Source organism: Streptomyces sp. NPDC044106 (assembly GCF_056433985.1).
The window spans coordinates 57672-113642 of the sequence record NZ_JBWKFZ010000015.1 but is presented as its reverse complement, the minus strand read 5'-3'; the positions used below and the strand labels follow the sequence as shown (position 1 = coordinate 113642).

Sequence of the window (55971 nt, the reverse complement as noted above, 5' to 3'; positions counted from 1 at the left end):
CGTGACCTCGCACAACGTACGGTGCGGATTCCTGCCCGCTCCCCGGGGCGTACGGGCCTTCCTGGCCGACTTCACCTGGGTGCTTCCCGCGCTGCACATGGGCGTCATCGGCATGCTCGTCCTCACCCGGTGGTGGGATTTCTGGACGAGCTGAACCGGGTGGACCCGGCCCCGGACCGGATGACCCGTCGCCATCTCATCGCCGCCGCCGCCACGGCCCTCCTCGCCGCCGCGGGCATCATCGAGGCGGTGCCTGACGAGCCCGTGCGGGAACCACTGCCGCCGGGGCCGCTCACACCGAACCTGGCCGCCCCGGGTCTCGCCGGTCCTTACCCGGACGGAGCGGACTCCTCGGCCACGTCCGAAGGCCCGCCGTTCGACGAGGTGTACCGGGGCCGGCGCATCCGGGGCGAGCCGGTCGCCCACCGGGGCGGGGCCGCGCACCCGGGCCTGCGGGTCACCGTCGACGGGAGGCGGCTTGGGCTCATGCGCCGTGCGGACGGCGGCTACCTCAGCATGGTGGACCACTACCAGTCGTACGCGACGCCGCTGGCCGCCGCCCGCGCGGCCGTCGACGAGCTCGGCCCCGGACAGGCCCTGACCGGAGCGACCGAGCCGACCGGACCGACCGGGCCGGCCGGCCACGGTCACTGAACCGGCCGCGTACCCCTGGCCGCAGAAGGGACGGGCATGGCCCACACGCGCAGGAACCAGAGCCGTCTCAGCCGCGCGGAGCGTCGGCGCTTCGTCGACGCGCTCCTGAAGCTCAAACGGCGCGGCGAGTACGACGAGTTCGTCCGTATGCACATCGACTTCTACGTGTCGGACGGGGACGAGCGGCTGCGGGTCGCCCACATGGCGCCCTCGTTCTTCCCCTGGCACCGCCGCTTCCTGCTCGAATTCGAGCGGGCACTGCAGCGCGTCGACTCCGGCGTCACCGTCCCCTACTGGGACTGGACGAAGGACCGTACGCCCGCCGCGTCACTGTGGGGCGCGGACCTGATGGGCGGCAACGGCCGGCGCTCCGACCACCAGGTCATGACCGGCCCCTTCGCCCACAGGAACGGGCACTGGGTCATCAAGGAGGCCGTCACCGACGGGGAGTTCCTGATGCGGGACCTCGGGCGCCCCCACGACCCCGTCGCCCTGCCGACCGCCAGGGACGTGCGCCGGGCCATGGCCGACGCCCGGTACGACGTGGCGCCGTGGGACTCCACGTCGCCCGGCGGGTTCCGCAACAAGCTGGAGGGCTGGACGTCGGCGAAGGGCAAGGAGCGCTGGCGCAACCACAACCGTGTGCACCGCTGGGTCGGCGGGCACATGCTGGGCGGCGCCTCGGTGAACGACCCGGTCTTCTGGCTCAACCACGCCTTCGTGGACCTGCTGTGGGACCGGTGGCAGCGCCGCCACCCGCGCTCGGCCCCCTACCTGCCGGCCCGGCCGCCGGGCCCCGGCTCCGCCCAGCACGAGCGCATCGTCGCCCGCCACGAGCCGATGCCCCCGTGGGACGTCAAGCCGGACGAGCTCCTCTCCCACAAGGGGCAGTACACCTACGGAAGGTAGGAGCCGTCGGCGCAGGACGTGCGGCGGGACGGGACATGGCGAGGCCCCCGGCGGAACGCACACCGGGGGCCGGGCCGAGGCCGGTCAGCCGCCGTAGCCCGGACCGCCGTGGTGCCCGTGGTGCCCGTGGTGCCCGTGGTGGCCGTGGTGGTTCTGCTTGTCGCCACCGGGGTTGGCGCACTTGTTGCCGAACGTGGGGTTCAGCAGGCCGATGACGTCAACGGTGTTGCCGCAGAGGTTCACCGGAATGTTGACCGGGACCTGGAGCAGGTTGCCCGAGAGCACACCGGGGGAGTTGGCGGCTCCGCCCTGCGCACCGGCGTCCGCCATGGCCATACCGGCGCCACCGAGGATGACGGCACCGGTCCCGAGGGTGGCGACGGCTGCCTTCGCGATGCGAGACATCACGTTCTCCTTTGACTTTGGATTAAGCGGCTGCCTACACACAGTCGCGTCATTGCTAACGTCGGCCGTCAAGGCGAGGTCACGGCAGATGAGGGTTCGAATGCCGCCGGGGAGTTTCGATTTCACGGGAATCCGAACGGGCCGTCCGCGGGTCCATTGTGCAATTCGGAGAAGCGCCCGGGCCGAGCGACGCGCACCGGGAGCGATATGTGGGACAAGTTGGTCCGTGCGGGTGGCACGTGCCGCAGTGCTGGCGTGTCCCGCGTCCACGGCACGGCGAATGAGCTTCCCGAGTGAGGGCGCCGCGAAAACCGTGTCCTTCCCGGCTTTCAGCCGTTTCTGAGGACATGACATCAGCACGACGACTCATCGCCGCCGTCTCGCTGGCCGCGGGAGCAGCGGCCCTCGCCACGCCGTCAGCCCAGGCGGCGGCGCCGCCCAGCCCGGACGCGGGCAAGATCTCGCCGGTCGCCGTCCTCGACGACGTCACCAAGATCGGCATTCCCGAGGAGCGGCGCGCCGAGCTGCCGACCCTCGCGAGCCAGCTCAGCGGCCTCAACCAGCTCAAGAAGCTCGAGCAGCTGAACGAGCTGCACCAGATCACGGACCTGGTGGCGCCCGTCACGGGCCTGGTGCCCGGCATTCAATAGCCCGCGACAGCGGTCCGGCAGCAGGTCGGAGGAGATCCAGTCAGAGGAGATCCACTCCACGGCCGGCCAGATAACGCACCGGATCGATGTCGGATCCGTAGCCGCGACGGGCCCGTACCTCCAGGTGGAGGTGCGGGCCCGTCGCGCGTCCTGTCGCCCCGCTCCTGCCGAGCAGGGCCCCGGCGCGGACCCGCCGTCCCACGCGTACCGAGACCCGCGAGAGGTGGGCCACCAACGCGTAGTGGCCGTCGGGCATCCGCACCGTCACGGCGTTGCCGTACGCGCCCGACCACCCCGCGACGAGCACGGTGCCGCCGCCGACGGCGTAGACCGGCGTGCCCTGCGGGACGCCCAGGTCGATGCCGGTGTGATGCCCGGCGAGCCAGTCCCCGCGCACTCCGTAGCGCGCGGTGACCCTGAAGTCGCGCCGGAGGGGCAGTGCGTACTTCCGCGCCGGCTCTTCCTGCGGTGCGCGCAGCTCGTCCGGGGCGAACCGCTCGTCCGCCTCGGCCAGGGCGTCCTCGAACTCCGCGTCGTAGCCGCCGGTGCAGACGTCGTCGTCCTCGTGGGCGGCCGCGACGCGCGGGACGGCCAGCGACACCGCACCGCCGGCCAGCAACGCGGCGGCCGCACCCAGAGCGCGGCGCCGGGTGGGGGCCGCTTCCGTCACGCTCGCTATGTCGTGTTCCATGTCCGCCAGCACACTGGTGCCTGGCCCGCCGCGCATCTCGGGTTGAGCCGCCCGGGGTACGCCGCGCTACGCGGGCGGTGACACGCCCTCGTCCGTACTGCGCCCGGCGGGCGGCGGCCAGTGCGGACGGGCGGGCTCCGGCAGCGCGCGCAGGGCCTGCCCGACCGAGGTGTACGACGAGAACAGGGCCGTGCTCCCGCTGTGTTCGAGGAGCGTGGCCACCCGGCGGCCCACCCCCGCGAGCATCAGGTCGCCGGTCCTGCGGCGCAGGAGCCAGTGCAGGGCGAGCAGGCAGTTGAGGCCGCGCGAGTCGCAGAACGTCAGCGCGGTCACGTCGAGGATGATGTGCCGGTTGCCCGCGTCGACCACTCCGGCCACCGTGTCCATGAAGTACTTCTCGGAGGCCTGGTCGAGTTCGCCGCTGACCCTGAGCACGGCGCAGACGTCGGAGTGCGCGAGGGCCGCGATGGACAATCGGTGGGGCGGCGTGCCCATCGCACCTCCAGGGGCCGACATCGTTTGCCGTTCGACATCATGTCCGATCCGGCTCGGGTGATCTGCTCTTTGCGGGTATACAGGATCGGCGGGAGTACGTCAGCCACTGGGGGCAAGTCCCAGCTGACGCGCGGACGGCGACGAAGGACGTCCTACGACGACACCGTGTCCGCTTTCGGTCGTTACGCTCCCTATGCGCATACCTTGGTCATCCGTGTTGCCCCTCCTCCCGGCCTACATGATGCAGGAGCGTGCGTGAAGATCGATTGCGTCGGCGGCGGGCCTGCCTCCCTGTACCTCGCCATCCTCGCCAGACTGCGGGACCCGGACCACGAGGTCACCGTCCACGAGCGGCACGCCGCAGGCACCAGCTACGGCTGGGGCGTGACCTACTGGCCCGACCTCCTCACCGACCTGTACGCCCACGACCCCGTCTCCGCACGGCTCATCGAGGAGAACTCCGTCTGCTGGCGGGGCGGATTCGCCTACGTCGGCGACCGGACCACCGCGCACGACGGGGACCCCGGGCACGCCATCGGCCGCCACCGGCTGCGCACCATCCTCGCGGGACGGGCCCGCGATCTTGGCGTACGGCTGAAGTTCGGCAAGGAGATCGGCAGCCTCGCCGAGCTGTCCGGCGCGGACCTCGTCGTCGCCGGGGACGGCGCGCACAGCGGGCTGCGCACCGCGTACGCCGAGGAGTTCGGCACCCGGATCACCACAGGTGCCAACCGGTTCATCTGGCTCGGCACGACCCGGGTGTTCACCGCGTTCACCTTCGCCTTCGTCGAGACCGACCACGGCTGGATCTGGTGCTACGCCTACGGGTTCAGCGGCGAGCACAGCACCTGCGTCGTGGAGTGCTCCGAGGCGACCTGGACGGCGCTCGGCTTCGGCCGGACCGGGAACGACGACACCCTGCGGCTCCTGGAGAAGCTCTTCGCGGAGCTGCTCGACGGCCACGCGCTGCTCGGCCGCAAGGACATCGAGAGCCACGCCCAGTGGCAGGCCTTCCCGACGGTCACCAACACGTCCTGGTCGCACGGCAACCTCGCGCTGATCGGCGACGCCGCGCACACCACGCACTACTCCATCGGGGCCGGCACCACGCTCGCGCTGCGCGACGCGATGGGTCTGGCCCGCGCCCTGGGCTCCGCCGCCGGGCCACCGGACCTCCCCGCCGCCCTCACCGCGTACGAACGGGAGCGCAAGCAGGCGCTGCTCTCGGTGCAGAGCGCCGCCCGGCACAGCGCCCAGTGGTACGAGAACCTGCCCCGCTACATGGGCCTGGCACCGCACCAGATGTTCGCCCTGCTGGGCCAGCGCCACTCGCCGCTGCTGCCGTACGTGCCGCCACAGCTCTACTTCCACCTGGACCGGGCGGTCGGCAGACTCCAGACCCTGCGCAGGATCAAGCAGCACCTGGGCCCACGAGTCGCCCGCACGCTGCAGAGCCGCCGGGCAGGCGCTTAGAGCCTGTGTCATATCCCCGGCCGGGTGGTCGCCGCCTGGCACGCACGCTCGCCGCGTTGCCGAAAAGCCCTAGTAGCTCCGCTACGAGGACTTCCCGGCGCCTTGCGATCGCACGCACCAGACGACGCCCACTGATCCGACCGGGGATATGACACAGGCTCTTAGGCCGTCGACCGCCTCCCCCGGCGGGGTCGGTGCCGCCGGGGGAGGCGTGACCTGACGGGACTGGCCCTAGCGCGGGCTGAAGCTCTGCGAGCTGGTCTTCACGGACTTCAGGCCCATCTCGGCCACGGTCAGGCCGGTCTTGCCCGCGTCCATGATCTGCTTGCCCGTCCCGGTCGGGTCCGCGAGGGCCTTGCCGACGGTGTGGCCCACGTTGCGGTGGCCCTCCTCGGAGGGGGCGGCGTGGGCGGGGGCGGCCGCGGCGACGGCGGCGGCGGCCAGGGAGAGCGACAGGGCGGAGAGCATGCGCTTCGAGTTGTTCATGATCTCTCAAACGGCACAGCGAGCCGGAGGGTGCGCCACCGCCGACAGGAACCCGGGCAATTCCACCGTCCGAGCGACGTGTGCGACCCGAGCGGCGTGCGGCGCCTCGTCAGAAGTGCATCATCGCCATCAGCTCCGGGCTGCGCAGACCGGCGGGAACCTCCGGGAGACGCTGGCCCGGACGCATCCAGCCCGCGCGTTCGGCGGCGGCGACGGCGTCCGCCTCGGCCTCGTCGGCCGCGGCGTTCAGCGACTCGTCCCTGCCGAGCGCGTCCCGGCCCGCGGCGGCCGACGCGGCCTGCGACGCCTTGAGGGCGGACCGGCAGGCGGCGTCGGCGGTTCCGCTCCCGCCGTCGTGCACCCGGCCCACCTGGGCGGCCTGCGCGGCGGCGGCCGCGGCGTTGCGGGCACAGCGGGCGTCGGCCGCCGGGTCGGGGGCGCTCTCCGCGAGCACTGCGAGGGCCTGGACGGACACGCGGGCGGCGTGTGCGGCCTTCCAGGTGCTGTCCTGCTCCGCCGTACCGTGCCGCTCGATGTGCTGGAGGACGGCGGCGGCGCGGGAGGCGGCGCTCCGGGCGCGTGCGGCGTGCAGGGTCCGGAGCGTTGGGGTGGGGGAGGCGGGGGAGTGGGGTGAATCGGATGCTACGGGCGTTACGGGGGCTGGGGACGCTTCGGGTGCTTCGGGTGCTTCGGGTGCCTCGCTCATGGCCGTCTCCTCGTCTGCCGGGCGCGGGGTCTCGGGGGCCGGGCCTCGGATGCCGGGTGGCGGGCAGGGTGGCATGTCCGGGCGCAACAGGCCATACGTACGCCGGGCTTCGCTCCGGAGGCGGAGGCGGAGGCGAAGGCGGCGGAGGGAGGGAGGTGGCGAGGGGTGGTGCGGTCCTCACTCCCCGGTGGCGGGGTGCTGCTCGCGGGGCGGGAGCAGCAGGTCCCGCTGGGGGTGCTTCTCGCCCATGACGCTTCCCTGGATGCCGAGGTCCCGCCGCGCCGCCTCGTGGAAGTCGTTGATCGCCCGGAACGCGGCGCGGTTGCGCTCCCGCCACTCGGCCAGGCTCCCGCCGATCCGGCCGGTGGCCTGCCAGTCGATCTCGGAGAGCAGGGCGTTGAGGTCGTGCCCCGCCTCGATGGCGTCGTCGCCCCCGAGCAGCATCACCCGTTCGAAGGCACTGCCCCAGACCCGGCCGGCCTCCGAGAGGTCCTCGCGGAGTTCCTGTTCCGTCCGCTCGCTCGCGCGCAGGTTCTCGCGGAACTCGTAGAGCCGTACGGAGAGGGCGATCCTGGCCTTCGCGGCGTCGACGTAGTTCCCGTAGGCGTCGACCTTTTTGTCGTCCCAGCGGGTCGACAGCAGGTGCCGGTTCCGGCTGCGCTCCATCAGGTAGTTGGTCGCGTGGGTGGTCAGCGCGCCGAGCAACACGGCGCCGACGGTGACGAGTTGCTCCCCGGTGCCCAACACGAACCGCCCCCAGCCATGGCTCCCCAAGATGACCGGACGATCCTACGAGCCGGCGCCGCACGGGAAACCCCGGCCCGCCTCTGGACGAAGAGCCCCGTCTCTATACGAAGAGCCCCAGCGCGTCGTCCACCGACCACGTCTGCCAGCTCATGGCGAAGAGGCCGACCGCCGAGGCCAGGGCCATCGTGAAGTTCTGCCCCTGCTCGGCCCAGTCGTGGATCATCAGCACGAGGTAGATGAGGTTGAGGACGAGGCCGCCGACGAGGGCGACCGGTGTGAGGAACCCGGCGACGAGGCCGAGCCCGATGGCGAGTTCGGCGTACGCGACGACGTACGCCATCAGTCGCGGCCTGGGCCTCACCACCGTGTCGAACCCCGCCCGCACGACGGGCCATCGGTGCTTCTCGGCGATGCCCGCCGCCCAGCCGATCCCGCCGCCCTTGAACCAGTCCTTCTTGTCCTTGTGGCGCCAGCTCTCCAACCACCACAGGCCGAGCCCGATCCGGAGAACGGCCAGCCACTCGGCTCCGCTGAGCCAGATCGTCTGCATCGAGCGCCCTCCCGGTGAGCGAAGCTGACGGGTCGTCAGTTCAGCGGATGGCGGCCGAACGCGCAAGAGGAAGCGGGGGCGTTCTCGTCGCGGGCGTCCGCTTGCCGTCACCCCGGCGAGGCCATAACCTCAATCTGATGGTGCGTCAGATTTGGGTCGAGGAAACCGGCAGGCAGTAGCAGGCAGTAGGGGGCACAGCAGTGGTCACAGCGGCGGACAGCAGCGAGGTCGGCACCAAGGAACTCCCCCGGGTCATCAGCGTGGACGACCACGTGATCGAGCCCGCGCACCTCTTCGAGACGTGGCTCCCGGCCAAGTACCGCGACCGGGGACCGAAGCCCTTCACCGCGGGCATCGGCGATCTGGAGTACATCGGCGGCAAGTACAGGTTCACGACGGACCCGGCCGGTCAGATCACCGACTGGTGGGAGTACGAGGGCAACATCTTCCCGTACAAACGCATCATCGCCGCCGTCGGCTTCTCGCGCGACGAGATGACGCTGGACGGCATCACCCGCGAGCAGATGCGGCGCGGCTGCTGGGACCCCAAGGCCCGTATCGCGGACATGGAGATGAACCACGTCGAGGCCTCGCTCTGCTTCCCGACCTTCCCCCGCTTCTGCGGGCAGACCTTCTCCGAGGCCAAGGACAAGGAGGTCGGCCTCGCCTGCGTCCGGGCGTACAACGACTGGATGGTCGAGGAGTGGTGCGGCGACAGCGGCGGACGCCTCATCCCGCTCTGCCTGATCCCCCTCTGGGACGTGGACCTCGCCGTCGCCGAGATCAGGCGGAACGCCGCCCGTGGGGTGCGCGCCGTCACCTTCAGCGAGATCCCCACCTATCTGGGCCTGCCGTCGATCCACTGCGGGTACTGGGACCCGTTCTTCGCGGCCTGCGAGGAGACCGGGACCGTCGTGAACATGCACATCGGCTCGTCGTCCCAGATGCCGGCCGCGTCCCCGGACGCGCCGCCCGCGGTGCAGGCGTCGCTCTCCTTCAACAACGCGATGGCCTCGATGATGGACTTCCTCTTCAGCGGGGTCCTGGTCAAGTTCCCGCGGCTGAAGCTCGCGTACAGCGAGGGGCAGATGGGCTGGATCCCGTACGCCCTGGAGCGCGCCGACGACGTCTGGGAGGAGCACCGGGCCTGGGGCGGCGTGAAGGACCTCATCCCGGAGCCGCCGTCGACGTACTACTACCGGCAGATCTTCTGCTGCTTCTTCCGCGACAAGCACGGCATCGAGGCGATCGAGACGGTGGGCGTCGACAACGCCACGTTCGAGACGGACTACCCGCACGTCGACTCGACCTGGCCGCACACCAAGGAGGTCGCGGCCGAGCACGTCGGCCATCTCCCCGCGGAGGTGGCGTACAAGCTGCTGCGCGGGAACGCGATCCGCATGCTGGACCTGCCGTTCGACCGGGCCTGAGAGCCTGTCTCTGAGACCGGCCTGCCTGAGGGCGGGCCTGAGACCGGGCCTGAGGGCGAGCGGCCGGGGGCGGGCGGATACGGTTTCGTCCGACCCCGACGAAAGAGGCGACCGGATGAGCACCCCCCTCTCGGAGACGTTGGTCACGCTCGGCCGCAGGTACGTGCGTGACGCGCCAGGCACCTTCGGCAAGGCCGCGCTGGCCGCCCGCTTCCTGAACCCCCGGCTCCGGGAGAACCCGCGCCGGCGGGTCGTCGCCGACCGGCACGGCCTCCGGTTCGCCGTCGACACCCAGGACCTCATCCAGCGCTACGTGTACTTGTTCGGCGCCTGGGAACCCCACATGACGCGCTGGCTGCGGGGGCGCCTCGGCGCCGGGGACGTCTTCATCGACGTCGGCTCGAACGTGGGCTACTTCGCGGTCCTCGGGTCCCGGCTCGTCGGCGCTGAAGGGCGGGTCGTGGCGATCGAGGCCGCGCCCGCGTTCCACCGGAGGGTCCTCCAGCACGCGGAACTGAACGGCTGCGCCAACATCCGTGCCGTCAACGCCGCCGTGTCGGACGAGCGCAAGCCGCTCACGTTCATCCTCGCCAGCTCGCGCAACATGGGCGCGAACAGCATCGTTCCGTACGACGGCCCCGCGGAGTCGACCTTCGAGACGGAGGCCCGCGTACTGCCGGAACTCCTCGAACCCGACGAGCTCACCCGCGCGCGGGTGATCAAGATCGACGTGGAGGGGGCCGAGGGCGGCGTCATCAGGGGCCTCGCCCCCGCCCTCGACCGCCTCCGCCCCGACGTGGAGATCGCCGTCGAGGTGACCCCCGACCGGATGGAGCAACTCGGGGACTCGGCGGAGGAGTTGCTGAAGACCATGCGCGAGGCCGGGTTCCACGCCTACCGGCTGGTCAACGAGTACGCCGCCGACAGCTACCCGGAAGCGGTCCGGCGGCCCGTACCGCCGGTGCGGTGGCGGGAACCGCTGACCGGCGAGACCGAGCTGGTCTTCTCCCGGGTGGACGCGGAGACGCTGGACTGAGCCGGGGCGGGCGACTGGCCGGGCGCCGAGCCGGGCGCGTACCGGGGGCGCGTCGGCCGCCCTCAGCTCCCGTGCCCCGCCCTCAGCTCCCCTCCGCCGGAAAGCGCCACCCGAACCCGGCGAGCGCCCTCGCCCGCGCCTCCACCACCGCCATGCGCGCGTTCCGCTCGCCCGTGTCGACGTGCGCGCTCTGGCCGGTCGCCTGGCCCTCCCACTTGCGGTAGAGCAGGCCCACCTCGGAGGAGAACCAGCCCCGGGCAACGGAGTTGAGGGCCAGCAGGAGCCCCGTGTCCTCGGAGGCCGGCAGCGCCATCCAGCCGCCCAGCGCGACGAGCAGATCGCGGCGGACGAAGAGCGTCGCCGGGTGGACCGGCGCCCGGTAGTCGTGCGCCGCCCAGTAGTCGAGCACCGCCCCGCGCTCGACGGGCCCGTGCTCGGGGTCGCCGGGGAAGCCCGCCGTGGAGCCGTCGGGGAGCAGGTCGAGCACCCGCGAGGTGGCCCAGCCGATGTCCGGGTTCCCTTCGAGCGCCGCGAGGTCGCGGGTGAGCGCCCCGGGAGCGAGCTGGTCATCGGCGTCCAGGATCTTCACGTACGCGCCGTCGGCGTGCGCGAGGGCCATGGTGCGGGCGACACCGGGGCCGCCCGGCCGCCCCTGCCGGAACGACACCCGCGCGTCGTCCGGCACATGGGGCGCGACCTGGTCGGTCCTGCCGTCCTCCTGGATGAGCCAGTGCCACTCCCACCCTTCGGGGAGTTCCTGCTCGCAGAGGGATTTGTAGGCGTCCGCGAGGAACGGCGCCGAGGGCGCGTGGACGGCGGTGACGATGATGACGCGCCGGCGCACGGCACTCACCACCTTTCCAGTGGAGTGGTGAAGACCGCTTCCGTGCGGTCGCCGGGCAGCGTGACGTCGGAGACCTCGACGACGCGGTTGTCGGTGTCGTACGACGTCTTGCGGAGCAGCAGGACGGACGTCCCCGCCGGAAGCTCCAGTTCCGCGGCCTCTTCCGGGGTCGGCGGGCGGGCGGTGAGGCGTTCCTCGACACGGTCGAGCTCGATGCCGACGGTGCTGAGCTGGTTCTGCGTGCCGCCGGGCCACGGCTCCCGGGTCTCGTCGAGGAGGGCGGGGTTTCCCGCCACCATGGCGCGGACCAGGTAGGAGGTGGCCAGGTTGAAGGGGGCGCTCTCGGCCGCGTAACGCGTCCGGTAGGTGCGCGCGACCAGCGGCGTGCCCCGGGGGACACCGAAGGCCGCGGCGAGGCTGTCGTCCGCGGGAACCTCGCGGTACGCGGCGTGGAAGACGAGGTCACGCAGTTCGAGCCCGGTGTCGCGCTCCGTGGCCCCGGTGCGGGCCCTGCGCTGTTCCGGCTGGTGCACGCGGTTCTTCTCCCACTGGTGGCGGGAGTTGTCGCGGAGCACCTTGGTCCGGACGCGGCGGACGAAGTTGCCGCGGCCGTGCTCCTTCTCGATCAGCCCTTCATCGCGCAGGAGCCGGAGCGCGTCGCGGAGCGTCGGCACGCTGCGCCGGTAGTGCTCGGCGAGCTTCGTCTCGGCGGGCAGCCGCTCGCCGGGCCGCAGCAGACCGGTGCGGATGGCCCCGCGGAGGTCGTCCGCGATCTGCTCGTAGGCCTTCGGTGTGGCGCTCACCCTCCGTACCCTACGACTCCTCAAGAGGAGTTGACGAGCGCGCCGGACGACGGGCCGCACTCCGGGCCGTCCCGGGCCCTGTCCCATTCTTGGCGGGTAAGCAATGGCCGAAAGTTTCCATACGAATCGATCTCGAATCGGCCTCAAGCCGATCTTGAGTCGCTCTCAAGCCGATGCTGCGCCGATCTCGCGTCCTAAAGCCGGTGAGGGGTGCGCGCCGCGGAAAGTGCCGGGCAAGTGCAGGGCAATAGCGGGCCCGGACATGGAAGGGCCCGATCGCTGGCGACGGGGGATGCACCAGCGATCGGGCTCTGTATGTAACAGTAACAAAGGTGCCGCAATGTGGGGAGTCAACTCGGCGACGAAAGTACGGAGTTGTGATCGGGATCACGTCGGGAGATCCGCGGCGGATCGGCGGAAGATCCGCACGTGATCGGCGCGAGAACCGCATGTGATCAGTGCCGGAACCGCCCGCGGAGAAGGCCGGACAAGCGGAAGACAAGCGGAAGACGAGCGGAAGACGAGCGGAAACAGCCGCCGTCCAGGCCCTTCTTACCCGTCACACGGCGGCTCGTACGAGAGGCGCGAAAGATACTCATCCCATTTATCCCGCGTCAGAACACCCCGTGTGGTCGAGCAAATGCGGTTAACGGCCGCGTCGGTGTCCAAGTTCCACAGCCGGACCGTATCGGTGCCGCTCGACACCCCGAGCATGTGGCTTTGCGGGTTGAACGCCAGGAAACTGCCCGTCTTGGCGTTCGGACTCATCGACTGGCCGATGGCGGAGGCGTCGGAAGGATCGGCGACGTCCCAGAGCCGGACCGTGTTGTCGTTTCCACCGGTCGCCAGGGTGCGGCCGTCCTTGCTGTAGGTCAGCGACACGACCGCGTCGGTGTGGCCCGTCAGGAGGGCGGCCCGCCGCGGCGCCTCGCGCGGGTCGGAGAGGTCCCAGACGCGGACCGTGCCGTCGTCGCTCGCGCTCGCGATGGAGCGGCTGTCCGGGCTGAAGGCGACCCGGTTGACCGGACCCCGGTGCCCGGTGAGGGGCGCGCCGCGCCGGGTCGCGCGGGCCGGGTCGGTCACGTTCCACAGCCGGACGGTGCCGTCCGCGCTGCCGCTCGCGAGCGTCCGGCCGCCCTTGTCGAAGGCGAGGGAGTTGACGTACCCCTGATGGCCGGTGAGCGGACGGCCGAGCCTGCGCAGGTGCGCCGGCGATGTGACGTCCCACAGCTGGATGGTGCGGTCGGTGTCGGCGGAGGCGAGGACCCGCCCGTCCGGGCTGAAGGCGAGGGCCGCCGCGAACCGGGTCCGCAGCGCGACGGGCGGCCCGTACGGGACGGCGTGCCGGGGGTCGGAGACGTTCCACAGCTGCACGGCGCGGTTGCCCGTGAGCACGGCGAGCGTACGGCCGTCGGGGGAGAAGACCGGCGCGCGCAGGTTCCCGCCACGGGGCTCGAACGGTTTGCCCAGCGCCACCGGCCGGTCGGGGCGCGCCACGTCCCACAGCCGGATCTTCTCGTCGCTCGCGGCCGTGGCGAGCATCTTCCCGTCGGGTCGGAACGCCCCGACGCGGCCGAGCATGTCCGACGGCGGGATCGACCAGAGGCGGACCTTGTTGTCGCCGCTCCCGGTGGCGAGCGTGAGCCCGTCGGGGCTGAAGCCGAGGGAGTACATTTCCCCGCTGGTGCCCGCGAGCGGCTCGCCGACCTGCGAGGGGTGCGCCGGGTCGCGGACGTTCCACAGGCTGGCGGTGCTGTCCGCGCTGGCGGCCGCGAGCATGCTGCCCGCCTTGTTGAAGGCCACCGACCACAGGGGGCCGGTGTGGCCGGTGAGCGGGGTGCCGAGTGACTTCGCCCGGCGGGGGTCGGTGACGTTCCAGAGTCTGATCGTGCTGTCCGAACCGCCGCTGGCGAGCGTGGTCCCGTCAGGGCTGAACGCCACGGAGTGCACCGTGCTCGTGTGCCCGCGCAGCACGTTCTTGATCGGTTTCACCCGGCGTGGATCGGCCGTGTTCCACAGTCTGATCGTGCCGTTGTCCCCACCGGCCGCGAGCGTCCGCCCGTCGGGGCTGAACGCCACGGAGCGTACGGCGGCCGTATGACCGGTCAGCGTGCCGATCGCCTTGGTGTGCGAGGGGCGGGTCACGTCCCAGAGCCGCACGGCGCTGTCCTCGTTTGCGGAGGCCAGCGTGCGCCCGTCCGGGCTGAAGGCGAGCAGGTAGATCGTGCCGCCGTGCCCGGGCACGGGCGCGCCGATGGGACGCGGGTGGCGGGGGTCCCGCACGTCCCACAGCCGCATCGTGCCGTCGTCCGAGGCACTGGCGAGGGTGTTGCCGTCCGGGCTGAAGACCGCGGTGCTCACCCAGCTCTTGTGGCCGGTCAGCGGCTTGCCCAGCGGTTTGGGGTGCTTCAGGTCGGACACGTCCCACAGCCGGACGGTCCGGTCGTAGCTGGCGGTGGCCAGGACCTTCCCGTTCTTGCTGAACGACGTGAGGTACACCGCGCCCTTGTGGCCGAGGAGCGGGGTGGCCAGCGGCGCGTTCACGATCGAGATCAGCCGGTTCCGGGTGGCCTCGTCGTCGGGCCGCAACCGGTGCGCCACCAGGTCGAGCTGGGCGGAGAGCGAGGGATCGGTGTGCTGGGCACGGTCGGCCTCCGCGACGACCTGCTGGAACACCGCGTCGTCGCGCTGCTGGCGGGCGACCACCGCCGAGACGACGGCCACCACCGCGAGGACGACCAGAGTGGCCACCGCGCCGCGGGCGATCCAGACCGTACGCCGGCGCAGCCTGGCCGAAGCGGCGAGGAACTCCACCGCGCCCCGGGTCAGGAACGTGTCCCCGGCGGTCCTCGCCCAGGCGCGGGCCTGCTCCAGACGCGAGCCCCGGTAGAGCAGCGCCGAATCGCGTTCGGAGTCCTCCCAGGCCTTGCCGTCCTCCTCCAGGCGCTGGCGCAGCAGGTTGTCGTTCCTGTCCTCGTCGATCCAGTCGCGCAGCCGGGGCCAGGCGTGCAGCAGCGCCTCGTGCGTGATCTCCACGGTCTCCGCGTCGAGGGTCACCAGCCGGGCGCGGACCAGCGCCTCCAGGGACTCCTCGGTCTTGTGCGGGTCCGTCGCCTCCTCCGCCAGCTGGCGGCGCGTCCCCCGGCGCCGGGTGTCCTGGGTGTCCTCGCCGAGCCGGACGAGGCGGAGCAGGAGCAGCCGCGCGGCCGTGCGGGCCGCAGGGTCGAGACCGGACCAGGCGCGCTCGGCGGTCGCCGCGACGGCCCCCTGGATCCCGCCCGCCGCACGGTACCCGGCAAGCGTCAGCCGTCCCGTCTTCCGCCGCTGCCAGGTGGCGAGCAGGGCGTGCGAGAGGAGCGGCAGCACGCCCGCGTCGTGCGCGCCGCGCGGCCCGTCCGTACTCACCTCCCGGACGATCAGCTCGGCAAGACCGGGTTCGAGCTCAAGTCCCACGGCCTTGGCGGGCCCGGCCACCGCCTTGCGCAGCTCCGTGGTGGTCAGCGGGCCGAGCACCATGTGCCGGTGCTGCAACGCGTCGGCGAGCTCGGGGTAGGCGAGGCACTCCTCGTAGAAGTCGGCGCGTATCCCGAGGACGACGAGAGCGGCGGCGCACGGCCGCTGCTCACCCGCCGCGTCGCTCTCCTCGCCGGACGGGTGGACGCCGGACGGGTGGACGCCGGACGGGTGGACGCGGGGCTGCCGGTCACCGGGTTGGCAGACGGCGTGCAGCAACCGGACGAAGACGCGCCTGTCCGACTCGTCCGGACAGAGGGTGAAGGTCTCCTCGAACTGGTCGATGATGAGGACGGGCCGGGTACGCGCGGCACCCGAGCGGCGCTCCGCCCAGGCGGCGACGCCCTCCCGCACCGCCCGCACGAACTGCTCCGAGCCGGACCCGACGTCGTCCTTCGCCGCTTCGGCCCTGGCCGCCGCGACGGCGGGAGCGAGTTCGGGAATGTGGCGGACCAGCGCGGCGACGGGATCGCTCCCGGGCACGAGCTGAAGCACGGGCCCGGTGGCCGCCCCCTCCTCCCCACCCAGCGTGCCGTTTTCGAGAGTGGGTACGAGACCGGCGTTGAGGAGGGAGGACTTTCCGGCCCCGGAGGCGCCCACGAGCATGACGAGGCCGCCCGTTTCCTCGGCCGCGCGGAGCTGGGCCACGAGGGCCTCCGTGCTCCGTTCCCGGCCGAAGAACCACTGGGCGTCCTGCTGGCGGTACGAGGCGAGGCCCCGGTACGGGCACACGCCGGGGGCGGCCGCGGCCTCGGCCGCGACACCGCCCTCGTCCTCCTCACCACCGGAGGCGCGCTCGCCGACCGGGTCGGCCACGGCGCGCTCCCAGAGCCGGTGCCACTGGGCCATGTCGTACAGGCCCGCGGAGACCGGAGCGGGCCGCTCGCGCCGCGCCTCGGGGATCAGGACGTGCAGCACCGCGGCGAGGGCGGCGAACTGGGCAGGCACGTTCTTGGCCCGCCGCCAGTCGCTGATCCGCTGGGCGGACACGCGTACGGGACGCCCGCGCTCGTCGACCCGCTGCAGCCGCACGACCGCTTCGGCGACGCGTTTGAGGGGCGGGTTGCCGGCCTCCTTGTACAGGAGCGCGAGACGTTCCGCGAAGCTTGTGCGTGCCCCTGAGTCGGAACTCAAGGCCTCCACCCCTTACTTCCGCCGCACCTGGACATCCGGACCGGAAAACTCACTTTATACGGCTGACCTGCGGAGAAGGCGTCCGGACAGGACGCGAACCTCCTCCGGAAGGGCTGCAACTGGCAGGATCTCGTCGCAGTAGCGAACCAACCACGCAGCGTCCGGGCAGGTCACCGGCTCAGGGCCCACAGAGGCGGCACAAGCCACCGATCGTTCTGAGCCCGCCTTGCGTCGGAGACACGACGGACGCGTCGCGTGGGCTCGAAGGAACAGCGCAGTCGGCCATACCGGGACCGCTTTCACATTCGAACGCGAATCCTGACTTTCCCCGATCCGCGCCGATACGCAGTTGCACGGCGTTCGGCGCTGTACGCGTCGATCGGTGCCGGTCCCCACGAGGGGAGGGACCGGCACCGATACGACGCGTTCTGTCGTTGGGGGGCTGCATGTCGGACGACTCTCCGCACCCGGCGCGTACTCCGGCCGACTCCGCCCTGCGTCAAGGGCCCGGCAAGCGATGAGGCCCTGCCCGGTGCGCTGGTGGTTCGAAGGGGAGCACCGCGTGTCGCGGCCGGGAGGAGTACGCCGATCAGCGGGCCTGGCTCCGGCGGAAGGCGGTGCCCGGACCACCGTCCGGTGTGGCGGTTGGGGACCGCTGTGAGGCCTGGTGCAAGGGCGTACCGATGCCGGGGGTGCGGAGCACGGGGGTGCAACTGCCACGGGCTTCGGCTGTGTCCCTCCAGGCAAGAGCGCCACCGGGGGAGCCGTCGGCAGGACGTGACGGGTTTCAGGCGGCGCGTCGGGCGACGGTTTCGAGGAGGGCACGTGGAACACCGGGGATACATCCGGATGGCGGGGGCTGCCGTGGCACTGGCGGCCGGTGGCGTCATGGTCACGGCCACCGGGGCGGCAGCCGCCCCCGTGGGCGGGTCGGCAGCCGCCTCGCCCACGGCCGTGGCCGCGTACAACAAGGCGTGCGGCACCGGCTACAAGGTCGTGAACCAGATCAACATAGGGACGGCGGGGACGTCCTACCTGACCTACAACTCCGCGACGGGAAAGAACTGTGCCGTGACCATTCGCCGCACAGCGGGTCCTGCCGTCCACATGTACGTCTGGGTCCAGCGGGACGACACCAGGGACTACGCCGACGACGACGGCTACTACCGGTCGTACGCGGGACCGGTCTACCTCAGCGCCAGAGGCCACTGCGTTTCCTGGGGCGGCGTGATCGCCGACGAGTCAGCAGGCAGGAACGGCACCAACTGCGGCCGGATCGCCCGGTGACCACGCTCCCCTGCCGGCTGGTGGCTCTCGCCGGCAGGGGAGGGGGCGCCGGATGTCGTAGCGGCGTACCGCCTCGATCCACCGCGTCTCCCCTTCCTGATCCCGCTCGGGCGACTCCCTGCCTTCCGTCCTGTTCGTCGTCCGGCCTGTTCCGCGCCTTGTGCGCCTTGTGCGTCTTGAGCTGATCACTCGGGCCGCTGGGTGCGGGCGCCGTACGCGGGGAGAGCCCGCAAGCCGCCTGCGTACAGCGGGGCTTCAGGTGCGGCGAGCGGCGATGCGGTCAGGAGTGGGCCAGCGGACGTCCCGTACCCACCCGAACAGTTCGAGGAGACGGATGACGGCGGCGGAGGGGTCGAGCTGGCCGCGCTCGATGCCGTGGGAGGGCGCACAGGCCCGGGAAGGCCTGGGAGACGGCGCGGATGTCGCGGTCGGCCAGCAGATCGGGGGCGTATCGCTCGGCGGGGGTGGGGTCGTTGCGGAACAACCAGCCGACGTGGGCGTGGGCCAGGCCGCGCAGTTGGCCGCGCAGGTGCGTGCCGTAGCGGTAGGGGGAGTGCGGATCGCCGGGGCGGTCGGTGAAGGCGTGATGGCGGCGGTGTGTGGCGACCCAGCCGATGACGTCACCCTGGAAGCTGATCGACCCGGCCACCGCGAGGGCGATCCGCACAGGCCGGGCGGCCCGGTATCCGCCATGGGTGAGGCCGCGGTGGAAGCCGACCGTGATCCCGAGCCCCGTGATCACGTACAGGGCGAGGGCAAGCACCACGTCAGCGGGGTGGATGAGGCGCCCCACAGCAGCCGGACGGCCAGGCCGAGCGCGAGGAACGGCAGGACGACGATCACTGCTGTCACCGCCACGTACAGGCGCGGTGCTTGTCCGAGTAGTCCGCCCGCCCGTCACCGACGCGGTCGCACTCGGCGAAAGTGCCGTCCAGCAGGACGAAGTCCGGGTCGGCTTCACGCAGTGTCCTGAGCAGGCCCGGTGCGTGCCCGGCGAGCAGGTCGATGACCGCGGTGGTGTAGGCGTGGGCGGTGGACTCGCTGATCCCGAAACCTGCGGCGATCTGCGCCAGCGTGATGTGCTCACGTAAGTACACGAGCGCCACCATCGCGCGTTGAGACGGGCGTAGCTTGCAGCGCCGGTCCCCCTCGCGGGTGACGATGAGCATGGTGACCCACTCCACGAGCGCATGCGGCACGTCGAGTGCGGCAGGATGGATGACCAACGAGGCCCCCAGGGCTGCTTGGTTGAGACGTCAGACATCTCCATCAACAATCCGGGGCCTCGCCTGTTACGCGCCCTCAGCCGCCACCCGATCGGTGCCCAGACTGAAGAAGCGCAGTGACGAGGACGAGGAACGGATTGCCGTCATCCATCGGTCAGCCGCTGGATGGCCTTGAGCGCCTGACCCGCTCCGTCCTCGGTCACCAGGTGTTGCGCCGCTTCTGCGGCGGCTCGACTGTGTGCCTGCTGCTTCACTACTTGGTCGAGTGAGTCGGCGAGCCGTTCGGCGGTGAGGGACCGGAAGGGGATTGGGTCGGTGGCGGCGCCGAGGGCGGCAAGTCGCTCCGCCCAGAACGGCTGGTCCGCGGTCACCGGTACGGTGACCGCGGGCACTCCAGCGCGCAACGCGGCGGCCGCGGTGCCGGCCCCGCCATGGTGGACCACCGCAGCCAGCCGTGGAAACAGCAGGGCGTGCGGTACGTCCCCGATGGTGAGCACGTCGTCCCCGGCGGCGGCGAGCCCGGCACTGCCGGCTTGGAGGATGCCGCGCAGCCCGGCGCGGCGCAAGGATCGCACAGCGATCTCGCTCAGCCGTTCCCCGTCGCCGGACGCCATGCTCCCGAAGCCGATGAGGACGGGCCGGGGTCCGGCACGCAGGAAGTCCTCCAGGTCAGTAGGCAGCCGTTCGGTCGCATCGTGATGGGGCCACCAGTTGCCCACGACCTCCAGGCCGGAGCGCCAGTCGGAGGGACGGGGCACCAGGGCCGTGCTGAAGCCGTGCAAGATGGGCCAGTTCGCCTGTTCCTGTCGTCGACGCATCTCGGAAGGTGAGGTCGGGGGCAGCTGGAGGCGGTGGCGCAGCTTTGCGACAGCCTGTTCGTAGACGCGGTCGGCCATCCGCAGTGCGAAGCGTCCGGTGGCCCGGTTGGCGAGACGGCCCAGTGAGCGGGAGCCTGTGACGACGGGCGGGAAGTCGCCGGTCGGTGCGGTGGGTTGGAGGTACACGCCGAGGCTCGGTGTGCCCGTGGCCTCGGTGAGGTGCCAGCCGAGCGGGGCTGTGGTGGTCGACAGCAGGAGCAGGTCCGTGCCATCGTCCATCACGTCGGCGAAGCCCTGACCCAGTTCGGTGATGAAGGCGGCAGCGGTGCGCATCAGTTCACGTTTGCCTGTGACGCTGCCACGCACCCGTGTGTCGGCCGGGAGGCGGCGGAATTCCAGCCCTGCGTCGCGTACGAGGGGTGCGAGGGTGTCTGTGGTGGCGATCGCAACGTCGTATCCGGCCCGGCACAGTTCGGCGCCCAGACCCGTGTAGGGCGCGACGTCGCCGCGCGATCCGGCCGTGGCGATCAGGATCCTCATCGGTCCTCCTCGAAATCGGTACGGCCACCTGCGTGGCGGGCCGCGTTGGCGTGAACCGCCTTGCGCGTATAGGCGGCCAGGCCCGGGCGTTGCTGCGACGGCGGTATGACCAGAGCGAACGCGCGCGGGTCGGCGATGAAGTCGTCCGCGATGCGCCGGTGCATGTCGGACGGGCAGGAGGTGAACCATCGTGAGATGTGCAAGCGGTGCGCCTCGGCGAGGTCCATGGCCCGCTCGCCGTTGCTCGGCTCCCCCTCGTCGAAGGCCGCGAGCAGCTCCGTACGCCAGGCGGCGGCCTCGCCCATGAGCTGGCGCCAATCCTCTTTGGTGTGAGCAGCCGCGCGCGCCATCGCCTCGCGCTGTCCCTGCGAGTGCGCCCACTTCAATTCTGCCTCGGTGGCATAGCTCAGGTCGAAGGTGATCTCACCGAAGACCTCGAAGCGTTCCTGAGGAGTCAGGGACACCCCGGTCTTCTGGACCTCTATCGCCCGTTCCGCCACCTCGGCCAGCCGCTGCAGCCTGGCGATCTCCTCACTCAGCTGCCGCTGCCGGGCCCGGAGCCGCTCCAGGGGGTTCACCTGCGGATCCTTGAAGATCGCGGCGATCTCGTCGAGAGGGAAGCCGAGCTCACGGTAGAAGAGGATCTGCTGGAGACGGACCAGGTCAGCCTCACTGTAGAGCCGGTAGCCGGCGTGGCTGCGGTCACTGGGCGAGAGCAGTCCCGCCTTGTCGTAGTGATGCAGTGTCCGCACCGTCACCCTGGCGAAGGCCGAGACCTGCCCCACGGAGTAGCTCATCCACCTGCCCTTTCGTCGGTACACAGCCTCAAGCCTGACGTAAGGGGAGGGTCAACTCGCGCTCGCTGGGCCTCGGAGGTGAGGACGGAGAATATTCACCGGTCCGCGAGCTACGGCCCATTGGGCTTTTCAGGGTGGCCACCGCACTGCGGCCTCACCTCCACCCAGCAGACCGCGAACCGGGCGTTGGCCCGGACCCGCGCCCCGGTCGAGCGCGGCGTTGCCCGCCTCAAGTCCTGGCGGAGCTTCCGTCACACCCGCTGCAGCCCGAACCGCACGACGTCAATCGCCAAAGCCGTACTCACCCTGGAGCGGCACCGCTGAAGAACCTCACTGTACGGACGACCTGGACGCCATCGGCGGCATCTGCTCGGCTCTTGGGCCGAAGACGGACGCGATGGAAGACCTCCCAGGCGCGATGTCGGAGCCATGGTCTTCAGGCCTTCCCAGAGATGGTCAGCTTAGGGTCGTGAAGCTGACCTGGGACCACGTGTTTCTCAGGGGCAGGCCGGACGCCAATCCGCCGCAGCCTCCGCACATCGCCGTGTGGCGGTCGGTCCGGCGTGGCGGGGACACCAAGACGCGGAAGTCCCGGCGCACGCTCGCCCTGCCCGCGCGGTGCGTGGAAGTGCTGTGGGCGCAGTTCGAGGACCAGGGATGGGAGCGCCTCGCCGCCGGTGACGACTGGGAGGAGAACGGGCTGGCCTTCTCCTCGGCCGTCGGCAAGCCGCTGGCCGCCACCAATGTCCGTCACGCCTTCCGGGCGGCGCGCAAGGGTGCCGAGGGGATCAACGCCGCCGAGTGGACGCCTCGGGAGCTCCGGCACAGCTTCGTCTCGCTGCTGTCCGGCAGCGGCGTCCCCTGGAGGAGATCTCCCGGCTCGTCGGTCACTCCGGGACGGCCGTGACCGAAGAGGTCTACCGGAAGCAGATCTGGCCCGTGATCCAGACCGGCGCCTTCAAACGGGCCCCGGAGCGCTAGTCACGCAGATAGAAACAGGTGAGGCGCCTACTCTCAAGAATAGGCGCCTCACCTGCTGTTTTGGCTGTCGGGGTGGCGGGATTTGAACCCACGACCTCTTCGTCCCGAAGCAACTTGGGTGGGGGTGGTGCCTTGGGCCGGTGTGGGCCTCACCTGCGCTGATGGTCCGCAGACGTTCGCGGTCGTCCGCCGGTGTTCGTCGGCGTTGTCACGCAGTTAGACACTCACTTGCTCAGCGCTCGATGTTCTACCTCTACTCAGGGGCAGGCCCGGCACATCCTCGTACCCACCTGGCTGTCAACGGTCCTGGCAGAGAGCGGGAAGGCCGCTACGGAAGGGGCGGTATGAGGAGCCGTTCGCGCGAGGTGTGATGCCGAGCTTCTTCTTCAGTGCGGTCAGATGTTAAGCGTCCGCGGCCGCCTGCTTGGCTTCACCCTCGGCGGCCCGTGACCGTGCGGCTCCAGGGGCCAAGACGATCCGCTTGGCCTTCCTTGGACGCAACCCAGCTGTCCGCGCTGTCCTTAGCATTACAGGCTACCTACCATTGCGGTCCCCGCCAGATTTGACACCGTCAAGCCATCGGCGATGTGAGTAGCTTTCGATAGCCGCCGCTACAAAATTCTGCATTTCTAGACAGGGCACGATAAAGAGCTGCCTTCCAGTGATTTACGCCCTTTCTCTCGGCTCCTCGAGCCAAGGCGCTAAGAGTTGATCGCAATCCTGAATCGCCGAGGGAGGTATATGTTTCATCATAAAGATCAATTTGGTCCGTTAGCTCGGCTATGGCCTCCATCTGATAGAAATCGAAAAGGCCAAGTATCTTGAACTGCCTTTCGACTCTCGTGAAGGTGAGGTTGTCTATTTTATCGGAGCGGTGCAAAGAGTATCTGATTGAGACGGTGCTTTCGACGTCTATTTCCGTGACCAATATCTCGACGTCCGGGAATTCATCGAAGTATGCGTGAAACATGAGTAGTCCGTCTACCTTGTCACACTCATCCCCTTTTAGTCGATTACACCTTTCACAGACAGGGATTAGGTTATCGGCCAGGATCGAATATTCCGGGAATGCATTTTTTGGAAGGAAGTGATCGAGGGCGCAAACCTGGGCTCTTTCACACAGCGGACACCGAGAGTTGCGAGTCAATGCTGTTCGGAAGATCGAGTTTCTGAGATCTTCCAGAGGACGGCCTCTGTCCAGGAGTGCGTAATTCCCCAGAAGGGCCTTGGTGAGCACATCGGAACCGTGGGCAAGCGACGTAAACCGGCGAATATCTCGCAGAACGTCCTCGTAGTCGCCATAGGCGTCGATGATTCCCGCGCGCACTCCCATGAGGACACGCCGAGAGGATGGTCGTCTACGGCTCACGGCGAGATCGAGGTCGGCCAGGCGATCTCTGTCCGGGCGAGGGAGTCGAATCATCTACCGGGCCGATCGCGGCTGATGCTCGCCAGGTAAGAAATGGACTGTGCGCTCATCTCGCCGTCGAACAGTTCCATGATCTCATCCAGGTTCAAGCTCTCCTGCATGGATCGGAGGGTTGAGTGATAGTCGGTCGCGTTGCTGTCCAAGTTGAATACGTGGCGCGTGAGCAGTCCTACATTTTCTGCAAAAGTTTCGATCTCTGGATTGGCGACAAGTGTGAGATCTCCAAAGCGCTGCAGGACCCTGACGTAACGACTGGGGACTTCCTGGAGGAGGACCGGGGAGTGCGTCGCCATCACGGCGTAGGAGTTGAACTGGTCCAGGGATATGTTGATGCTCTTGAGCAAGGCAGCCAAGAGCGGAGGGTGCAGGTGGGATTCGGGTTCGTCGATCAGAACCAATGATCCGGGCTCCAGGTGCGCTACGAGCTGCACGACAATGTTGAGCACGAGTTTGTGTCCGGTACTGAGGCCAGAAAACGAATTCCGCCACGAATCACTGTCGAAGGCGAAGGTGTCGGACAACTCAACTCGTTTGAAGGAAGGTTCTCGGCTCAGCGGAGAGAGGGCTGCTGTCAGCCTCTGTTTACGCTCGGGCGTACTAGCCCTAACGAGGGCGGACATGATGTCATCCTGGATCTCCTCGGCACCCTTGAGTGACCCGGTGCCGGGCGTGTGGGAATCAAGGCTGCGATTATATCTCCTAAGGCCACAATAGGTGTATCCGGAGACCTCGCCGCTGGATTCCAACCGATCCTCTTCTTGTCGGTTCTTCCCCGGTAGGTCGAACGTGTCGAAAGCGCTATATGAGATAGCTATGACCGATGAGAAGCGTGGCGCACCGCTTGTTCCTGGGAATTCTCCGTACCGCCGGATGAAGCTCTCGTCGGCTCGGTCGGTAAGGTCTGCATGCGCGGTGTTGGCTAGGTTGGCAAGGAGTTGCGTTTTTCCGCATCCGTTGTAGCCCACGACGACGTTGATGCGGCCTGGCAGGGGGTAGCGATCTGCGAAACCAAAGTTAATGGAGAAGGGATCTCCTCCAACACTCGTTCTGAACGTGAACCCGAGTTCACTGTCCTGCGAGGATATCGTTCCTTCGAACAGGGCTGTGGCGTCTCTCAATGCGAGTTCGGCGTTCCCGTAGCGCAGGAGTGAGGCGGCCATCGCCGGTTCGTTGGCGAACGATTCCCTGAGTGAGGGGTCGCTAGCGATATCGCGGAGCCCGAACAGAACACTGTCGCGCAATTCGACCGGAAGTCCGTGCAGCGCTTCATAGTAGGAAAACGCTTGCCCGAGTGAGCAATAACTATCATCGAGCTGGAAGAAACTTTCGGGGATCTCGGTGGCACCGCCGCTCTGCCCTCTTTTTATGATCTTTACGGATCCCAAGTCAATAGATGCCTCTGTTCGGGATGGATACAGATAAGCATCGAACATGGTTTTGAATCCAAAATCATCCCAAAGGTCGCGCCGAAGGACGAGTGCCGGAAGGCTGGACGGCACGGTGAAGCCCGCGCTGCGAGGCACTACAAGAAAATGCATCAGCGTACTCCAGACGTGTGTCCACCAGAACTCATATGCGCGGAACTGCTAGGTGCGCGAAAGCGCGGGAGAGGCGGTGACAGAGGGCAGGGGCCCCAAAAGGGGTCCCTGCCTTCTACCCGACCGGTCAATCGAAGAGGCTCTGCAGTCTCGACTCGATCCAGCCGGGCCGCCGAAGCAGCTCGAACGTGTCGACCGCGACGATCGCGCGCTGTGGCGGTTCGCTGTCCAGCACCGGGTTCTCGAACGACTCGAACGACTCGAACACCTCGAAGCCCTCTGCCTCCAGTGAGGTTAGCGCTCGGGTCACACGCTTCGAGCGGGCGGGACCGGTCCAGGACTCAAGAGGGTGGGTGATGAGTACAGCGAGATCTTCGTGCTGGATGTCTTTCAGGACTGGCAAGCCGTGGGAGGAATCAGCCTTCCAGTGCGAGAAGCTTCTGGCGAACCGCTCGACTCGCTCGAATGCATAGTCCTCCTCGGCGGTGAAGTCCAGGTTCCCCCCATCGAGCAGTTCGACCATCTGTGTGGCCAGGCGCCAATCGAGCAGCGGGTGGTAGGCGCTGTTGCTGTAGTCCCGCAGGCAGTCGTAGCAGGACGAGTCGCATGGCCCGGCCCTCAAGCTGCCGGAGCGGTGGCGGGTGAGATCGGCCGCGACCTCACGTGCGGCGAGCAGGAAGTCGGTAGGGCGCTTCCCCAGCCAGGTCGAATATCCGGCACCGTTCTCCAAGGTGTCAGAGAGGAAGACTTGCGCCTTGACACTGCCCTCTTCTTCTCCTCGGTCGGGATAGAGACCCGCCGAGAGTTCTCTTCCGTCAATGTCCAATAGCCTGACGGCAGCGAGTTTGAAAACCGTACCGAGTGAGAGCCAAGCAGCCCTTGCGGCCATGCGTCTCGGGTCGAGGGCCAGATCAGCGGGTTGCTCGCGGAGGCCGACCAAAAGAACGTCGGTCAGTTTCACTGAGGCCAGTGCCAGTTTCTCCTCGTTGCTGCCCGAATGCTGTGTGGGCAGGCCCAGATCTCTCGCGCGGTCGGCGTCAGCCAGGAGTTTTGTGTCCAGCAGACCGTCGTGTCCCTTGACCTTGCCGAACTGGTATCCCTCGCCAGTTCCTGCGTTGACCACCACGATGCGTCCCTGGCCGCTTCTGAATTCAGCGGCCTTAGTGCAGCGTGGGACGAGCGCTGATGTCGTGTCAAGGGTGAGGCGCGCGGAGAACGCGCGTGGTGTGAATTCGAATGTGCCGTCGTAATCCTGAGCCTTGTAGCTGGTGCGAAAGCCGAGCGGCTGACACGACGGGAGCATCCGGTAGTCACCGGCTTCTCCTGCGGTGGCCCCACAGACAGGACACGAATGCTCGGATTCGCGGAGATTGACGGAGAGGCACTTGGCGCAGATGCCCACCATGAGACGATCACTGTCCGGAGCTTTGCCGGGCAACCAGTGCCCGCCGGCGGGCTCGTACGTCACGAGGCCGACTGCTGTGTGCAACGCCTTGTCCTTGACCACTTCACCGCCGGGCGCCCACTCCGAGATGGCGATGTCGATGTCCCGATCGATGACGTCGGTGAGTTCCGGTCCGTGCGGCCTCTGATGATGCAGGTTGCGAACCCGGGTGGGGAATCCGAACATAGGGAGCACTCCGCGCTCCGCGAGCGACTGGCTGAGCGGACCGGCGTCCGGCGCGTTCGTCACCACTTCCTCTATCTCGGAGTAGAGGCGGGAAGTGGCCCAGGAGACCAGATCATCCAGCGAAGGCGCGCCAGGAGACGCCCCTTGCAGGAGAACCTGGCCCGCGTGTCTCTTAGCGATGTCGTTGTCGGCCAGCCAGGTACGGACGTCATCCCGCACCAATGGCCATCCGCTGACGGTCCCGAAGGGCCCGTGGACATTGCGTCCCGGATCCCAGTCGGACGTCCCCTCGACCGACCGGAAGGCGAGAGTCAGCAGGCTTGCGGCGTAGCAACGGAGCAGGATCTCCCGGCGATCGAGATCCACGTACGGGCTAGGCGAGGGATCGCCGGTGATCCGATAGGGGTGCTGGAAGTAGTGGTCGTCATGGGTCCTGGTGCCACGGCACAGCGTCAGGGCGATGGACAGGTGATCGAGTCGGCGGCCGGCCCGGCCCACACGCTGCTGGTAGTTGAAGCGCTGTGGTGGCATGTTCGCCATTACCACCGCGCGGAGCGCGCCGATGTCGACGCCGGCCTCCATCGTGGTGGTGACGCTGAGTAGGTCGACTTCATCGACCAACTCGATGTCCTTCCCGCTCAGAAAGACCGACTGGAAGAGGGCTTGCCGAGCCTGAGCATCGTCGTTGTCGGTCTGGCCCGTCAGCTCTTCGCAGTGGAGCCTGAAAGGGATCCCAGCCTCTCGGGCCAGGAAGGTGTAGTAGTCGTCCAGGGTGACGGAATCCGGGTCGAGGGGTTCGGTAACGAGATGTGAACTGAGGCAGAAGGCACAGACGCCCGCGGAGCCGTGGAGGTGCCTTCTGGTACACCGTTCGCAGCGCCATTCTGTCCCGCTGGCCAGGACGATCCTGATCTTCTGCCCTTCAATCCGAGGCTCCGCGTCGCTCAGCCCCAGTGCATTCTTCACCTCTTGGACCAGTGCGTCCGGGAATACGTCGTGACGCTGCGCGACGGCGTTGATGTATTTCCTCGCTGCTGTGTGCAGATTCGCTGGCGGCTCAGGGCGCTGCTCCTGGAACTGGCGGCGCACACCCAGCAGCCTCAGCGTGGACAGGCACACCTGGCGGAAGACCTCGTCATCCAGCAACCGGCTCTTGAAGGTGATGTCCTGAGCGGCATGGCCGATGCCGAGCGACTCCAGGTCGCGGCCGCCTCCCGCAAAGACCGCCTGTTGGACCTGTGCCTGCACTGTTCTGTGGATTTCGGAACTCAGGACGCGTAGATCGTTGGTGAGAGAAGTCTCGGGCCGCTGGATCGGGACGCCACTGGTCCAGTCGTAGAGCCTGGTCCAGCTCCGTGACTCGGTGCTAGCGCTCAGTGAAAACGAGGGCCCACCGGGATGCACGCCGTATGTAACTGCTTGCGTGCTGACTTCGTTGCCGAGTTCGACGAGTGTCGGGCCCTTCTGCTGGGCCCGGTAGTCCGCCAGCACGCTTTCGTGTTCGGGGGTGAGGCTGTCATGGGCCAGGGCGACCACTGCTGCAACCAGATCGGGTGAACCAGTCGCTGTGAGCTGGGTCAGCGCGGCCTGGCCTGCCTTGTTCCCCTTGAAGAACTCTGCTGCCAACGCCACGAGATCCTTCGGGTGGTCGAGGGCGGCGATCACGAGCTGCCTGACCAAGTCCTGATAGTGCGACCGCTCCAAGCCCGCAGAGATGCGGGCCGCGTCCTGTCGGCTGTCCGAGAAGACGACGATCTTCGTCTGCAGCTGCCTTTTGAGGGCATCGGTTAGGACCTGGTTGGACTTCTCAAAACCTGTACCCATGGTGCGGATGGGGGACCGGGAACGTGACGGGTCCTCGAACTGGCGGACATTCTTGAAGATCTCTTTATCTTCCCCGCAGCAGGGACAGACGGTGGGAAAGGCGCGGACCTTCCCGAGGTGGCCCTGCGGTTGGCTCTGCGCCACCAGCAGGTACCCGTTGTTCTCCTCGTTCGGGTAGCTGCCAACCTTGCCGCTCGCGGGATCCAGCACGGCCGGAACAAAGGTGAACGTGTATTCCGGCCGATTCTTTGCCTTCGGTCGGCCACCCTTGTGTTTGTGCGGCGATAGGTCGAGGTCGGAGCGTTCTCCCGCAGTGGGCAGGAAGATGCTGTACACATCGGCGGTGCGATCGAAGCGCGCCTTGTCCGGGAGGGATTCGAGATCGGTTGCGGTGGAGACCAGGTAGCGCCTCGTGGGATCGTGGGCGAGATTCGGAGAACGGAATCCGCCGAGGAAGACCTCTCCGCACGTGTCGCAGTACAGCAATTCCAGGACGCGAGCGCCGCATTCGCAGGCATACCTGGGCCGGCTATAGAGCTTTCCGACCAGGCGTTCCGCCGGTGAATCCGCGGTGCGTGGTTGGACTTCCGAGCAGTTGCGATCCGCGCACGCCCACATGCCGGTGACGTTCCGGAAGAACAGGTGGAGCCGGAATCGCGAGCCGGCATCCGCCTCCCCGTCAAGGCGCGAGATGAGTGCGTCGGTGGCTTCCAGTGCCTTATCGGGTGCGAGGCCAGGAAAGAGCTTGGCCGACACGTCGGCCAGCGGCTTCGCTCGGGGGGAGTCGTCCTCGTCGCTCGCTCTGAACGCGGCCTGGAGCGCCGCGTGCCGGTCAGGAAGTGGCGGCAGGGCACCTGTTCCTTGGCCAACGGTGTTTGCCCAGGGCATGAGATCGGTCCTGCCCTTGGTCCGGACGCGTTCACCGGCGAGCACGGAGAAGCGGTCGGCTGATCGTCCGAAGAAGTCGCTCAGAAACTTCCGGTCCACCGGGTTTTCCGGATCCATGGAGGCGGAGGTGGCGATCACGGACAGTTGGTCGGAATCGGTGGACAGCCCGAGGCGGTCGATAAGCTTGCGTAGGAGGTAGGCGACCTCAGTGCCCTGAGTACCTCTGTACATGTGGAGTTCGTCCACCACCAGGCTGAAGACGTGGTCCTTGGAACTCTTCAGCCAGTTACGAGTCCGATCGAAGATGGGATCCTCGTCTCGGCGCATGAGCATGATGTTGAGCATGCTGTAGTTGGTGATGAGGATGTCTGGCGGAGCGACCTGCATGTCCCAACGAGAACGCATCTCGGCCCCGAAGGGGCGCTGGAGGAAGTACCGGGCTTCCTCGTCCTCCACAAGGCCGTCCGCGATGCGCTGCTCCAGCTGGTGGCTTCGGTCCTCCATCGAGGCCAGAGCCCTACGCAATTCCTTCATTTTGGAGGAATTCGGCTTGGAGGCTAGCTCCAGGGGGCCGGCAACCGGGGTGCGGCCGGTGTAGCGGCCGAAGTGGAAGCGGTTGCCGTTACGGTGCGTGTCGAACCAGCCGCGTACGTCCGGTGCGTCCAGGCTGCGTCGCAACCTGATCAGCTGGTCCTCCACTAGCGCGTTCATTGGATAGAGAAACATGGCGCGCATGGCCGAGGGGCGGCCGCCTCCGTGGCGCTGGGCCTGCCAGTGCCGTGACGTGCGCCACCAGGGCCGCTCCTCGGCACTCTGGGACCCTGCTGGCGCCCACTGACGAGATTCATTGGCTAGTCTGGCTAGCACCGGGACGAGGAAGGCTTCGGTCTTTCCGGAACCGGTTCCGGACGTCACTACGATGTCCCGTCCGTGATTGCTTGCCCTCAGGGCCTCCACCTGATGGGTGTAGAGCCTGGGGATTCCCCGGAGCAGCCCGGCTCCCAGAAGTCCGGCGAACTCCGGAACCCCTATTTCTGCCGCTAGCTCTTCCAGGGTCTGAGCTGACTGCACATATTGAGGCAAAAGCTCCAGATACGGATCCTGAAAGAGGACCCCGGGAGTGCAAAGTAGCTCTTTGAGTTCCTCGCCTACCGAAGAGTCGCGAAGCGAGTAGGCGGTGTCGTAGTACCGCTGGAAGTACTCGGCAAGTTGGCCGTGGACGGCCGACGGAGAGATGCCAGACATCAAGATCCTCACGGGGTCCGGACTTAGGGGACGAGTTGAAGTTTCTGGTATAGAGATTCGGCTAATTGTCTGGCGAATGCCTCGTCAATGTTCACGTACTTGACGTAGCTCTTGTACTCAGGAATCGAATGCCGGTCTGGCGCTGCCTGCGGATCGAGCGCGGTTAGTTTCGGCAGCAGCCCGCTGCGCAGCACGGCGGCGCGGGCGTGGAGATGCGGTAGCTGCATGCGTTTCGGCGCGTAAAGTTCCCGCTGCAGCGGGCTGTACCGCAGCACCCAGCGTTCTGTGCGCGCGAGTTCCGCGTACACCACCGTGCGCTTGTCGGCGATGAAGCCGCTCATGCCGATCCAGTAGACATAGCGGTGGGTGTTGTAGCGCTGATATCGGTAGGCGCCGTGGAGCGGTGGTTCGCCGTGGCCTTCGACATCTGTCCAGAGGTCACCGCCCCCCTCGGACATCTTCTGAGGCTCGATGCCGCCGGGCCCCCGCTGTACGCCACGTTCGGTGAGCATTTCTTGAAAGCGGGGAAGACGTAGAACGAGTTGATCCGCAGCGCGGTCCTCGAAGGCGATGCCGAGTGCCTCGCAGAGAGCGCGGCATTCTTCAGGATCCGCTAGTGTCACCATCCGCACCGACGGGCCGTCGGCCTGTCGATGTGGCGGAAGTGCTACCACGGACTGCGCGAGGGCGGAGATACCAGGGTCAGGGTCTTCGTGCAGCCGTTCCAGCCGCTGTATGAGCCAGAGCGGCCTTTGCCCCACCAGAAGCGCGTGCCCTCCGGAATTGGGCAAGGTGGTGAGGACCGGTGGCGTCACACTCCAGATCCGGGCTTCCCAGTCCACTTCGACATGGCTGAGAATCTGCAGGTTGTACAGCGCGATGCGCCAGTCCAGCGTGGAACTCTCCTGCTTGCCCTTCCCCAGCCATGTGTACGTGTCTTGGAAGGCATCGAGGCTCCCGGCGCCGCGTTCGGAACACCACAGGAGCAGCTCGTCGTGCACCATTCACTTCCCTGCCGTGTAGTCGGTCCAGTCTTGTGCGCAAGCCACTGCGGTGGTGATGCTTCGCGAGGTCAGCCTGCGCCAGTCAGCTTGACTGAGAATTGTCCAGCTCCCTGAGGGGACGTCACACGGGCTATACGAGCCAGTTTGGACGATCGGGGCTAGCCAGGCCCTGGCGTTCTGGGAACTGGTTACCTGAAGCAGCCATACAGCTTGGAAAGGCAGAGCAGCGAGCAGCGGTTCGATGTCGATCGCGTGAGGCACATGGTCCATGGTGGCGATCCAGACTGGCGCTTCGGGAACGAGCTGGGCAGCGAGGCGATTCCCGCCTAGGGCATAGATCGAGCCGCCGAGGCGCAGGATGCTCGTCGGAGGAAGGGGGTCGAGCCGATAGCTTCCGAAGAACGAGCCGGACAAATGGCCGGGCGGCAGCCAGGAAGCGAGCGCCGACGGACTTGCCGAGTTCGGGATCCTTCTGGGGATGGTGGCCAGCTTGGCGCTCCTCGGAGGGAGCGCTAGTAGTGGTAGGGCAACGCTCTCCCGGTAGCGCTCGACCAGGGTGAACGTGAGCTTGCGATGCCCGACCTCGATCTGGTGCTCGCCGACGGAGTGCACTCGCTCCGCTAGCCGGATCGTGATCGTGTCCGTCGGCACCTGAGAAACCGGCGGCAAGGGCACCCCGTCGATGGTGACGGTGCGCGGATGGTCATCGGGAATCGCTGGCAGAACAAGGTCAGGTGCGTACCCGAGGAGGTAGGTCTGTTTGCCGCCATCGATACGGAGGCCGCCGGACAGGCGGGCCAACTGCTGGTGCAGCGGGGCCAGCGGGCCAACGACGCCGGAGACCGTCGCGGATCGGGTCGGTGTGTAGCCGCTGAACAACGTCCAGCCGGGCGGCACCTGAACCCTGCGGGGTTGACGTACGCCGTCTGATCCACAAGCGAGCATCACCGCCTCGGCCTGCGCTGCGAAGGCAGTCCTCACCAGTACTCGATGAGGCACCCCGATTTCCGCTGCATTGACGGATGTCCACTTCCCGACCAAGTCATTGGCCTGGAGGACGTAGAGGTCGCGAGCGGGGAGCATCAGTGTGGCGGTGTCGGCGGCCAGTTCGAGTGCCGATCCCGGAGTGAGTTCCTGGTCCGGAGGCGTGAGAGGTAACCATTCCACGCCTAAGGGAACCCTGATGACGTCGCCGTTCAGACTGAGCGATTCGAGACGGAGGTGGGAGGGGATGCGGGCTGCAACGCTGTACGGGAAACCGCCGGCTTCGGTCGTGAGAGACAAGGGCACACACGGCAGGCCAGCGGAGTTTCTCGGGAGCCCGTCGTAGTGGGTGAGTTCCTGCTGCAGGATGCTCGCCAGGATCGGTCGCAACTCCGGCGATGCCAGTGCGCGCTGGATCCGTGGGCTGGGCCGATTGAGCCGTACCCACTCCTGGAACCGGGCGAGGAGTTCCGCTTCGGGGACCGAGTCTCCCGGCTGGGCTCCGATCGCTGACAGGAACAGCCCGACTTGCACGCGGTCCGATCCGACCAGAACGGCTTGGGACAGGGACCAGCCGATGTTGACCTGGGTCGGATGGGGAATGGCGGAGGGCAGGCCGCGTCGGCCCTGTTCATGCTCGGTCAGCCACCACTTCAGGTGATCCCACAGGGTGGGGACGATCACGTCGTAGCCGTCTGGCATGCCGGTGCCTTCGTGCAGGTCGAGCAGCTCGCGGAGCGGGCCATAGTAGGAAAACCTGTCGGAGCGGTTCATCCTGGAGGCTGCGAGCACTGTTGCTGCGAGGAGTGCGATGAAGGGCGGGTTGCCCGCGGCCCCGTGTCGGCGCCAGCGGCGAGCACGGGAGGCGATCCCTTCGAAGGGGTCGCGCCCGAAGACCCGGCTCCTGATGGCAGTTTGGAAGTTCTCGGCTGCAGTCGGGGGCGTTGTGGCAGCCTGGGTGTGACTGGTCAGCAGTTCGGTGAGTAGGGCATCGTCTACCGATAAGTACACAGGGGTTGCTGCTTCACGGAGGGGGAAGAAGTGTTCCGTGAGAACTCTGTTCCAGCTGTCATAGTCCATGGGCAACCCCCTCATCTGCGTAGGAAGAAGTTAGCCCATCGGTAGGACATTGGTCGCTTTTCGAACACCTGTCGGATATTCTTCGATGCCTGTGCCCGCTTAACTGCCCAACTGCCTTGACAACTGCGGTTTTCTCCGGTGAGCTCCCTCTGTCAAGACATTGAGCAGATCTACTTCGGGGAGTGCCTCCGTTGACCGCCGCACGATCGTCAGCGCGAACCCGGCCCGTGGGGAAGGTGCTCTCTCTGTTTACAGGAGCGGGTGGTCTTGACGTGGGTCTGGAGAGGGCTGGGCTGGCTACCGTCGCTTGCATGGAAGTTGACGCTGACGCCAGGGCCGTGCTCGCAGCCAATCGGCCGGGATGGGCCATGCCTGGCAACGGTGATGTCAACACTGCTGCCCAGTACCTCACTCCCCGAGCACTAGGCATGAAGCGCGGGCAACTCGACCTCATTGCAGGGGGGCCGCCTTGTCAGCCGTTTTCAAAGGCTGCGCAGTGGGCTTCGACTGCACGGAGTGGCATGGAGGACGACCGAGCCAAGTGTGTGCATGGGATGCTCGACCTGGTTGAAGGTTTCCTCCCTAGGGCATTGCTCGTCGAGAACGTTGAGGGGTTCTTGAGAGGGGACGGGAACGCCTCCGAGGTCATTGACGAGGGGCTCGCGGGTATTAACGATCGGCATGGCACTTCCTACAGGATGGTGGCCAAGGTCGTTGATGCAGCTGACTACGGGGTGCCTCAGCACCGACGTCGGGCTATCGGCATTGCGTACCGGGACGGTGCAGAGGTTCACCTGCCGGAGGCGACCCACGCAGGCGACCCGATGCGGGCCTGGGACGTGCTTTGGGATCTTGAAGAGGATGAGAAGCCTGTTGCTACAGGGCAATGGGCAGCGCTACTGCCTTCCATCCCAGAAGGTGGCAACTATCTCCATCTCACGGCTCGTGGCGACGGTGAGGAACTCTTCGGGTGGCGAACCCGGTACTGGTCGTTTCTGTTGAAGCTGGCCAAGGATCGACCGTCCTGGACCTTGCCAGCCTCTCCTGGGCCGAGCACGGGGCCGTTCCACTGGGACAATCGGCCCCTTTCTGTGCGTGAGCAGATGCGCTTGCAGACCTTCCCTGACGAATGGAGCATCGATCAGCCGTTCCGCGCTGGTCGGCGGATGGTGGGTAACGCGACCCCTCCGCTACTTGCAGAGGTGCTGGGGCGGACAATCGTGAGAGACCTTGAACTGGGCGGGGCTTCAGTCAGGTCTCGTCTTTTGGCGGGAGCGCCGTCTTTGCTGCCCGAGCGGCAGCTGAGCGTTCCGCGTGCCGTCGCGCCTGTCCCGATTCCTGAGGCGTACCAACCTCAGGTGGGTACCAAGGAGGCTCATCCAGGCGAGGGTATTGGACCTTCGCCTCGACGGTTGGCGACGAGAGGCTGACCTGCCCGGCCCTTTGTGTGGACTCTGTTGCTGGGCGAACGTTCGGCCGAAGGGGAGCGCTTGCATCGCCGGGCCTAGAAGGCGGGCTGTGGCGGGTGCGGGTTCTTCGCGCGCCGGGCTGGTTCGCTGCCACTAGCGTGGCTGCTGAGGCGTAGAGGTTGCTTCGTAGGTGCTGGGTGGTGCTGCCGGCGTTCAGGAGGTTGAGTGCCTCGTCGGCGGGGGCGGCGGCCCGCTGCTCGATGCCGACTTGTCCGCCGTGGCGGTAGTCGCACCGACTGCTCTCCACCACAGGAACGCGATGTCTAGCAGCTATCCGCGCCCCGTCTCGTGTCGCCCACGGCTCCGGTCGGCGGAGCGGCTTTGGGCTGGAGCTGCTTTGGGGCGAGTGATCATGGCCCCTTAAGCTTCCGGCGAGTCGGGCAGTCTGTGGACCTGCCCGTTAAAGCACGACGTTGGGGCCATGATCTTAGAGGCTCGCCCCAAAGTGGCTGCGTAAAGCCGTGGAGCCGACCGCCCCAGCCACGATGTACCCATTCTCTGAGGTCAGTTGGCCGCCAGCTCTTGTCGCGCGGCCCGGTGGACCGGGCCGGAGCGGGGCGGAGACAGGAGCGGCGGCCCGGGGAGCCGGGCCGCGCGCGGGGAGCGGAGCGAGCCGCCTTGAACCAGTAGAGAAAGTTGTAACTCAGTCCGACTGGTGGGGCTTGAAGTCGTGTGCGCAGGATGGGAGTTCGGTCGCCTGGCGGTCGGCGAGGGGCAGGAAGAGTACTGGTCGTATCGTCCAGGTGATCCGAGTGTCGGCATGCGTCACAGAGACCGTGCAGGGCTCCATGCCCAGGAGTGCTCTGCGGGTTTGGACGCGTCCCGCGTACAGCCACCCCCAGGCCTCGTCGGAAGCGTCGGCGTCGAGTGCCGGTGAGATGGTGCGGAGTGCGATCGCTACCCACCTGTCGGCCTGCGCTGCCGTGTAGGCGTCGAATGATGCTCGTAGCTGCTGCTCGCCCTGCTGGCCCGTGGTGGTCTCCGTCCAGCACTCGCACCAGTAGCCGCGTCGGGGCCCTCTCATCCGCATGGTTGGACTCCCCGGCCGGCATCGGTGAAAAGCTCCGCGGTGACTGTGTGGCCCTTGTCGCTGTCGTGGACGACGACCCGGTGTGCGATCGCGCTGACCATGCCCAGGCCTCTGCCGTGTTCCGCCTCGTCGTGCTGGTGCTCGACCTTCGGTGCGGTTCTCGTGCCCCCGTCGTCCGTGACCGACAACGCGACCATCTGCGGTGATACCTCGACGGCCAGGGAGAAGCTGCCCGACTGGCGACCGCTCGCCGTATGCAGGATCGCGTTCGCGCTTAGCTCGCTCACGATCAGCTCGGCGTCCTCCGCCAAGGGCGAGTCACGAAGGATGTCCCGCGTCCAGCGTCGGGCCCGGCTGACCTCTTCTGGGAAACCTGGGCAAGTGAGGCCCCAGACTCGGATAGTGCTCGTATACTCGTGCATACAAGTTCCTTCGTGCTGGTAGGCCGCCATGTGCAGCGGGTTCGAGCTAGACGAGTTTCACGCCGTCGTGGGCGCGGATCGCCGGTGGGGAAGCCGCGTCGAGTGCGTCCAGGACGCGGATCGCGTAAGCCTCGTCGGCGAGTTCTGTGACTTCATCGCGGGTGGCCCAGCGCAGAGCTCGGGTCTCGTCGCCGGTGGTGGGCGTACCGTCGGCGGCCTCGCAGCGGAAGACCATGGAGACGATCAAGCCCGTCATGTTCTTGTAGATGCCGGTGAGTGTCGCGGGAAGCGCGATCTTGATGCCGGTTTCTTCGAGGACCTCGCGTTGCAAGGCCTCGGGGATGGTCTCCTCGCGTTCGAGGATGCCGCCCGGGGGTTCCCAGTGGCCGTTGTCGCGGCGCTTGATCAAAAGGGCCCGGCCCTGCTCGTCAACGATGACTCCGGCAACGCTCACGGAGTGCGGACGGTCAGTGCTCACGGTGCTCGACCCTCTCGAATAGCTAGGCTCTCCACCGTAGCAACAACACTCGCCCAGTCGTCTAGATACCTAAAGGAGTACACGTGACGTCACTCCCGAGCCTGCTCGGCGATATCGACCCCACGAGCGATCGTGCGGTCTTTCGACAGATCGCCGACCAGCTGCGCGAGGCCATCGACCGTGGGCGATTCAAGGAAGGCGAGAAGCTGCCCTCGGAAGCCGAACTCGTCGAGCACTACGGCGTCTCCCGGATGACCGTTCGGAACTCCTTCTCCATCCTCACCGGTGAGGGCCTGGTTCATGCCGAGCATGGAAAGGGCGTCTTCGTGCGGCCCCGGCCGCCCGTCCGGCGCTTGGCCTCCGACCGCTTCGCCCGGCGCCACCGTGAGCAAGGCAAGTCTGCCTTCATCGTCGAAGCTGACGCTGCGGGCAGCCATCCCCAGGTCGACAGCCTGGAGGTCAAGGAAGAGAAGGCCAGTCAGGACATCTCCACCCGCCTCGGTTCCGTGCGACGCGTGCTCGCTCGTCGGCGCCGCTACCTGCTCGACGGCCGGCCGGTCGAGTTCGCCACCTCCTACCTCCCGCTCGACATCGCGCGCGGTACGCAGATCGCCGAGCCCAATCCCGGCCCCGGCGGCATCTACGCCCGCCTCGAAGAGCTGGGGCACCACCTCGACCACTTCGAGGAGGAGATCCGGGCCCGGATGCCCGCGCCGTCAGAAGTGCGGACGCTCCGGCTGGCCTCTGGCGTGCCCGTGATCCACCTGATCCGCACCGCGTATGACACCGAAGGGCGGGCCGTGGAGGTCTGCGACACCGTCATGGCGGCGGACGCCTACGTCCTGTCGTACCAGCTCCCGGCCACGTAAGGGCCTGACAGCCGTGGCACACGGTGGTCGCTCCCCCGAACTCGTACATCCCAACAGGCATACTCGTATAGACGAGTGGGCAAGTTGTGTGGCAACGTAGTCCGCGTTCCCGGAAGTCGGGTTCGAAGGCTGCATCTTGTATAGACGAGTAGATGGGAAGAATCTTGCGAACCATCCGTGTGGAGACCTCGGCCGCGACGATCCTGCTGACTGAGGCGCCCGAGCCCAAGGTCCGCGACCGACAGACGGGCGAGATCGCCAAGGACATCAACAGCGGTGAAGCCCTGATGACGATCGGCGTCGTGTACATCGAGGAGGGGGAGTCGTCCCTGGTCAAGGTGACCATCCCGGAGAGCGGAGTGTCCGAGGGGCTGGCGCTCGGTGCGCCGGTCTCGCTTCCGGGGCTCGTGGCCCGGCCGTGGGAGAGCGTGTTCAACGGCCAGCAGCGGCACGGCATCGCATACCGCTGCGCCGCCGTCACTCCGGCAGCCTTCCCGGCAGCCATGGAGGCCTCGGCCTGATGACCGACCTGACGACGCTTCTGGAGGTGGGTGGTCCTGTCGCCGCGCTTGGCGGCGGGGCTGCCTACGCCCGGGCCAACCATCCCGGGGCCTACTGGTCTGCGGTCGGCCTGCCGATGTCCACGGCCCGACTGCTCAGCTCGTACGGCTCGGTCATGGAGGCCTGCGGCCTGACGGTGACGCCGTCCCGACTGCGGGTCCTGGCGGTCAAGGCCGCCACCCGTGGGGAGGTCCGGCCCGTACCGCCTCGGCGCGGGATCATCCGCCCGACCACGACCGGATTACGGCTCCGTCTGCGGCTCGCACCAGGCCAGGAGCCCGCCGACGTGGCCGCCTCGGCCGAACGCCTTCGGCATGCCTGGGGAGTTCACGCCGTGTACGTGACCACGGTCAAGCCTGGCGTGGTCGACCTGCGACTCGTGGGTTACGACGTGCTGCGCAAGGTCCGTATGCCGCGCAAAGCGGTGGGCGGGGCCCTGCAAGTGCCCGTGGCGCTGCGGGAAGACGCGACACCTTTCGTACGCGACTACCGCGTGGTGCCGCACGGCCTCTCCCTGGGCGCCACCCTGTCGGGCAAGTCCATGTACCTGCGGCACCTCGTTGCCGGACTCGCACCGCAGCCCGTCGCCCTGGTCGGCATCGACTGCAAGCGCGGTGTGGAGCTGGCGCCCTTCGCCTCGCGGCTGTCGGCGCTGGCCACTGACCCCGAGCAGGCTGCCGAGTTGCTGCCCGCGCTCATCAAGGAGATGGAGGACCGGTACGACCTGATCAAGGCACGCCAGAGGATCGCGCCGGGCACGCCCAATGAGGAGATCACCTCCGACATCTGGGGGCTTCCCGAGCAGGAACGGCCCGTCCCCGTGGTGCTGTTCGTCGACGAGGTGGCGGAACTGTTCCTCGTCGCCACGAAGAAGGAGGAAGAGCGGCGGGACGAGATGGTCACTCAGCTCATCCGGCTTGCTCAGCTCGGCCGCGCGGCCGGTATCTACCTGGAGGTGTGCGGGCAGCGATTCGGCGCCGAGCTCGGCAAGGGCGCCACGATGCTCCGAGCCCAGTTGACCGGTCGCGTCTGCCACCGCGTGAACGACGAAGCCTCCGCGAAAATGGCGCTCGGCGACATCGCCCCCGAAGCGGTCTCTGCCGCCTGCGCCATCCCTGCCGAACGGCCCGGTCTCGCCGTCGCCGGTGACACCTCGGGCGGCTGGTCTCGCATCCGTACCCCGTACCTCTCACTGTCCGACGCCGCCGAGACCTGCCGCGCGTCGGCCCACATGGTCCCCGACCTGCCCGCGCTGAAGCCCTTCCGGCCCTCAGTGCCCGTGCAGCCGGTCGAGTCGCCGGCCTCAGTCGTGCAACCGCGCCCGGTCACCGGCTGAGCCGCACCTTCCCACCCCGGTCGGCGTGACCGTCTCGCGCCACGTCCCTACCCCTGCCATGCCTGAACCCGGAAGGAGCCGCAGCATGCGCGCCCAACTGGCCCGTATCGACGCGGTACTCGTCCAGGCCGTCATCGCGGCCGCCCTGTCCTTCGCCCACCTGCACGACGTCGCCTCGGCGGCCGGACAGGACGGGTGGAAGGCGTGGGCCTACCCGATCTCGGTCGACCTGCTGCTCGTTGCCGCCTGGCGTCGACTGCGGACCGGTGAGGCCAAAGCCGCGGGCTGGTGTTGGTTCGTCATCGCGCTTGCGGCCTCCCTGGGCGCGAATGTCGCCACGGCTGGACTGCTCGACCTGAACCATGTGCCGGCCTGGCTCCGCATCCTCGTCGCGGGCTGGCCTGCGGTCGCCTTCCTCGGCGGAACGCTCCTCGCGCACTCGGCGCCGACCCGGCAGGACGTGCCCGAGGAGGACGGCCGAGAGCCCGAGCGCATCGACGACCAGGAGGACGACGGCCAGGAGGACGCGCCCGATCCCGTACCGGAGCTCCCGCCGCCACCGGCTACCGAACCCGCGCCCGCCTCTCCAACTCCCGTCGTTTCCATCCCGGCCGCCCTGGTCGAGCACGCCCGCAAAGTCGCCACCGAGCACCACTCCCGTACCGGCACGGACATCGACACCACGACCCTGCGCGCCCGCCTCGGCGTCCCGATGCCCATGGCCGACGCCATCGCCGCTCAGCTCTGAAAGCTCGGAACGTTCTGAAGGGAGATCCACATGAGCGCCAACCGCCGCTTCCGCTCCGTCGCCCGCATCGGTCCCGTTCAGGTCGGCACGTCGTACGACGGCCGTGGCCGCGAGAAGCACACCGCCGCCTGCACGGCCCCGCGCTGCGGCTTCTCCGCCGACTACGACAGCCGCGCCGCCGCCGAGCTGGCCGCCCGTACCCACCGCTGCCCCGTCCGCTGAAAGGACCCGCCTCCGTGACCGTCAGCCTGCCGCTCGTGTTCGTCCTCGGCCTCTTCGCCTGGGGAGCAGTCAAGTTCCTCGGCGTCCGCACGTGGATCGTCGTGGTGATCGCCCTGTTCGGCTTCTGGCTCTCGCACACCTTCATGGCCCCGGCCATCGAATCCGGTACGCGCTCCGGCGTGGACGTCGTAAACGGCTCACATGACTAGACGAGTAGGTAAGGAGAACTTCGCCATGTTCCTGCCCAAGTACCCCGACAGCCCGACGCCGCCGCCCGCGCACATCCACACCGTGGCGGATCCGGCCCCCGTGGCCCGGCCGACGCCCCAGATATCCATCACCTCCGGGGCGGTCGTGGCCGTCCTCGTCGGCGGCGTCGTGCTGACCGCGCTCCTGGCCGCTGTCGCCGTCACGGCCATCTCCGTCGCCGTGTGCGCCGTGGTCATTCGCTCGATGCTCCGCGACCAGCGGCGGCGCTAGTCGCCAGCACTGACAGACCCCCGGGGCGGCCCTGATACCGCCAAGCATCCGCCGCCCCGGGGGCCCTGCCCCTCCTAGCCGAAGCCAGAAGGAGAACAGCCATCGTCACCCGCGCCACCCCACCCCCGCTCCGCGAACTGGGTCAACTGGCCGCACTCGGCACCATGCCCGCGCTCCTGCGCCAACTCTCCGGACTCGGCGGCTGCACGCACCCGATCCGCCTCGACGGCCACCGCACCGAGCACGCCGTGAACACCCGTACCGGCGAGATCGGCGACGTCCTCCACCACCTCGACTCCGCAGGCCTCCCGGCCGGTCACCTTCTCGTCCGCTGCAACAACCGCCGTACGACCCGCTGTGCGGCCTGCGCGGAGGTCTACCGCCGTGACACCTTCCACCTGATCGCCTCCGGCCTGCGCGGCGGCAAGGGCGTCCCCGAACGGGTCGCCGCCCACCCCCGCGTCTTCGCCACCTTCACCGCTCCCGGGTTCGGCCCGGTTCACAACCGCCCCAAGGGACCGGCCCGAACAGTCCGCCCCTGCCGCTGCGGTGTGCTCCACGACCAGGAGGACGCCGCCCTCGGCACTCCGCTGGATCCCAACACCTACGACTACGAAGCGGCCGTGCTCTGGAACGCGCATGCCGGAGCGCTCTGGAGGCGCTTCTCCACGTACGTCCGCCGGGAGGTCGCCAAGCGCGCCGGACTCACGCAGCGGGCCTTGCCTGCGTACGCGCGGGTGTCCTTCGCCAAGGTCGCCGAGTATCAGAAGCGCGGTGCGGTGCACTTCCACGCGGTGATCCGTATCGACGGCCCAGGGGGCGGTGACACCCCGCCTCCCGCCTGGGCGACAGCCGAGCTGCTGACCGACGCCATCCGAGCTGCTGCGACGGCCGCCAGCGTGGACGGCCCGGTCATCGACGGGCGCGCGCACGTCTTCACTTTCGGTCGCCAACTCGACGTACGCACGATCCGCTCGGCCGACTTCGACGGTGGCCAGGACCTGACCGAACGGGCTGTCGCCTCGTACATCGCCAAGTACGCCACCAAGGGCGCCGAGACTGCCACGGGAGCTCTGGACCGTCCCCTCAAGTTCATCGCGGAAGTCGCCCAGCTCGACATCAGCGACCACGCCCGCCGCATGATCCGCACCGCCTGGGCTCTCGGCGCCCGTAAGGAACTGGCGGAACTCCGGCTCCGGGCCTGGGCCCACATGCTCGGCTTCCGCGGCCACTTCTCGACGAAGTCCCGCCGCTACTCGACCACTCTCGGCGCCCTCCGTACCGCCCGTGCTGAATGGCGCGCAGCGCAAGCCACAGCGGCCACCGCCGCCTCGACCACCTACGGAAATCCGGAGGTGGTCGACACGACCCTCGTCCTCGCCCACTGGGTCTACGCCGGAACCGGCCTCACCGACACCGAAGCCTGGCTCGCTGAATCCCTCGAACCCGCCCCTGGAACAGAAGGAGAACCGACGCATGCGTGACGACGAGCTGTTGACCGTGGCTGATGTCATGGCTCGCCTGAAGGTCGGGCGGTCTACGGTCTACGACCTGATCCGCACTCGGCGTCTGCCCTCTGTCGCCATCGGGCGATGCCGACGCATCCCTGCCTCTGCCCTCGGAGATTTCATCGCCGGGCAGATGGAGCGTGCTGCCTGATGACCATGCGTCGTAGCCGTGGTGACGGTGGCCTGCACTGGGATGAGAAGCGGCAGCGCTATATCGCCACCGCGAATCTGGGCTTCGATCCGAGCGGCAAGAGGATCGTCAAGCGGGGGAGTGGCAGGACCAAGACCGAGGCGAAGAACAAGCTCAAGGAAGTGTTGCGCGATCACGATGACGGGCTCGCCATCGCGCCCACCAATTACACCGTCGCGGACGCGGTGAACGACTGGCTCACATACGGCCTGGCGGGGCGTGACGAGAGCACGATCGAGACCGTCACCGGGCTGAGTCGGACCCACGTGATCCCAAGCCTAGGAGCGCGAAAGCTCCGTGATCTCAGCGCGGAGGACGTCGACCGCTGGCTGGCGGTCAAGGCTCGCACCCTCAGCACGCGCACTCTGCAAAGCCTGCACTCCTGCCTCAACCGGTCGGTCAAGCGGGCCATGGCGCGGGACAAGGTGAAGCGCAACGTCGTCGAGTTGTGCGCCGTTCCGGCCGGCCGTCCGGGGCGCCCGTCCAAGGCGCTCACCTTGGTCCAGGCGGAGGCCGTGCTCAAGGCCGCTGAGGGGACCTCGATGTACGCGTACATCGTCGTCGCGCTGCTGACCGGGGCCCGTACCGAGGAGCTGCGCGCGCTCACCTGGGATCACGTGTTCCTCAAGGGCAGGCCGGACGCCACTCCGCCGCAGCCTCCGCACATCGCCGTGTGGCGGTCGGTCCGGCGTGGCGGGGACACCAAGACACGGAAGTCCCGGCGCACGCTCGCCCTGCCCGCGCGGTGCGTGGAAGTGCTGTGGGCGCAGTTTGAGGACCAGGGCTGGGAGCGCCTCGCCGCCGGTGACGACTGGCAGGAGAACGGGCTCGTCTTCTCCTCGGCCGTCGGCAAGCCGCTGGACGCGACCAACGTCCGCCGTGCCTTCCGGGTGGCCCTCAAGGACGCTGAGGGGATCGACGCCGCCGAGTGGACGCCTCGGGAGCTCCGGCACAGCTTCGTCTCGCTGCTCTCCGACAGTGGCGTGCCCCTGGAAGAGATCTCCCGGCTCGTCGGGCACTCGGGGACCGCCGTGACCGAGGAGGTCTATCGGAAGCAGATCCGGCCCGTGATCCAGACCGGCGCGGTGGTCATGGACGGCATCTTCAAGCGGGCTCCGGAGCGGTAGTCACGCAGATAGACACGCACACGAAAAAAGTGGCCAGCCTACTCTCATGAGTAGGCTGGCCACCTGGTGTTTCAGCTGTCGGGGTGGCGGGATTTGAACCCACGACCTCTTCGTCCCGAACGAAGCGCGCTGCCAAGCTGCGCTACACCCCGATGTCGTTGGTCCAGCGGCTTGCTGTGCAGGCCGTGGCGACACCGATTACTTTAGCGGACCGGCGCCCGGAGACGAAATCCGGTTTTTGCGGGGCCGGGGCTGGGGGCGGACGTGGTCCAGGGCGACGATGAGCAGGGCCAGGGCGCTGAAGGCCAGGCCGAAGAGGGCGGCGTTGCCCAGGACCCCCGCGTAGCCGTGGATGTCGACGTCCAGGAACGGGTACGGGTAGCGGGCCGGCGGGCCCGGGGGGAGCAGGGCGCCGCGGGAGAGGGCGAAGGCCAGGTAGGCCAGGGGGTAGAGCAGCCACAGGGCCGCATGGTGGGGGCGCAGGCCGCCCGGCCTGGTGAGCAGGAGCCAGTCCAGGGCCACACCGATCGGCGTCACGGTGTGCAGGAGCTGGTTGGCGACGGAGTGCCAGCCTGACGTGGCGGACATGGCGGACACCGCCTCAGTGGTCTCCGTCATCGAGAAGCCGCTCGTGTCGTCGGCCAGGATCAGGTGGTAGACGAGGCCCGTGATCGCGATGAAGAGGAGCGTGCCGCCGGACAGCCAGGCCGGGAGCGGTCGGCGGCCCCGCCAGGCATGCCCCGCCGAGAGACCGAGCACCACGGCCACCAGCACATTGCTCTGGATCGTGAAGTAGCTGAGGACCCGTAGGGGGCTCCCCAGGGACAGGTCGATCACGATCCCGGTCACCGCGGCCAGCGCCAGCAGCGTGCGGAACACGGCTGCGAGGGGGCGGCGTACGGGCGGCACCACCGCCTCGGCGGGAACTTCCGGACCGGTGGCAGCCTTGCGTGTGAGGTGGGTGAGGTGGGTGAGGTGGGTGAGGTGACGTGCCTGGTGGGGCCGGTGTCGCTGGCCTGCCTGGCGCAGTTGGTACGCCTGATCCCGTCGGTCAGTCGGGCGTGACCGCCATGCCTGGCGTACATCGCGTATCGGGTGTATGGGGCATATCGGAGCGAACATGCCCCCACCGTAGGCACCGTCCCCCTCACATGTCCGCCGTGACGGCGCCCGTGTCGGTCAGCCGGTGACGGAATCAGCCCCGTGAGGACTGAGCCCCGCGACGAAGGGAGGCCGCGACGAGGCCCGCCCCGCCGTTACCTCAGCCCCGCCCCGTCAACGTGAGCAGCGTCGCCTCCGGAGGGCACGCGAACCGCATCGGTGTGTAGCGGTTCGCTCCGCAACCCGCCGACACGTGCATGTAGGACGTGCGGCCCTCCGCCGTATGCGTGGAGAGGCCCTTCACGCGGTCCGTGTCCAGGTCGCAGTTGGTGACGAGTGCCCCGTAGAACGGGATGCAGACCTGCCCGCCGTGGGTGTGGCCAGCGAGGATCAGCGGGTAGCCGTCGGCCGCGAAGGCGTCCAGGGCGCGCAGGTACGGGGCGTGCACGATGCCCATCGAAAAGTCGGCCCCGGCGTCCGGACCGCCCGCCACGCGCGCGTACCGGTCACGTTTGATGTGCGGGTCGTCCACACCCGTGAGCCCGATCTCGTAACCGTCGATCTTCAGCGCTCCCCGCGTGTTCGTGAGGTTCACCCAGCCCGCGGCGTCGAACCCGTCGCGCAGGCCCTCCCAGGGGTTGTGGATGACGCCGACGGCGGGTGCGTTGCCGTTCAGACCGTGCTTGCCCTGGACCTTCTCGACCAGGTAGCGGGCGGGGTTGCGGGGCTTGGGGCCGTAGTAGTCGTTCGAGCCGAAGACGTACGCCCCGGGGAACTCCATCAGCGGGCCGAGCGCGTCCAGCGTCTCCGGGACGCCCTCCGGGTCGGACAGGTTGTCGCCCGTGTTGATCACGAAGTCGGGGCGCAGGCCCGCCAGCGAGCGCAGCCACCGCTGCTTCTTGCGCTGTCCGGACACCATGTGGATGTCGGAGACCTGGAGGACTCTCAGGGGGCGCATCCCCGTCGGCAGTACGGGCACGGTGACCCGCCTCAGCCGGAAGGAACGGGCCTCGAAGCCCACCGAGTAGGCGAGACCGGCCGCAGCCGTCGCCGTGATGCCCAGGGGTACTGCGTATCGCGCGCGCATCCCCCCATCGTGTCAGACCCCGGACGGGCACCGTCCGGCAGCGGCGTCCGGCAGCGGCGTCCGGGCAACCCCCCGGCCCCCGGAGGAAATCGGCGGGCGGAACATCCCGTGGACCTGCCACAATCGACCCATGACCACGCTCAAGTCGAAGCTGCAGGAAGACCTCACCGCCGCGATCCGGGGGCGCGACGAGCTGCGCTCCTCGACGCTCCGGCTGACCCTCACCGCCGTCACGAAGGAGGAGGTGGCGGGCACCGAGGCCCGCGAGCTCTCCGACGACGACGTGCAGAAGGTGATCGCCCGCGAGGCGAAGAAGCGCCGTGAGGCCGCCGAGGCCTTCGGGCAGGCCGGGCGCACCGAGCAGGCGGAGCGGGAGAAGGCGGAGGGCGAGATCCTCGCCGAGTACCTTCCCAAGCAGCTCTCCGACGACGAGCTCAAGGCGATCGTCGCGCAGGCCGTCGAGGAGGCCAGGGCCGCCGGCGCCGAGGGCCCGCGCGCCATGGGCCAGGTCATGAAGATCGTGAACCCGAAGGTCGCGGGTCTGGCCGAGGGCGGCCGCGTCGCCGCCACGGTCAAGCAGCTCCTCGCGGGCTGAGGCAGCGCCGTCCGCTGAGCAGCAGCACCCGTACGCGTACCCGTACGCGTCCCGTACCTGTACGCCTACCCGTACCCGTACGTCGACGAGGGCGCCCCCTGAAGCAGGGAGCGCCCTCGTTCACGTACAGGACGAGCTATCGGCAGAGCTACCGGGGCCAGCCGCCGATCCCGCCCCCGAAGCCGTTCCCGTTCCCACCGTTACCGGTTCCGTTGCCGCCGATCACGCCCGGCGGGAACTCCGGCCAGGTGCCGCCCCCGCCGCCGTCACCGTCGTGGCCACCGCCACCGCCGTTGCCGCCGCCATTACCGCCGCCCCCGCCCCCGCCGGGCTTGTCGTCATGGCCGCCGCCGTGGTCCCCGTCTCCGTTCCCGTTCCCGTCCCGGTCCTTGTCGTCGCCGGGAAGGTGCACGGTGTTGAAGCCCGGCGACGGCTTGCCCGTGAGGGCGCCGCTCATCGCGTCGCGCCAGATCGGACCCGGCACCTCGCCACCGAAGACCTTGTCGTACGTGACTCCGCCGATGGGGATGTTGACCATTTGCCGCTTGTGCTGCGGGTCGCCGACCCAGACCGCGCCCGACATGTTCGGGGTGTAGCCCACGAACCAGGCGGCGTAGCGGTAGTCGGTCGTACCGGTCTTGCCCGCGCTCGCGCGGGAGCCGAGCCCGGCCTGCCGGCCCGTACCGTCCTCGACCACGCCCTTCAGCAGGGTGTTGATGGTGTCGGCGGTCTTCTGCGACATGGCGCGCGAGCACGTCGTCTTCGGCACCGGCAGCGACTTGCCGCCGAGCGTCGTGATCGCCTCGATGGCGATCGGCGTGCAGTACGTGCCGCGCGAGGCGAAGGACGCGTACGCGCCGGCCATCGTCAGCGGCGACACCTCCTGGGTGCCGAGCGCGATCGAGGGGGCCTGCGCCATCGTCTTGCCGTCGGCGCGCTCGACGCCCATCTTGTCGGCCATCTTCGTCACCGGGCAGATGCCGATGTCGCCGATGAGCTGCACGTAGTAGGTGTTGACCGACTTGGCGGTGGCCTCCCGCATGCCGTACGGGCCGACCTCGGACTCGTTCTCGTTGCTGAGCTCTTCGTTGTTGGTGTTCACCCAGTCCTTGCCGGAACAGGTGGAGACCCGTTCCGGATACGGCATCTCGTACGGGGACGCGTAGTTCTGCCCCGCCGACTTGCCGCCCTCCAGGGCCGCGGCTGCCACGATCGGCTTGAACGTCGATCCGGGCTGGTAGCCCGCGCCGCCGCCCATGCCGTGGTCCACGGAGAGGTTGATCGTGGTCTCGTCCTTCTTGAAGCCGTAAGGACGCGACTGGCCCATGCCGAGGATCTTGCCCGTGCCCGGCTCGACGATCGCGGCGGCGGTCGCCACGTCGTCCGTCTTGTTCACGTGCTTCTTGATGGACGCCTGCACCGAGTGCTGCGCCTGCGGGTCGAGGGTCGTACGAACCTTCAGACCGCCCCGGTTCCAGACCTTGGCCCGGTCCTCGCGGGTCTTGCCGAAGACCGGGTCGTTGAGGAACACCTCGCGTACGTAGTCGCAGAAGAAGCCCGCGCCGTTGACCGAGGTGATGCAGCCCTTCTCGGGCCGGCTCACCTTCAGGCCCAGGTCCGCCTTCTTGGCGGTGTCCGCCTCGGCCTGCGAGATGTCGTGCGTCTCGACCATGCGCTGCAGCACGACGTTGCGCCGCTTGGTGGCCTCCGCCGAGTCGTTGACCGGGTCGTACCGGCTCGGCGACTGCACGATGCCGGCGAGGAGCGCGGCCTCCTGGAGCTTCAGGTCCTTGGCGGGCTTGGAGAAGTAGCGCTGGGACGCGGCCTCGACGCCGTAGGCCTGCTGCCCGAAGTAGGTGATGTTGAGGTAGTTCTTGAGAATGCGCTTCTTGCCCAGCTTCTCCTCGACCTGAATCGCGTACTTCAGCTCGCGGATCTTGCGGCCGAGCGTCTGCTGCGTGGCCTCGGCGACCTTCGTCGGGTCGTCGCCCGCCTCCTCGACGAAGACGTTCTTCACGTACTGCTGGGTCAGCGTGGACGCGCCCTGCGAGACGCCGCCGCTCTGCGCGTTCTGGTTGAGCGCGCGCAGGATGCCCTTGAGGTCGACCGCGCCGTGCTCGTAGAAGCGGGAGTCCTCGATCGCGACGATCGCCTTCTGCATGTACGGCGAGATGTTCTTCAGCTTCACGACGGTGCGGTCACGCGAGTACACCGTGGCGATCTGACCGCCCTTGTTGTCCAGGATCGTGGTGCGCTGACTGAGCGGCGGCTGCTTCAGGTTGGCGGGGATCTCGTCGAACCCCTCGACCGAACCCTTGGCCGCGAGGCCCAGCGCTCCGAACGCGGGCAGGGCGATCCCGGCCAGCACCGCACCCGCCAGGACGCTGACTCCGAGGAACTTCGCGGCCTGCTGAGTTGGTGACAGACCACCGCCCGAGCGCTTGTTTCCCATGGGGGCAGCCTAATCCGTACGCGGCGGCGTTCCGAGGGAGCGGGTGATCTTCGGGATTTCGTGGCTGTCGTGCCTGCCGTCGAGCCAGCCGTTGCATGGCCGTCGCGTCTGCCGTCGTGTGACGGTCGAGTCGTCGCCGCGTGGCCCTTACGTCATCGTCCCCCGGGGTCCCACAAGTGCGCGCCGCCGACGTTCTGATTCTCCGGACAGGCCCCAATGCCTTGGCCTAAGCTGCTCTCAACTGTCACTGCCGTGCGGTTCAGCAACACCCCATTCCCCGCTCCCGACCGCCCCCGCATCGCGCGGATTCCTGTCCGAATCCGCCTCATGTGACGCCCGGCGTCCGTTGTGGCTCAACTGAACTGTCCCGGAATGCCGTTTTCCTCACGGATGTCGTCCGCTCACTCCGTCGGGTGATCTGCCGCTTACGCATAGTCCGTTCGGGCCATTCAAGATTGGGCCCGAAGGGGGTGTTGCGCTGTGCCCACCTTCCGTAACGTCCTCAACTGGCGGCGGTGCATATGCCGCTGCCGCCGTGGGGGAGCCTCGATTCGGGAGAGGACGGCGCCGGTATGGGCTGGGTAACCGACTGGAGTGCGCAGGCGGCCTGCCGCACTACCGATCCGGATGAACTGTTCGTTCAAGGAGCAGCGCAGAACAGGGCCAAGGCGGTGTGCACCGGGTGTCCGGTGCGGACCGAATGCCTGGCCGACGCGCTGGACAATCGCGTCGAGTTCGGCGTGTGGGGTGGCATGACGGAGCGGGAGCGCCGCGCACTGCTGCGCAGGCGTCCCACTGTCACCTCATGGCGCAGGCTCCTGGAGACAGCGCGCTCCGAGTACGAGCGCGGTACGGGCCTGTTGCCCGTGGACTTGGAGGACGAGGAGACGTACGAGAGCTACGCGGCGGTGGGGTAGGCGGGTACCCCATCGGGGCGATGAACCCCCATCCACGTTCCCCACCAGGGCCCCCGGCGTCCCCCAGCGTCAACCCGCCAGCCGGTCCCCTACGGCCCGGAGCCCCGCAAGGTCATGCACATCACCGGGGAGCGCGGCCACTTCGGCCACCGCCACCTCGGGGTGGAGCGCGGTGAAGCGGTCACGCGTGCGCTGTTCGCGCACGAGCAACTGCATGCGCTCCGCGTGCAGGCGCAGCAGCCCCGCGGTCATCTGCTCGACACACGCGTCGGTGACCGGCTGCTCGCGTACCGAATCGGACGCAGGCTCGGCCTCGGGCTTGGATCCGGACGCAGTCTCGGGTTCGGTTTCAGGCTCGGTCTCGGGCTCGTGAGAAGTGGGGCCCTCCGGCGGCGTGGGGGCTTCGGGCGGCACAGAAGATTCGGGCGGCGCGGAGGGGGCCGGCGTAGCAGAGAATTCTGGAGCAGAGGATTCTGAAGTGGCAGGAAACTCGGGGGAGTTACGAACTCCTACCTTCCCGCCCCCCTGATCCACAATGCGACGTTCCTCAAGATTTTCCGCAGCGGCGAGTGCCCGCTCGGCCGACAGCTGGGCGGCGCCGCTGCCGTGCACACGGTTCAGTACGAGACCCGCCAGCGGCATGTCGTCCGCGGCGAGCCGCTCCACGAAGTACGCCGCCTCCCGCAGCGCGTCCCGCTCCGGCGAGGCCACCACCAGGAACGCCGTGCCGGGCGCCTGCAACAGCCGGTACGTCGCGTCGGCCCGGGTGCGGAAGCCGCCGAACATGCTGTCCATCGCCGTCACGAACATCTGCACGTCACGCAGCAGCTGCCCGCCGAGCAGCTTGCCCAGGGCCCCCGTCATCATCGACATCCCGACGTTCAGGAACTTCATCCCGGCCCGGCCGCCCACCTTCGCCGGCGCCATCAGGACGCGGATCAACTTCCCGTCCAGGAAGGAGCCGAGCCGCTTGGGAGCGTCCAGGAAGTCGAGCGCCGAGCGCGAGGGCGGTGTGTCGACGACGATCAGGTCCCACTCGTCGCGGGAGCGCAGCTGCCCCAGCTTCTCCATCGCCATGTACTCCTGCGTGCCCGCGAAGCCCGCCGAAAGCGACTGGTAGAAGGGGTTGTTGAGGATCGCCTTGGCGCGTTCCTTGTCCGTGTGCGCCTCGACGATCTCGTCGAAGGTGCGCTTCATGTCGAGCATCATGGCGTGCAGTTCGCCGGGCCCTTCGATGCCCTTGACCTGCCGCGGAACGTTGTCGAGCGAGTCGATGCCCATGGACTGCGCGAGCCTGCGCGCCGGGTCGATGGTGAGGACGACGGTCTTGCGGCCCCGCTCCGCCGCACGCAGCCCGATGGCGGCCGCCGTGGTCGTCTTGCCGACACCCCCGGAACCGCAGCACACGACGATCCGGGTTTTCGGGTCGTCGATCAGGGAGTCCACGTCGAGGACGAGACCGGGCTCCAGAGTCCGTGCCGCCCTCTGCGCCCGCGCCGTCTCCTGCGCCCGCGCCGTCTCCTGGGTCCGCGCCGACTTCTGGGGCGCGGCGTCTCCGGTCTCCCTGGTCATGCGATCCCTTGCTTCCGCAGTGCCGTGGCGAGCTCGTAGAGGCCCGCGAGGTCCATCCCGCCCGCGAGGAGCGGGAGTTCGTGCAGAGGCTGTCCGAACCCGGTCAGCAGGGCGCGCTGGTCACGCTCAAGGGCGAACCGCTCGGCGTACTCGGCGGCCTGCTCCAGGAGCGGGTCGACGAGCCGCTCGGCCGCCCCGCCGCGCCGCGCGCCGCCGAGCCCGGCGGCGGCCAGGGACTTGGCGACCGCCGTACGGGGCGCCTGCTCCAGGCCGAGCTTCAGCGACGCCTCGTCCAGGAGGGCCGGGCGCACCATGTTCACGATGAGCCGCCCGACGGGCAGCTGCGCGGCCCGCAGCTCGGCGACCCCGTCCGCGGTCTCCTGGACGGGCATCTCCTCCAGGAGTGTCACCAGGTGCACGGCCGTTTCCGGGGACTTCAGGACCCGCATCACGGCCTGCGCCTGATTGTGTATCGGCCCGATCTTGGCGAGCCCGGCGACCTCGTCGTTCACGTTCAGGAAACGGGTGATGCGGCCGGTCGGCGGGGCGTCCATCACCACGCAGTCGTACGCGTAACGCCCGCTCTTGTCCTTGCGGCGCACCGCCTCGCACGCCTTGCCGGTCAGCAGGACGTCCCGCAGGCCCGGTGCGACGGTGGTCGCGAAGTCGATGGCCCCGAGCTTCTTCAGGGCCCGGCCCGCGCCCCCCAGCTTGTAGAACATCTGGAGGTAGTCGAGAAGCGCCAGCTCGGGGTCGATGGCGAGGGCATACACCTCCCCGCCCCCGGGAGCGACGGCGATCTTCCGCTCCTCATAAGGCAGCGCCTCCGTCTCGAAGAGCTGCGCGATGCCCTGCCTGCCCTCGACCTCGACGAGGAGGGTGCGTTTGCCCTCCGTCGCCAGGGCGAGCGCGAGGGCCGCGGCCACCGTGGTCTTGCCGGTACCGCCCTTGCCACTGACGACCTGGAGCCTGCTCACCCTTCCGAGCCTAACCAGTCGCCGGCCGGACCATGCAGGAGCCCACCCTGAGCAGCCCCTCACACCGACTACAGTCGGCCACATGACCAAGTGGGAATACGCAACCGTGCCTCTGCTCGTCCACGCCACGAAGCAGATTCTTGACACCTGGGGCGAGGACGGCTGGGAGCTGGTCCAGGTCGTTCCCGGGCCGAACAACCCCGAGCAGCTCGTGGCCTACCTGAAGCGGGAGAAGCAGGCATGAGCGGCGCCGTCGAGGCCCGCCTCGCCGAGCTCGGGCTGACCCTGCCCGAGGTCGTGCCGCCGCTCGCCTCCTACCAGCCGGCCGTCCAGTCCGGCGTGTACGTCTACACCGCGGGCCAGCTCCCGATGGTGGAGGGCAAGCTCGCCGTGACCGGCAAGGTCGGCGGCGAGGTCACCCCGGAGGAGGCCAAGGACCTGGCCCGCACCTGCGCGCTGAACGGCCTTGCCGCGATCAAGTCGGTCGCCGGTGACCTGGACCGCATCGCGCGCGTCGTGAAGGTCGTCGGCTTCGTCGCGTCCGCCCCGGACTTCACGGGCCAGCCCGGCGTGATCAACGGCGCCAGTGAGCTCCTCGGTGAGGTGCTCGGCGACAAGGGCGTGCACGCGCGCAGCGCCGTGGGCGTGGCCGTCCTCCCGCTGGACGCTCCGGTCGAGGTCGAGTTCCAGGTGGAGCTGACGGAGGCGTGAGCGAGCTGACGGAGGCGTCAGCGAGTTGAAGGAGGCGTAAGCGTCTTTCGGCCTTTCAGGGATGCGGATATCGCTTATCGGTACCTCTGTAGGCACCGATAGTTGCCTCTCGAACATCAGCTCACCAGGGGATAGCCTCCGCCCATGGCAAATGGGCAGTGGTACCCCCCGGAGTGGCCCGACCGCATCCGCGCCCTCGCGAGCGGCTCGCTGACTCCGGCCGTTCCGCGTCGCGCCGCGACCGTCATGCTGCTCAGGGCGGGCGGCGGTGGGCCGGAAGTACACATGTTGCGCAGACGCGCCTCCATGGCCTTCGCCGGGGGCGCGTACGCGTATCCGGGCGGCGGCGTCGACCCGCGCGACGACGACCACCTGGTGCGCTGGACGGGCCCCGCGCGGGCCTCCTGGGCGGCCCGCCTGGGCGTCGACGACGAGGCCGCCGCCCAGCGGATCGTCTGTGCGGCGGTCCGTGAGACGTACGAGGAGGCGGGCGTGCTGCTCGCCGGGCCGTCCCCGGACACGGTCGTCGGCGACACCACGGGCGACGACTGGGAGTCGGACCGCGAGGCCCTGGTCGCCCGCGACCTCTCCTTCGCGGAGTTCCTGGACCGCCGGGGCCTGTATCTGCGCAGCGACCTCCTGGCCGCGTGGGCCCGTTGGATCACCCCCGAGTTCGAGCCGAAGCGGTACGACACGTTCTTCTTCGTGGCCGCACTGCCCGAGGGCCAGCGCACGCGCAACGCCTCCACGGAGGCCGACCGCACGGTCTGGATCGCCCCCGCGGAGGCGGCCGCGCGCTACGACGCGGGCGAACTCCTGATGATGCCGCCCACCATCGCGACGCTGCGTTCCCTGAGCCCCCACCCCTCGCCCCGGGCCGCCCTGGCCGCGGCCTCGTCCCAGGACATGACCCCCGTACTGGCGCAAGCGCGTCTGGAGGGCGACGAATTGATCCTGTCCTGGCCGGGCCACGAGGAGTTCACGAAACGTGTGGTGGCGGGCGGCGGCAGCCAGTGACGTGCCCCTGGCGGGTTACCTCAGCGGTGGGTGGGGTCTCTCCCCCGTCTCCCGTCCGCGGGTGCGGACAGGCCCGCCGCTTCGCGGCGGATCCATCCCACCCACCCACCTGTTTGCCCCGCGAGGCACGGCGGAGGTAGGGGCGGGGGCGGGGGCGTTTGCCCCGCAACGTACGGCAGGACGGGTCAACCCCCACCGGGGCGCGGTCGCACGCGCGCCGGAGGGGACGTGGGGGTATGTGCGAACGGAGCACCGAGCATCCTGTAGCCCCATTGTCCGTGCAGCGCGACGCAGGGACAGCGAGTACGCACATACCCCCGCGGCCCCGCCCCACAGACGAAGAACCGGCGCAGACCCCAGCCCCAGCGCAGCCGCACACGCAGCCGCACACGCCACCGCAACCGCCCACCCCGACAGGAGTCACCCCACATGACCGACGCCGCCGCCCTTCCCGGCCAGCCCCGGGGCGGAGCCCTAAGCGGCCCCGCCACCCCCCGCACGGTCAACGTCCTCGCGCCCAACGCCTCCGCGATGACCCTGGACGGCACGAACACCTGGATCGTCTCCGAGCCGGACTCACCGCTCGCGGTGGTCATCGACCCGGGCCCGCTGGACGACGCCCACCTGAGCCGCGTCATAGAGACCGCGGAGAAGGCGGGCAAACGGGTCGCCCTGACGCTCCTCACCCACGGCCACCCCGACCACGCCGAGGGCGCCACCCGCTTCGCCGAGCTGACCCGCACTCACGTCCGCGCACTGGACCCCGCCCTGCGCCTCGGCGACGAGGGCCTGTCGGCCGGTGACGTGATCACGACCGGTGGCCTGGAGATGCATGTGGTCGGGACCCCCGGCCACACGGCGGACTCGCTCTGCTTCCACCTGCCCGCCGACCAAGCCGTCCTGACGGGTGACACGGTCCTGGGCCGTGGCACCACGGTCGTGGCGCATCCTGACGGCCGTCTCGGCGACTACCTGGACTCCCTGCGCCGGTTGCGCTCGCTGGCGGTGGACGACGGCGTCCACACCGTCCTGCCGGGCCACGGCCCGGTCCTGGAGGACGCCCAGGGCGCCGTCGAGTTCTACCTCGCGCACCGCGCCAACCGACTGGCCCAGGTCGAGACGGCCGTGGAGAACGGCCACACGGAGGCGTCGGACGTCGTCGCGCATGTGTACGCGGACGTGGACCGCTCGCTGTGGCCGGCGGCGGAGCTCTCGGTCAGGGCGCAGCTGGACTACCTGCGGGAGCACGGCCTGATCTGACTACGCCGATGGGCCCCGCCGCACAGGGAGGCGGGGCCCATCGGC

The 55971-nt window shown here is 68.5% G+C and carries 51 protein-coding genes, 1 tRNA gene and 4 pseudogenes (1 of these 56 cut by a window edge); 27 read left to right on the top strand and 29 right to left on the bottom strand.

The features are described from left to right. The 3 genes in view from AC07DI_RS27125 to AC07DI_RS27115 are tightly spaced (at most 36 nt apart) and all read left to right on the top strand, a layout consistent with a single transcriptional unit that may run on beyond the window. On the top strand, positions 1-154 hold the end of the coding sequence (locus tag AC07DI_RS27125) for a vitamin K epoxide reductase family protein (RefSeq protein WP_478906520.1). The gene continues 521 nt to the left of window position 1, outside the view; the window shows 154 of its 675 coding nt (coding positions 522-675); its start codon lies beyond the left edge, outside the window; it ends in the stop codon at positions 152-154. Further along, on the top strand, positions 130-654 hold the full coding sequence (locus AC07DI_RS27120; protein WP_478906518.1) for a tyrosinase family oxidase copper chaperone: 525 nt from the start codon (positions 130-132) through the stop codon (positions 652-654). Before AC07DI_RS27125 ends, AC07DI_RS27120 begins: the two co-directional genes overlap by 25 nt. Before the next feature lie 36 nt (positions 655-690). Further along, on the top strand, positions 691-1563 hold the full coding sequence (locus AC07DI_RS27115; protein WP_478906517.1) for a tyrosinase family protein: 873 nt from the start codon (positions 691-693) through the stop codon (positions 1561-1563). Positions 1564-1647: 84 nt separating this feature from the next. On the opposite strand, the gene AC07DI_RS27110 is transcribed toward AC07DI_RS27115, so the two are convergent. Beyond that, entirely contained in the window at positions 1648-1968 is a 321-nt protein-coding gene (locus tag AC07DI_RS27110; protein WP_478906515.1) for a chaplin, read from the bottom strand. A gap of 347 nt (positions 1969-2315) precedes the next feature. Here AC07DI_RS27110 and AC07DI_RS27105 point away from each other — a divergent pair, with 347 nt between their 5' ends. Then, positions 2316-2618 (top strand): hypothetical protein, encoded by a 303-nt coding sequence (locus AC07DI_RS27105; protein WP_384262877.1) that lies wholly within the window; start codon positions 2316-2318, stop codon positions 2616-2618. Positions 2619-2658: 40 nt separating this feature from the next. Here AC07DI_RS27105 and AC07DI_RS27100 read toward each other — a convergent pair whose 3' ends face one another. Further along, positions 2659-3309, bottom strand: coding sequence for a M23 family metallopeptidase (locus AC07DI_RS27100; RefSeq protein ID WP_384262874.1), 651 nt, complete (start codon positions 3307-3309; stop codon positions 2659-2661). Positions 3310-3375: 66 nt separating this feature from the next. Continuing rightward, the gene (locus AC07DI_RS27095; RefSeq protein ID WP_478906512.1) at positions 3376-3804 is read right to left on the bottom strand and encodes an STAS domain-containing protein; all 429 of its coding nucleotides are present in this window, start codon (positions 3802-3804) and stop codon (positions 3376-3378) included. Positions 3805-4059: 255 nt separating this feature from the next. Between AC07DI_RS27095 and AC07DI_RS27090 the strand changes: the two genes are divergently transcribed. Further along, a complete protein-coding gene (locus AC07DI_RS27090) occupies positions 4060-5277 on the top strand; it encodes an FAD-dependent monooxygenase (protein ID WP_478906510.1) in 1218 nt (405 codons plus the stop codon). A 231-nt stretch (positions 5278-5508) separates the two neighbouring features. On the opposite strand, the gene AC07DI_RS27085 is transcribed toward AC07DI_RS27090, so the two are convergent. The 4 genes from AC07DI_RS27085 to AC07DI_RS27070 form a co-directional block, all read right to left on the bottom strand. Continuing rightward, positions 5509-5763 carry a hypothetical protein gene (locus tag AC07DI_RS27085; RefSeq protein WP_384261763.1) on the bottom strand — a complete coding sequence of 85 codons (255 nt, stop codon included), beginning with the start codon at positions 5761-5763 and terminating at the stop codon, positions 5509-5511. A 109-nt stretch (positions 5764-5872) separates the two neighbouring features. Continuing rightward, positions 5873-6469 (bottom strand): hypothetical protein, encoded by a 597-nt coding sequence (locus AC07DI_RS27080; protein ID WP_478906508.1) that lies wholly within the window; start codon positions 6467-6469, stop codon positions 5873-5875. A 177-nt stretch (positions 6470-6646) separates the two neighbouring features. Continuing rightward, on the bottom strand, positions 6647-7213 hold the full coding sequence (locus AC07DI_RS27075; RefSeq protein ID WP_384261843.1) for a hypothetical protein: 567 nt from the start codon (positions 7211-7213) through the stop codon (positions 6647-6649). Positions 7214-7316: 103 nt separating this feature from the next. Further along, positions 7317-7766 (bottom strand): DoxX family protein, encoded by a 450-nt coding sequence (locus AC07DI_RS27070; RefSeq protein WP_384261767.1) that lies wholly within the window; start codon positions 7764-7766, stop codon positions 7317-7319. Between the two features lie 200 nt (positions 7767-7966). On the opposite strand from AC07DI_RS27070, the gene AC07DI_RS27065 reads away from it, so the two are divergent. After that, on the top strand, positions 7967-9196 hold the full coding sequence (locus tag AC07DI_RS27065; RefSeq protein ID WP_384261769.1) for an amidohydrolase family protein: 1230 nt from the start codon (positions 7967-7969) through the stop codon (positions 9194-9196). 115 nt (positions 9197-9311) lie between these two features. Next, positions 9312-10232, top strand: coding sequence for an FkbM family methyltransferase (locus AC07DI_RS27060; RefSeq protein WP_478906506.1), 921 nt, complete (start codon positions 9312-9314; stop codon positions 10230-10232). A gap of 82 nt (positions 10233-10314) precedes the next feature. On the opposite strand, the gene AC07DI_RS27055 is transcribed toward AC07DI_RS27060, so the two are convergent. The 3 genes from AC07DI_RS27055 to AC07DI_RS27045 form a co-directional block, all read right to left on the bottom strand. Next, complete coding sequence (locus tag AC07DI_RS27055) at positions 10315-11076, bottom strand: glycosyltransferase family 2 protein (protein WP_478906504.1); 762 nt, start codon at positions 11074-11076, stop codon at positions 10315-10317. A gap of 5 nt (positions 11077-11081) precedes the next feature. Continuing rightward, the gene (locus AC07DI_RS27050; RefSeq protein ID WP_478906502.1) at positions 11082-11879 is read right to left on the bottom strand and encodes a GntR family transcriptional regulator; all 798 of its coding nucleotides are present in this window, start codon (positions 11877-11879) and stop codon (positions 11082-11084) included. Between the two features lie 552 nt (positions 11880-12431). Further along, entirely contained in the window at positions 12432-16535 is a 4104-nt protein-coding gene (locus AC07DI_RS27045) for an nSTAND1 domain-containing NTPase (protein ID WP_478906501.1), read from the bottom strand. 840 nt (positions 16536-17375) lie between these two features. On the opposite strand from AC07DI_RS27045, the gene AC07DI_RS27040 reads away from it, so the two are divergent. Then, positions 17376-17813 carry a spore-associated protein A gene (locus AC07DI_RS27040; protein WP_384261845.1) on the top strand — a complete coding sequence of 146 codons (438 nt, stop codon included), beginning with the start codon at positions 17376-17378 and terminating at the stop codon, positions 17811-17813. 280 nt (positions 17814-18093) lie between these two features. Here the strand turns inward: AC07DI_RS27040 and AC07DI_RS27035 are convergent, their stop codons facing one another. From AC07DI_RS27035 to AC07DI_RS27020, 4 genes and pseudogenes are all read right to left on the bottom strand, one after another. Beyond that, positions 18094-18579, bottom strand: a complete 486-nt coding sequence (locus AC07DI_RS27035; RefSeq protein ID WP_478906499.1) for a hypothetical protein — start codon at positions 18577-18579, stop codon at positions 18094-18096. Between the two features lie 100 nt (positions 18580-18679). Next, a pseudogene (locus AC07DI_RS27030) lies at positions 18680-19039 on the bottom strand (helix-turn-helix domain-containing protein); the annotation flags it as partial. A 143-nt stretch (positions 19040-19182) separates the two neighbouring features. Then, complete coding sequence (locus tag AC07DI_RS27025) at positions 19183-20397, bottom strand: glycosyltransferase (protein ID WP_478906498.1); 1215 nt, start codon at positions 20395-20397, stop codon at positions 19183-19185. After that, positions 20394-21194, bottom strand: coding sequence for a MerR family transcriptional regulator (locus tag AC07DI_RS27020; protein ID WP_478906496.1), 801 nt, complete (start codon positions 21192-21194; stop codon positions 20394-20396). The genes AC07DI_RS27025 and AC07DI_RS27020 overlap by 4 nt, the downstream gene beginning before the upstream one ends. A 153-nt stretch (positions 21195-21347) precedes the next feature. On the opposite strand from AC07DI_RS27020, the pseudogene AC07DI_RS27015 reads away from it, so the two are divergent. Both AC07DI_RS27015 and AC07DI_RS27010 read left to right on the top strand, forming a co-directional pair. Continuing rightward, positions 21348-21518: pseudogene (locus AC07DI_RS27015) on the top strand (transposase family protein); the annotation flags it as partial. 151 nt (positions 21519-21669) lie between these two features. Beyond that, a pseudogene (locus tag AC07DI_RS27010) lies at positions 21670-22175 on the top strand (tyrosine-type recombinase/integrase); the annotation flags it as partial. A gap of 571 nt (positions 22176-22746) precedes the next feature. Here AC07DI_RS27010 and AC07DI_RS27005 read toward each other — a convergent pair. The 5 genes from AC07DI_RS27005 to AC07DI_RS26985 form a co-directional block, all read right to left on the bottom strand. Then, positions 22747-23502 (bottom strand): HNH endonuclease, encoded by a 756-nt coding sequence (locus AC07DI_RS27005; RefSeq protein ID WP_478906495.1) that lies wholly within the window; start codon positions 23500-23502, stop codon positions 22747-22749. A 92-nt stretch (positions 23503-23594) separates the two neighbouring features. Continuing rightward, a complete protein-coding gene (locus tag AC07DI_RS27000) occupies positions 23595-25142 on the bottom strand; it encodes an AAA family ATPase (protein ID WP_478906493.1) in 1548 nt (515 codons plus the stop codon). A 127-nt stretch (positions 25143-25269) separates the two neighbouring features. Continuing rightward, positions 25270-30729, bottom strand: coding sequence for a DEAD/DEAH box helicase (locus tag AC07DI_RS26995; RefSeq protein WP_478906491.1), 5460 nt, complete (start codon positions 30727-30729; stop codon positions 25270-25272). Between the two features lie 23 nt (positions 30730-30752). Next, on the bottom strand, positions 30753-31733 hold the full coding sequence (locus AC07DI_RS26990) for a hypothetical protein (protein WP_478906489.1): 981 nt from the start codon (positions 31731-31733) through the stop codon (positions 30753-30755). After that, positions 31734-33797 carry a hypothetical protein gene (locus AC07DI_RS26985; protein ID WP_478906487.1) on the bottom strand — a complete coding sequence of 688 codons (2064 nt, stop codon included), beginning with the start codon at positions 33795-33797 and terminating at the stop codon, positions 31734-31736. 182 nt (positions 33798-33979) lie between these two features. On the opposite strand from AC07DI_RS26985, the gene AC07DI_RS26980 reads away from it, so the two are divergent. After that, positions 33980-35227, top strand: a complete 1248-nt coding sequence (locus tag AC07DI_RS26980) for a DNA cytosine methyltransferase (protein ID WP_478906485.1) — start codon at positions 33980-33982, stop codon at positions 35225-35227. 139 nt (positions 35228-35366) lie between these two features. Here the strand turns inward: AC07DI_RS26980 and AC07DI_RS26975 are convergent. From AC07DI_RS26975 to AC07DI_RS26960, 4 genes and pseudogenes are all read right to left on the bottom strand, one after another. Then, positions 35367-35540 (bottom strand): annotated as a pseudogene (locus AC07DI_RS26975) (XRE family transcriptional regulator); the annotation flags it as partial. Positions 35541-35909: 369 nt separating this feature from the next. After that, positions 35910-36290 (bottom strand): hypothetical protein, encoded by a 381-nt coding sequence (locus tag AC07DI_RS26970; RefSeq protein ID WP_478906653.1) that lies wholly within the window; start codon positions 36288-36290, stop codon positions 35910-35912. Beyond that, on the bottom strand, positions 36287-36718 hold the full coding sequence (locus tag AC07DI_RS26965; protein ID WP_478906483.1) for an ATP-binding protein: 432 nt from the start codon (positions 36716-36718) through the stop codon (positions 36287-36289). The genes AC07DI_RS26970 and AC07DI_RS26965 overlap by 4 nt, the downstream gene beginning before the upstream one ends. Before the next feature lie 46 nt (positions 36719-36764). Continuing rightward, positions 36765-37172 (bottom strand): NUDIX hydrolase, encoded by a 408-nt coding sequence (locus AC07DI_RS26960; RefSeq protein WP_478906652.1) that lies wholly within the window; start codon positions 37170-37172, stop codon positions 36765-36767. A 107-nt stretch (positions 37173-37279) separates the two neighbouring features. Between AC07DI_RS26960 and AC07DI_RS26955 the strand changes: the two genes are divergently transcribed. The 10 genes from AC07DI_RS26955 (at position 37280) to AC07DI_RS26910 (ending at position 44237) form a co-directional block, all read left to right on the top strand. Then, positions 37280-38065 (top strand): GntR family transcriptional regulator, encoded by a 786-nt coding sequence (locus tag AC07DI_RS26955; RefSeq protein ID WP_478906481.1) that lies wholly within the window; start codon positions 37280-37282, stop codon positions 38063-38065. A 164-nt stretch (positions 38066-38229) separates the two neighbouring features. Beyond that, positions 38230-38586 (top strand): SCO3933 family regulatory protein, encoded by a 357-nt coding sequence (locus AC07DI_RS26950; RefSeq protein WP_478906479.1) that lies wholly within the window; start codon positions 38230-38232, stop codon positions 38584-38586. Continuing rightward, positions 38586-39962, top strand: a complete 1377-nt coding sequence (locus tag AC07DI_RS26945) for an FtsK/SpoIIIE domain-containing protein (protein WP_478906477.1) — start codon at positions 38586-38588, stop codon at positions 39960-39962. The genes AC07DI_RS26950 and AC07DI_RS26945 overlap by 1 nt, the downstream gene beginning before the upstream one ends. A gap of 85 nt (positions 39963-40047) precedes the next feature. Further along, a complete protein-coding gene (locus tag AC07DI_RS26940) occupies positions 40048-40710 on the top strand; it encodes a DUF2637 domain-containing protein (protein ID WP_478906475.1) in 663 nt (220 codons plus the stop codon). Between the two features lie 30 nt (positions 40711-40740). Next, entirely contained in the window at positions 40741-40932 is a 192-nt protein-coding gene (locus AC07DI_RS26935) for a mobile element transfer protein (protein ID WP_055526751.1), read from the top strand. A 14-nt stretch (positions 40933-40946) separates the two neighbouring features. After that, positions 40947-41141, top strand: a complete 195-nt coding sequence (locus tag AC07DI_RS26930) for a hypothetical protein (RefSeq protein WP_205034603.1) — start codon at positions 40947-40949, stop codon at positions 41139-41141. 25 nt (positions 41142-41166) lie between these two features. Continuing rightward, a complete protein-coding gene (locus AC07DI_RS26925) occupies positions 41167-41412 on the top strand; it encodes a SpdD protein (protein WP_478906650.1) in 246 nt (81 codons plus the stop codon). A gap of 164 nt (positions 41413-41576) precedes the next feature. Next, the gene (locus AC07DI_RS26920) at positions 41577-42896 is read left to right on the top strand and encodes a replication initiator (protein WP_478906473.1); all 1320 of its coding nucleotides are present in this window, start codon (positions 41577-41579) and stop codon (positions 42894-42896) included. Next, on the top strand, positions 42889-43071 hold the full coding sequence (locus AC07DI_RS26915) for a helix-turn-helix domain-containing protein (RefSeq protein WP_388066651.1): 183 nt from the start codon (positions 42889-42891) through the stop codon (positions 43069-43071). The genes AC07DI_RS26920 and AC07DI_RS26915 overlap by 8 nt, the downstream gene beginning before the upstream one ends. After that, positions 43071-44237, top strand: coding sequence for a site-specific integrase (locus tag AC07DI_RS26910; RefSeq protein ID WP_478906471.1), 1167 nt, complete (start codon positions 43071-43073; stop codon positions 44235-44237). Before AC07DI_RS26915 ends, AC07DI_RS26910 begins: the two co-directional genes overlap by 1 nt. A 78-nt stretch (positions 44238-44315) precedes the next feature. Here the strand turns inward: AC07DI_RS26910 and AC07DI_RS26905 are convergent. From AC07DI_RS26905 to AC07DI_RS26895, 3 genes are all read right to left on the bottom strand, one after another. Then, positions 44316-44389 (bottom strand) — tRNA-Pro (locus AC07DI_RS26905). 46 nt (positions 44390-44435) lie between these two features. After that, entirely contained in the window at positions 44436-45116 is a 681-nt protein-coding gene (locus AC07DI_RS26900) for a Pr6Pr family membrane protein (protein ID WP_478906469.1), read from the bottom strand. A gap of 382 nt (positions 45117-45498) precedes the next feature. Continuing rightward, a complete protein-coding gene (locus AC07DI_RS26895) occupies positions 45499-46425 on the bottom strand; it encodes a metallophosphoesterase (RefSeq protein WP_384261824.1) in 927 nt (308 codons plus the stop codon). A gap of 130 nt (positions 46426-46555) precedes the next feature. On the opposite strand from AC07DI_RS26895, the gene AC07DI_RS26890 reads away from it, so the two are divergent. Beyond that, complete coding sequence (locus tag AC07DI_RS26890; protein WP_384261826.1) at positions 46556-47020, top strand: GatB/YqeY domain-containing protein; 465 nt, start codon at positions 46556-46558, stop codon at positions 47018-47020. Between the two features lie 148 nt (positions 47021-47168). Here the strand turns inward: AC07DI_RS26890 and AC07DI_RS26885 are convergent, their stop codons facing one another. Beyond that, positions 47169-49472 (bottom strand): transglycosylase domain-containing protein, encoded by a 2304-nt coding sequence (locus AC07DI_RS26885; RefSeq protein ID WP_478906467.1) that lies wholly within the window; start codon positions 49470-49472, stop codon positions 47169-47171. Positions 49473-50044: 572 nt separating this feature from the next. On the opposite strand from AC07DI_RS26885, the gene AC07DI_RS26880 reads away from it, so the two are divergent. Then, positions 50045-50389 (top strand): WhiB family transcriptional regulator, encoded by a 345-nt coding sequence (locus AC07DI_RS26880; protein WP_016642765.1) that lies wholly within the window; start codon positions 50045-50047, stop codon positions 50387-50389. A gap of 69 nt (positions 50390-50458) precedes the next feature. On the opposite strand, the gene bagB is transcribed toward AC07DI_RS26880, so the two are convergent. Together bagB and bagA are read right to left on the bottom strand one after the other, a co-directional pair. Continuing rightward, positions 50459-51961 (bottom strand): ATPase BagB, encoded by a 1503-nt coding sequence (bagB, locus tag AC07DI_RS26875; RefSeq protein WP_478906464.1) that lies wholly within the window; start codon positions 51959-51961, stop codon positions 50459-50461. Beyond that, positions 51958-52938: an ATPase BagA gene (gene bagA / locus AC07DI_RS26870; protein WP_478906462.1), complete on the bottom strand. Its 981-nt coding sequence runs from the start codon at positions 52936-52938 to the stop codon at positions 51958-51960. The genes bagB and bagA overlap by 4 nt, the downstream gene beginning before the upstream one ends. An 82-nt stretch (positions 52939-53020) precedes the next feature. Between bagA and AC07DI_RS26865 the strand changes: the two genes are divergently transcribed. From AC07DI_RS26865 to AC07DI_RS26850, 4 genes are all read left to right on the top strand, one after another. After that, positions 53021-53182 carry a Sp36 family protein gene (locus tag AC07DI_RS26865; protein ID WP_003975360.1) on the top strand — a complete coding sequence of 54 codons (162 nt, stop codon included), beginning with the start codon at positions 53021-53023 and terminating at the stop codon, positions 53180-53182. Beyond that, positions 53179-53649: a RidA family protein gene (locus tag AC07DI_RS26860; protein ID WP_384261836.1), complete on the top strand. Its 471-nt coding sequence runs from the start codon at positions 53179-53181 to the stop codon at positions 53647-53649. Before AC07DI_RS26865 ends, AC07DI_RS26860 begins: the two co-directional genes overlap by 4 nt. A gap of 144 nt (positions 53650-53793) precedes the next feature. Beyond that, positions 53794-54666 (top strand): NUDIX hydrolase, encoded by an 873-nt coding sequence (locus tag AC07DI_RS26855; protein WP_478906460.1) that lies wholly within the window; start codon positions 53794-53796, stop codon positions 54664-54666. 429 nt (positions 54667-55095) lie between these two features. Further along, complete coding sequence (locus AC07DI_RS26850) at positions 55096-55926, top strand: MBL fold metallo-hydrolase (RefSeq protein ID WP_384261840.1); 831 nt, start codon at positions 55096-55098, stop codon at positions 55924-55926. Positions 55927-55971: the final 45 nt, after the last annotated feature.

Excerpts from the sequence above, each read along its gene's own strand:
- AC07DI_RS27115 (WP_478906517.1), top strand. The coding sequence starts at position 691 with ATGGCCCACACGCGCAGGAACCAGAGCCGTCTCAGCCGCGCGGAGCGT.
- AC07DI_RS27110 (WP_478906515.1), bottom strand. The coding sequence starts at position 1,968 with ATGTCTCGCATCGCGAAGGCAGCCGTCGCCACCCTCGGGACCGGTGCC.
- AC07DI_RS27105 (WP_384262877.1), top strand. The coding sequence starts at position 2,316 with ATGACATCAGCACGACGACTCATCGCCGCCGTCTCGCTGGCCGCGGGA.
- AC07DI_RS27100 (WP_384262874.1), bottom strand. The coding sequence starts at position 3,309 with ATGGAACACGACATAGCGAGCGTGACGGAAGCGGCCCCCACCCGGCGC.
- AC07DI_RS27095 (WP_478906512.1), bottom strand. The coding sequence starts at position 3,804 with ATGGGCACGCCGCCCCACCGATTGTCCATCGCGGCCCTCGCGCACTCC.
- AC07DI_RS27085 (WP_384261763.1), bottom strand. The coding sequence starts at position 5,763 with ATGAACAACTCGAAGCGCATGCTCTCCGCCCTGTCGCTCTCCCTGGCC.
- AC07DI_RS27080 (WP_478906508.1), bottom strand. The coding sequence starts at position 6,469 with ATGAGCGAGGCACCCGAAGCACCCGAAGCACCCGAAGCGTCCCCAGCC.
- AC07DI_RS27070 (WP_384261767.1), bottom strand. The coding sequence starts at position 7,766 with ATGCAGACGATCTGGCTCAGCGGAGCCGAGTGGCTGGCCGTTCTCCGG.
- AC07DI_RS27060 (WP_478906506.1), top strand. The coding sequence starts at position 9,312 with ATGAGCACCCCCCTCTCGGAGACGTTGGTCACGCTCGGCCGCAGGTAC.
- AC07DI_RS27040 (WP_384261845.1), top strand. The coding sequence starts at position 17,376 with ATGGCGGGGGCTGCCGTGGCACTGGCGGCCGGTGGCGTCATGGTCACG.
- AC07DI_RS27025 (WP_478906498.1), bottom strand. The coding sequence starts at position 20,397 with ATGAGGATCCTGATCGCCACGGCCGGATCGCGCGGCGACGTCGCGCCC.
- AC07DI_RS27020 (WP_478906496.1), bottom strand. The coding sequence starts at position 21,194 with ATGAGCTACTCCGTGGGGCAGGTCTCGGCCTTCGCCAGGGTGACGGTG.
- AC07DI_RS27000 (WP_478906493.1), bottom strand. The coding sequence starts at position 25,142 with ATGCATTTTCTTGTAGTGCCTCGCAGCGCGGGCTTCACCGTGCCGTCC.
- AC07DI_RS26995 (WP_478906491.1), bottom strand. The coding sequence starts at position 30,729 with ATGTCTGGCATCTCTCCGTCGGCCGTCCACGGCCAACTTGCCGAGTAC.
- AC07DI_RS26990 (WP_478906489.1), bottom strand. The coding sequence starts at position 31,733 with ATGGTGCACGACGAGCTGCTCCTGTGGTGTTCCGAACGCGGCGCCGGG.
- AC07DI_RS26985 (WP_478906487.1), bottom strand. The coding sequence starts at position 33,797 with ATGGACTATGACAGCTGGAACAGAGTTCTCACGGAACACTTCTTCCCC.
- AC07DI_RS26970 (WP_478906653.1), bottom strand. The coding sequence starts at position 36,290 with ATGAGAGGGCCCCGACGCGGCTACTGGTGCGAGTGCTGGACGGAGACC.
- AC07DI_RS26965 (WP_478906483.1), bottom strand. The coding sequence starts at position 36,718 with ATGCACGAGTATACGAGCACTATCCGAGTCTGGGGCCTCACTTGCCCA.
- AC07DI_RS26945 (WP_478906477.1), top strand. The coding sequence starts at position 38,586 with ATGACCGACCTGACGACGCTTCTGGAGGTGGGTGGTCCTGTCGCCGCG.
- AC07DI_RS26940 (WP_478906475.1), top strand. The coding sequence starts at position 40,048 with ATGCGCGCCCAACTGGCCCGTATCGACGCGGTACTCGTCCAGGCCGTC.
- AC07DI_RS26935 (WP_055526751.1), top strand. The coding sequence starts at position 40,741 with ATGAGCGCCAACCGCCGCTTCCGCTCCGTCGCCCGCATCGGTCCCGTT.
- AC07DI_RS26925 (WP_478906650.1), top strand. The coding sequence starts at position 41,167 with ATGTTCCTGCCCAAGTACCCCGACAGCCCGACGCCGCCGCCCGCGCAC.
- AC07DI_RS26920 (WP_478906473.1), top strand. The coding sequence starts at position 41,577 with ATGCCCGCGCTCCTGCGCCAACTCTCCGGACTCGGCGGCTGCACGCAC.
- AC07DI_RS26915 (WP_388066651.1), top strand. The coding sequence starts at position 42,889 with ATGCGTGACGACGAGCTGTTGACCGTGGCTGATGTCATGGCTCGCCTG.
- AC07DI_RS26910 (WP_478906471.1), top strand. The coding sequence starts at position 43,071 with ATGACCATGCGTCGTAGCCGTGGTGACGGTGGCCTGCACTGGGATGAG.
- AC07DI_RS26895 (WP_384261824.1), bottom strand. The coding sequence starts at position 46,425 with ATGCGCGCGCGATACGCAGTACCCCTGGGCATCACGGCGACGGCTGCG.
- AC07DI_RS26890 (WP_384261826.1), top strand. The coding sequence starts at position 46,556 with ATGACCACGCTCAAGTCGAAGCTGCAGGAAGACCTCACCGCCGCGATC.
- AC07DI_RS26885 (WP_478906467.1), bottom strand. The coding sequence starts at position 49,472 with ATGGGAAACAAGCGCTCGGGCGGTGGTCTGTCACCAACTCAGCAGGCC.
- AC07DI_RS26880 (WP_016642765.1), top strand. The coding sequence starts at position 50,045 with ATGGGCTGGGTAACCGACTGGAGTGCGCAGGCGGCCTGCCGCACTACC.
- bagB (WP_478906464.1), bottom strand. The coding sequence starts at position 51,961 with ATGACCAGGGAGACCGGAGACGCCGCGCCCCAGAAGTCGGCGCGGACC.
- AC07DI_RS26865 (WP_003975360.1), top strand. The coding sequence starts at position 53,021 with ATGACCAAGTGGGAATACGCAACCGTGCCTCTGCTCGTCCACGCCACG.
- AC07DI_RS26860 (WP_384261836.1), top strand. The coding sequence starts at position 53,179 with ATGAGCGGCGCCGTCGAGGCCCGCCTCGCCGAGCTCGGGCTGACCCTG.
- AC07DI_RS26855 (WP_478906460.1), top strand. The coding sequence starts at position 53,794 with ATGGCAAATGGGCAGTGGTACCCCCCGGAGTGGCCCGACCGCATCCGC.
- AC07DI_RS26850 (WP_384261840.1), top strand. The coding sequence starts at position 55,096 with ATGACCGACGCCGCCGCCCTTCCCGGCCAGCCCCGGGGCGGAGCCCTA.